41 protein-coding genes are annotated in these 42,296 nt (G+C 54.6%); 14 read left to right on the top strand and 27 right to left on the bottom strand.

Annotated elements, in window-relative coordinates; all coding sequences use genetic code 11:
• Positions 1-286: 286 nt before the first annotated feature.
• The gene (locus V6940_RS22815) at positions 287-733 is read left to right on the top strand and encodes a SymE family type I addiction module toxin (protein ID WP_442910837.1); all 447 of its coding nucleotides are present in this window, start codon (positions 287-289) and stop codon (positions 731-733) included.
• 203 nt (positions 734-936) lie between these two features.
• Here V6940_RS22815 and V6940_RS21870 read toward each other — a convergent pair whose 3' ends face one another.
• The 7 genes from V6940_RS21870 to V6940_RS21840 form a co-directional block, all read right to left on the bottom strand.
• On the bottom strand, positions 937-2,469 hold the full coding sequence (locus tag V6940_RS21870; protein WP_333497315.1) for a DUF2235 domain-containing protein: 1,533 nt from the start codon (positions 2,467-2,469) through the stop codon (positions 937-939).
• A 138-nt stretch (positions 2,470-2,607) separates the two neighbouring features.
• On the bottom strand, positions 2,608-3,111 hold the full coding sequence (locus V6940_RS21865; protein WP_333497314.1) for a DUF1543 domain-containing protein: 504 nt from the start codon (positions 3,109-3,111) through the stop codon (positions 2,608-2,610).
• A gap of 86 nt (positions 3,112-3,197) precedes the next feature.
• Complete coding sequence (locus V6940_RS21860; RefSeq protein WP_333497313.1) at positions 3,198-4,577, bottom strand: TCR/Tet family MFS transporter; 1,380 nt, start codon at positions 4,575-4,577, stop codon at positions 3,198-3,200.
• Positions 4,578-4,698: 121 nt separating this feature from the next.
• Complete coding sequence (locus V6940_RS21855) at positions 4,699-5,409, bottom strand: YnfC family lipoprotein (RefSeq protein WP_333497312.1); 711 nt, start codon at positions 5,407-5,409, stop codon at positions 4,699-4,701.
• Positions 5,410-5,427: 18 nt separating this feature from the next.
• Positions 5,428-5,673: a hypothetical protein gene (locus V6940_RS21850; protein WP_333497311.1), complete on the bottom strand. Its 246-nt coding sequence runs from the start codon at positions 5,671-5,673 to the stop codon at positions 5,428-5,430.
• A 63-nt stretch (positions 5,674-5,736) separates the two neighbouring features.
• Positions 5,737-6,078, bottom strand: a complete 342-nt coding sequence (locus tag V6940_RS21845) for a low molecular weight protein tyrosine phosphatase family protein (RefSeq protein ID WP_333497310.1) — start codon at positions 6,076-6,078, stop codon at positions 5,737-5,739.
• Positions 6,050-6,301 carry a hypothetical protein gene (locus V6940_RS21840; protein ID WP_333497309.1) on the bottom strand — a complete coding sequence of 84 codons (252 nt, stop codon included), beginning with the start codon at positions 6,299-6,301 and terminating at the stop codon, positions 6,050-6,052. Before V6940_RS21840 ends, V6940_RS21845 begins: the two co-directional genes overlap by 29 nt.
• A 251-nt stretch (positions 6,302-6,552) precedes the next feature.
• Between V6940_RS21840 and V6940_RS21835 the strand changes: the two genes are divergently transcribed.
• Positions 6,553-7,461 (top strand): alpha/beta hydrolase, encoded by a 909-nt coding sequence (locus V6940_RS21835; protein WP_333497308.1) that lies wholly within the window; start codon positions 6,553-6,555, stop codon positions 7,459-7,461.
• Positions 7,462-7,604: 143 nt separating this feature from the next.
• On the opposite strand, the gene V6940_RS21830 is transcribed toward V6940_RS21835, so the two are convergent.
• Positions 7,605-7,985 carry a hypothetical protein gene (locus V6940_RS21830; RefSeq protein ID WP_333497307.1) on the bottom strand — a complete coding sequence of 127 codons (381 nt, stop codon included), beginning with the start codon at positions 7,983-7,985 and terminating at the stop codon, positions 7,605-7,607.
• A gap of 335 nt (positions 7,986-8,320) precedes the next feature.
• On the opposite strand from V6940_RS21830, the gene V6940_RS21825 reads away from it, so the two are divergent.
• Complete coding sequence (locus V6940_RS21825) at positions 8,321-8,638, top strand: YebG family protein (RefSeq protein WP_333497306.1); 318 nt, start codon at positions 8,321-8,323, stop codon at positions 8,636-8,638.
• A 325-nt stretch (positions 8,639-8,963) separates the two neighbouring features.
• On the opposite strand, the gene V6940_RS21820 is transcribed toward V6940_RS21825, so the two are convergent.
• Both V6940_RS21820 and V6940_RS21815 read right to left on the bottom strand, forming a co-directional pair.
• Positions 8,964-9,374 carry an ASCH domain-containing protein gene (locus V6940_RS21820; protein WP_333497305.1) on the bottom strand — a complete coding sequence of 137 codons (411 nt, stop codon included), beginning with the start codon at positions 9,372-9,374 and terminating at the stop codon, positions 8,964-8,966.
• A gap of 231 nt (positions 9,375-9,605) precedes the next feature.
• On the bottom strand, positions 9,606-11,105 hold the full coding sequence (locus tag V6940_RS21815) for an aldehyde dehydrogenase family protein (protein ID WP_333497304.1): 1,500 nt from the start codon (positions 11,103-11,105) through the stop codon (positions 9,606-9,608).
• A 233-nt stretch (positions 11,106-11,338) separates the two neighbouring features.
• Between V6940_RS21815 and feaR the strand changes: the two genes are divergently transcribed.
• On the top strand, positions 11,339-12,247 hold the full coding sequence (feaR, locus tag V6940_RS21810; protein WP_333497303.1) for a transcriptional regulator FeaR: 909 nt from the start codon (positions 11,339-11,341) through the stop codon (positions 12,245-12,247).
• Between the two features lie 12 nt (positions 12,248-12,259).
• Here the strand turns inward: feaR and V6940_RS21805 are convergent, their stop codons facing one another.
• Together V6940_RS21805 and yncE are read right to left on the bottom strand one after the other, a co-directional pair.
• On the bottom strand, positions 12,260-12,481 hold the full coding sequence (locus tag V6940_RS21805; protein ID WP_185666233.1) for a YgdI/YgdR family lipoprotein: 222 nt from the start codon (positions 12,479-12,481) through the stop codon (positions 12,260-12,262).
• 142 nt (positions 12,482-12,623) lie between these two features.
• Positions 12,624-13,688 carry a 7-bladed beta-propeller protein YncE gene (gene yncE, locus V6940_RS21800; RefSeq protein WP_185666232.1) on the bottom strand — a complete coding sequence of 355 codons (1,065 nt, stop codon included), beginning with the start codon at positions 13,686-13,688 and terminating at the stop codon, positions 12,624-12,626.
• 257 nt (positions 13,689-13,945) lie between these two features.
• Between yncE and pqqU the strand changes: the two genes are divergently transcribed.
• On the top strand, positions 13,946-16,060 hold the full coding sequence (pqqU, locus tag V6940_RS21795; protein ID WP_333497302.1) for a TonB-dependent receptor PqqU: 2,115 nt from the start codon (positions 13,946-13,948) through the stop codon (positions 16,058-16,060).
• 50 nt (positions 16,061-16,110) lie between these two features.
• On the opposite strand, the gene V6940_RS21790 is transcribed toward pqqU, so the two are convergent.
• Entirely contained in the window at positions 16,111-16,770 is a 660-nt protein-coding gene (locus tag V6940_RS21790) for a GntR family transcriptional regulator (RefSeq protein ID WP_333497301.1), read from the bottom strand.
• Between the two features lie 171 nt (positions 16,771-16,941).
• The gene (locus tag V6940_RS21785) at positions 16,942-17,514 is read right to left on the bottom strand and encodes a helix-turn-helix domain-containing protein (RefSeq protein WP_333497300.1); all 573 of its coding nucleotides are present in this window, start codon (positions 17,512-17,514) and stop codon (positions 16,942-16,944) included.
• Positions 17,515-17,554: 40 nt separating this feature from the next.
• Here V6940_RS21785 and V6940_RS21780 point away from each other — a divergent pair, with 40 nt between their 5' ends.
• Together V6940_RS21780 and V6940_RS21775 are read left to right on the top strand one after the other, a co-directional pair.
• Positions 17,555-18,073 carry a GNAT family N-acetyltransferase gene (locus tag V6940_RS21780; protein WP_333497299.1) on the top strand — a complete coding sequence of 173 codons (519 nt, stop codon included), beginning with the start codon at positions 17,555-17,557 and terminating at the stop codon, positions 18,071-18,073.
• Positions 18,070-18,519, top strand: a complete 450-nt coding sequence (locus tag V6940_RS21775) for a DMT family transporter (RefSeq protein ID WP_333497298.1) — start codon at positions 18,070-18,072, stop codon at positions 18,517-18,519. The genes V6940_RS21780 and V6940_RS21775 overlap by 4 nt, the downstream gene beginning before the upstream one ends.
• Positions 18,520-18,587: 68 nt before the next feature.
• On the opposite strand, the gene V6940_RS21770 is transcribed toward V6940_RS21775, so the two are convergent.
• Together V6940_RS21770 and V6940_RS21765 are read right to left on the bottom strand one after the other, a co-directional pair.
• The gene (locus V6940_RS21770; protein ID WP_185666226.1) at positions 18,588-18,821 is read right to left on the bottom strand and encodes a DUF2526 family protein; all 234 of its coding nucleotides are present in this window, start codon (positions 18,819-18,821) and stop codon (positions 18,588-18,590) included.
• Between the two features lie 9 nt (positions 18,822-18,830).
• On the bottom strand, positions 18,831-20,438 hold the full coding sequence (locus V6940_RS21765) for an ABC transporter substrate-binding protein (RefSeq protein WP_333497297.1): 1,608 nt from the start codon (positions 20,436-20,438) through the stop codon (positions 18,831-18,833).
• Positions 20,439-20,737: 299 nt separating this feature from the next.
• Here V6940_RS21765 and V6940_RS21760 point away from each other — a divergent pair, with 299 nt between their 5' ends.
• From V6940_RS21760 to V6940_RS21740, 5 genes are all read left to right on the top strand, one after another.
• A complete protein-coding gene (locus V6940_RS21760; RefSeq protein WP_333497296.1) occupies positions 20,738-21,112 on the top strand; it encodes a cell envelope integrity TolA C-terminal domain-containing protein in 375 nt (124 codons plus the stop codon).
• A 184-nt stretch (positions 21,113-21,296) separates the two neighbouring features.
• Positions 21,297-22,628, top strand: coding sequence for an SrfA family protein (locus V6940_RS21755; protein WP_333497295.1), 1,332 nt, complete (start codon positions 21,297-21,299; stop codon positions 22,626-22,628).
• Between the two features lie 3 nt (positions 22,629-22,631).
• Positions 22,632-25,613, top strand: coding sequence for a virulence factor SrfB (locus V6940_RS21750; protein WP_333497294.1), 2,982 nt, complete (start codon positions 22,632-22,634; stop codon positions 25,611-25,613).
• Positions 25,610-27,733, top strand: a complete 2,124-nt coding sequence (locus tag V6940_RS21745) for a virulence factor SrfC family protein (protein WP_333497293.1) — start codon at positions 25,610-25,612, stop codon at positions 27,731-27,733. The genes V6940_RS21750 and V6940_RS21745 overlap by 4 nt, the downstream gene beginning before the upstream one ends.
• Positions 27,734-27,864: 131 nt before the next feature.
• The gene (locus V6940_RS21740) at positions 27,865-29,298 is read left to right on the top strand and encodes an aldehyde dehydrogenase (RefSeq protein ID WP_333497292.1); all 1,434 of its coding nucleotides are present in this window, start codon (positions 27,865-27,867) and stop codon (positions 29,296-29,298) included.
• Positions 29,299-29,376: 78 nt separating this feature from the next.
• Here the strand turns inward: V6940_RS21740 and V6940_RS21735 are convergent, their stop codons facing one another.
• The 7 genes from V6940_RS21735 to V6940_RS21705 all read right to left on the bottom strand — a co-directional run bounded on the left by V6940_RS21735 (position 29,377) and on the right by V6940_RS21705 (position 35,767).
• A complete protein-coding gene (locus tag V6940_RS21735; protein ID WP_333497291.1) occupies positions 29,377-30,624 on the bottom strand; it encodes a putative acyl-CoA thioester hydrolase in 1,248 nt (415 codons plus the stop codon).
• 78 nt (positions 30,625-30,702) lie between these two features.
• Complete coding sequence (pcaC, locus tag V6940_RS21730; protein ID WP_333497290.1) at positions 30,703-31,092, bottom strand: 4-carboxymuconolactone decarboxylase; 390 nt, start codon at positions 31,090-31,092, stop codon at positions 30,703-30,705.
• Positions 31,082-31,846 (bottom strand): 3-oxoadipate enol-lactonase, encoded by a 765-nt coding sequence (pcaD, locus tag V6940_RS21725; RefSeq protein ID WP_333497289.1) that lies wholly within the window; start codon positions 31,844-31,846, stop codon positions 31,082-31,084. Before pcaD ends, pcaC begins: the two co-directional genes overlap by 11 nt.
• Entirely contained in the window at positions 31,843-33,189 is a 1,347-nt protein-coding gene (locus tag V6940_RS21720; RefSeq protein WP_333497288.1) for a 3-carboxy-cis,cis-muconate cycloisomerase, read from the bottom strand. The genes pcaD and V6940_RS21720 overlap by 4 nt, the downstream gene beginning before the upstream one ends.
• A 9-nt stretch (positions 33,190-33,198) precedes the next feature.
• Positions 33,199-34,401, bottom strand: coding sequence for a 3-oxoadipyl-CoA thiolase (gene pcaF / locus V6940_RS21715; RefSeq protein ID WP_333497287.1), 1,203 nt, complete (start codon positions 34,399-34,401; stop codon positions 33,199-33,201).
• Positions 34,402-34,410: 9 nt separating this feature from the next.
• The gene (locus tag V6940_RS21710) at positions 34,411-35,067 is read right to left on the bottom strand and encodes a 3-oxoacid CoA-transferase subunit B (protein ID WP_333497286.1); all 657 of its coding nucleotides are present in this window, start codon (positions 35,065-35,067) and stop codon (positions 34,411-34,413) included.
• A 10-nt stretch (positions 35,068-35,077) separates the two neighbouring features.
• Entirely contained in the window at positions 35,078-35,767 is a 690-nt protein-coding gene (locus tag V6940_RS21705; protein ID WP_333497285.1) for a 3-oxoacid CoA-transferase subunit A, read from the bottom strand.
• Positions 35,768-35,935: 168 nt separating this feature from the next.
• Here V6940_RS21705 and V6940_RS21700 point away from each other — a divergent pair, with 168 nt between their 5' ends.
• Entirely contained in the window at positions 35,936-36,742 is an 807-nt protein-coding gene (locus V6940_RS21700) for an IclR family transcriptional regulator domain-containing protein (protein ID WP_333497284.1), read from the top strand.
• 205 nt (positions 36,743-36,947) lie between these two features.
• Here the strand turns inward: V6940_RS21700 and V6940_RS21695 are convergent, their stop codons facing one another.
• The 4 genes from V6940_RS21695 to V6940_RS21680 all read right to left on the bottom strand — a co-directional run bounded on the left by V6940_RS21695 (position 36,948) and on the right by V6940_RS21680 (position 40,953).
• A complete protein-coding gene (locus V6940_RS21695) occupies positions 36,948-37,496 on the bottom strand; it encodes a hypothetical protein (protein ID WP_333497283.1) in 549 nt (182 codons plus the stop codon).
• A 185-nt stretch (positions 37,497-37,681) separates the two neighbouring features.
• Positions 37,682-38,224 (bottom strand): DUF3916 domain-containing protein, encoded by a 543-nt coding sequence (locus V6940_RS21690; protein ID WP_333497282.1) that lies wholly within the window; start codon positions 38,222-38,224, stop codon positions 37,682-37,684.
• A 177-nt stretch (positions 38,225-38,401) separates the two neighbouring features.
• Complete coding sequence (locus V6940_RS21685) at positions 38,402-39,922, bottom strand: DHA2 family efflux MFS transporter permease subunit (protein WP_333497281.1); 1,521 nt, start codon at positions 39,920-39,922, stop codon at positions 38,402-38,404.
• Positions 39,922-40,953 carry an HlyD family secretion protein gene (locus V6940_RS21680; RefSeq protein ID WP_333497316.1) on the bottom strand — a complete coding sequence of 344 codons (1,032 nt, stop codon included), beginning with the start codon at positions 40,951-40,953 and terminating at the stop codon, positions 39,922-39,924. The genes V6940_RS21685 and V6940_RS21680 overlap by 1 nt, the downstream gene beginning before the upstream one ends.
• A gap of 117 nt (positions 40,954-41,070) precedes the next feature.
• On the opposite strand from V6940_RS21680, the gene V6940_RS21675 reads away from it, so the two are divergent.
• Positions 41,071-41,859, top strand: coding sequence for an AraC family transcriptional regulator (locus V6940_RS21675; protein ID WP_333497280.1), 789 nt, complete (start codon positions 41,071-41,073; stop codon positions 41,857-41,859).
• Positions 41,860-42,296: the final 437 nt, after the last annotated feature.

Raw genomic sequence — 42,296 nt, 5'->3', positions numbered from 1 at the left:
TCTTTAAGTCATCTTAAATGACTCTGAGGTGTCTGTTAAACCCGTGGCGATTCACTTTTCGCTCACAGCCGTCCTTCACAGTTAAATCATCGTTCCCCCCAATCCCCCATACGGCACCATTACCTATTTTCATTTCTGCGATCCCCCTTCCAGCCCCCACTATTGCCCAACCCGACTAACCGCATTACCCTATCGTTGTACCTGCAAAATCAGGTACCGGGATTAGCCTCCTGACCTAACTTCATCGGAGAAACGTGTGCATGTCGTTCGCACAGTTACCATCTCAATGGTAGGCCAGCGAGGCGTCGAAAGATGCCCCGGTATCGATGAGTCGGTCGTTCTAACCCCATCTGATTTAGCCGCCAATGAGAGAGAAAAATCACTCATCGGAGGCTGCCCCATGGCAACACCCCTCACCCCAACTCCCGTACCCGATTTTACCCACTGCGAGTTTTACTCCTTCGTGGAAGGCCGCGCCGTTCACCTTGGCGGAGATTGGCTCTCTCAGGCCGGATTTATCGACGGCATGCCCGTTAAAGTCCGCGTAAAGAAAGATTGTATTGTGATTACCCCGCAGAATACCCGCGAGCTATGGGGCTGTATTGAAGGCATGAGCGTCGCGAATATCAACCAGCGCAAAGTGAAAGCTTGGCTGAAAACCTTTCCAGGCGCGTTGAACGATAGCGGGAATATTCCAGCGATTAAGCGGAGTAAAACGGGCGGGAAATTCTAACAGCAACCGTAACCTGGCCGAGCGAACGCGCTCCCCGGATAGCCACATACGTTGACGAGACGCCGAGGCGGAGTGAGGCGAAGGCGCGAGTTGTGTTGTTAAGATGGCCTCGGGGATGAGGCATTTTTTCGTGCATAGTGTTGGGCTCTGAGCAGTTCCCGGCGGCGCTGCGCTTGGCCGGGCTACAGGATCGGTAGCCCGGCTTACACCCGCGACAAGGTCAGCGAGACGCTACCGTGATTGTTGTCGTACATGTGCCAGGCGTCGTTGGCATAGGCATAAAAATAGCCGCTTTTTTGCGGCGTAAACTGGCAGCCACGGCCAATCACAAAGAACTGATGCTGATGCCCAGGCATACCGACTTGCGGGGCAATACCGTTTGCCACTACGCCAATCAATGCAAACCACGGCGCGGCGTCCACGCGTCGGCTTAACCAAAAATCCACGTCCTGATTTTTTGTCGCCCCTTTCCACAGGCTCTCAAGCTTATCTGAGAGCGACGCCAGGATTTGCGCCACTTCGCCGGGGTAAAATTTACCATCGTCGGTCCCGCCGGCATCGCAGGGTATCGACCCATCCAGCCATTTTCCCGAAGCGCTGAAGGTGTACGTTACGCCCGCCTCCAGCCAGACTCCCGTTTCATTCCAGCGTTCCCGGGCAAAAATATCCATCGTGATGGGGCTGCCCGCCAGTAAAGCATGGTGTGGTCGGTACATCCCGTGCAACAGCGAGGGCCGGTTCTGGCGAAGCAGTACGCTTGGATCAATCGCCGGATTGCCACTAATGAGCGCAGGCACGTCGCGGGGAGAAGTATGCAGGAGTTTAAAAATACCGGTGACGGAATCGTGCAACACGCCGTGCGGGTTGGGTTTGAGCTGGCTTGCGATGTCAGGCAACAGCGCTAATCCTAAGGCTTGAGCTTCAGTCATCATCCATTCCAGCGCGATATCGGATAGCCCGCACATGGCATACCCACCGCCCACATCGGAATGCACGCCGACAAACCACCGCTGTTTGACGTTAGGATTGTTTTCCACGTCGCTCCACAGCGTGGGAATAAAGCTTTGCCGTTGTTCATCAAGCGCCAGCGCATGACGCGCGTGCGCCACCGTTGCGCTAAGCGACGTATCATGGAAGGCATATTTTTTGGGGTTATCCAGCAAATGCGCGAGCGTCAGATCGTCCGGGATCCCCATCGCCCCAACCGTTTCCCAAACGCCGATAAAATGGATGGGAATGATCTCCTGCGTTGGGCTCCCGGTTTCCACCCGATAAAACGGCCTGCCGACGCTTGCCACCACCTGCTGCGCCTGCGCTTTCGGCTGACGATATACCTGGAACAGCGCGTCGATATCCTCCCAGACTTTATCATCTTCACTGCCCGCGCCGTGCGCGTTCAGTAGCCCGCAGCGGGCAATCATACCGCTCAGACTTCTGACGGTATAAGCGCCGCGGCTAAAGCCGAACAGCCAGATCTTGTCATCCGGCTGATAGCGCGTTGCCAGCCAGTGGTAGGCGCTCATAATGTTCTTTTCCAGCCCGTCACCGATACCGCCGCCAATATAGCGTTCGACCAACCCACCGCTGGTTCCCACGCCCGAGTGGTAGTAGACGCGCTGATTTTCATTTTCTTGCACCGCATTACGCAGCTTCACCACATTGGTCGGTGCAGGCTTGCCGTCGTCAAACTGCTGCGGGGTATTCCAGGAGCCATCGCAGAACACAAGTAGGTTCATGGGAGCCTCAAGATATTGATGCTGGGGAATATAATAAAAATAGCAGATGTCTGTTGGTCAGTAGCCTGGCCGGGCGGCACAAGTCGCGGGGGCTTTCGCTGGCCGTTGCGGCGGCAACGGCAGCAGAATAGAACAGATTTAAACGCCTATCGGTAAATAACCCTGCCATTCAGGCCGATCGCGGCAGCCGTTCTCACAAGGCGTGAGGTGAATAAACATCTCACCGAGTTTTTCAAGCAGTAGACAGTCATCGACCTCAACCAAATTGTCTTTATGTTGCTGAAAGGCACCGCAAAGCAGCGTACTCAGCGCTTTTTTCTTCGCCTCCAGGGCACTCTCTGCGACAAACAAATCGTATTCGTGCAGCTCGGCGAGCGTGTCGGGGCGGTAGCCTCCCGCATTGACGAAAAACAATCGTAATGCAGACTGAGATGGCTCAGGTGAAAGCGTGACAGCATAGCCATCTGCCCAGGTAATACGGCTGTAACCGTCGATATGAATTTTATCGCTATCGCCAAACCATGATTCACGCAGTGCCGGCCAGGCATCCTGGGGCTCATTGGCGGCAACAAACTGAATATCATGCACTTCAATATTCGATTTTCCCGCATTCCCACCAATATAAAACATAAACAAATTCATGCTAAACCTCATAGATTATTCTAATCGCTATATATTTGACTATATATCGATTTATACCGCAACCGACTTACTTCCTGACGTCGAGGCTATTCGGCGCTGAATTTTGGTGACGCCCTGGTACTGAGATAAATGAGGGGCACAGCCAGAAGATAGAGCGTGAGTACGGTAAGCCATACTGCGCCAGGAAATGAAGGCCTCGTGATTGAATACAGGCCAGAAAAACCCAAAGGCGCAAAAATAGAGGCCAGGCTAGTCGCTGACGTCAACAACCCCTGAAGCTGCCCCTGACAGGCTTCATCAACCTGCCGCGCTGCAACCGCCTGAAATGCCGGGGTACCAAGACCGGCAAGTGCAAACAGCGGCATCACGGCAAAGACCACCCAGCTTTGCTCGGCAAATGCCATCGCCACCAGCGCCACACCGCTTCCGGCAATACCCAGAAATACGGTTCGCCGCTCCCCCAGTTTACGTACCGCCAGGCCCGGCAAAAATATCTGGACCATCATCTGGCAAATACCAAACATACTCAGCGATAAACCAATCCAGGTTCCGTTCCAGTTGAAAGCATCAAAACCCCATAATGCCCAACAGCATCCGTACGCTTCGCCCGTGGCGCTGAGCAGAAAATAGGTACCGACAATAGGCCAAAGCCGTTTCCTTTCGACAACCATACGAAACGGTGCGATCGGGTTGAGCGAGCGAAAATCCACGCCCCCAGAGGTTCTATTTTTAGACTCAGGCAACAGGAACAGCGTGAAAAGGTAATTCCCCAAATTTAAGATGGCCGCAGCAACAAAAGGAAGCCGGATCCCTACCTCCCCTAATACGCCGCCCAGTACGGGGCCGGCAATAAATCCCGCCCCAAAGACGGCGCTAATCAGGCCAAAATTTCGCGCACGGTCAGCAGGCTTACTCACATCGGTAATATAAGCCGCCGCTACCGCCATATTGGCGCTGCTGACACCCGCAATGACACGGCCGATCACGAGTAACCCCAGGGGCGGCGCGAACGCCATAATGGTGTAATTAATCGTTGCGCCCGCTAGCGAAAATAGCAGGATCGGTCTTCTACCCAGTTTATCGCTGAGCGCGCCCAGTACCGGCGAGCAGATAAACTGCATCAGCGCATACAATGCCGCCATCACGCCGATATAAGGTGCAATATCAGCTGTTCCGGTCACGTCCTGCAAGAGTTGGGGGAGGATCGGAAAAACCAGCCCAATACCTAAAGCGTCGAGACCAATGGTACTCAGGATAATCAGACGTGATTGGGTCGACACCGTCATCGACAAGGATTCAGGCGAAACAGAAGATGGATTGGCGGGTAAATCATGTTTAGGGCTTGAATTTGACACTGAAACGCTCCGTTTATCGAATCGCCACTGAAGAGTGGTGATAAGCGCTTGCGCCATGTAATGGCGGCAAAGCTGTTGATTTCGAAGACGCTGGTCAAACTGTGGAAACACAGAGTTGGCGTGTGCGCGATCGGTTAAAAAGAATAAACGATCGTTTTTCGCGACGATGCGGGAGCCTAACTGGGCGGGAACGTGCTGTCAAGCACGCCCACGTTTGTGTTTTTGGGTATTATCAGAAGTATTCCGTTTCGTGGCTGGAAACCCAGAAGAGGATTGCTCCTCGATAATCGTCATTCGCAGAGGATATCAGCGAACATTTATCCGCATTACCATCAGCAGTGTAAGAACAACTCTGCTTCACGCGTACGGTGGATTCCCCTCTTTTCGACACGATCTCTGAATCAGCAAATTGCGCACTTCCGGTTGGGTAAAAAATACGCTTATCACTTTTATCTTTGTAGTTCCGGATGCGAACGGGCAATTGACTATTGCCATATTCATATCGCTCTACCACTTCACCCGTCTCTTTATCCACAATAGTCTCAAGCAACCCGCGCACATTATAGCTGAGGGTATATTTTCCGACTTCATTCTCGAGTTCAGTAATTTCGCAGCGGTCGTTAACTTTTCCGGTAATACGCTGGCCGTTAAAAGAGGTAAGCTCCCCCTCTTTGTTGATCAAATGAAAGACACGGATGTTTGCCTTATCGACCATGTTGATATGAGTAAAGCAACCCTTGCTGTCATAGCTTACGTCTGTCATCGCCCTAAGCTTACCGTTAAGGTCTCGGATCCACTGCAGGCTATGTTTGACGTTCCCGGTTGTTGGATCATGCTCGAACAACAGCGCGGCATTTAACACCGCCGGTTTAAATTGCGTGATTGCGGCTGCATTAAATGATGCAGCGAACAGAAACAGACTAAAAATTGCCCTTGCTTTCATTATTCATTCCTTTGTGGATCACCAGTAACCCAATCCCTTCATTAATAAAAAGGTGGCGAAACTGACTGTAAAAGTACCGCCCACAATGTAAAAAAACACATTAACGTAGAAACCAATATCGCCCCGGTAATAGTAATCCTTCACCGAGGAGCCTTTTCTGCCTTCAACAATCACGCCGGTCTGCGCCCCCCTGATGCCATGTAGCAACATCCAGACCGAAGCGATATAGGTAACGCACGATAGTCCCACCAGCTCGTAATCCATGCTTATAACCTTATGAAAACAGACATCATTGTCGGATCGTTAAAAACATAGCATCGCTTATTACTACTCAGTTTCTTGAGCCGTTAACCCCAGTTTGTTGGGTACAATATCGTTGAGTATTGCGATCAGTTCAGGATCCATAAAGCGGTAATCGTCCGGGATATCGAGAACATGCAGGGGCTTAAACGCAAGAACTCGACCATATTCCGCCGCTAAACGGTTCTTGTGCTTCTGTTCCATCACACAGATAACATCGGCCCATTGAAGCAGTTCAGCAGAGACGCTTTTTTTAGCATTGCGGCTAGTGCCAGCAGAACGAACAGAAAGGGATGGATAACGGCGGAACACCTGTTCCGCCGTGGGGCTTCGCCATTGATTACGACTGCATATAAAAAGTACGTTCATCAGAATGCTGGTACTCTTCCAGGCCTCGCATCGCAAGCTGTTGGTTGGTGATTCGCGGATACTCTATCCCCAGTTGTGCAGCACGCAGCAATTTTTCTGACCGCATGTAGAGCATCTTCCAGTTCTTTTCGCCACGAAACGTTAATAATGCCGTATGGACATCCCGAGATTTATTGCGCTGCTTTTGTGCCTTGCGCCAGCCTCGGGTACGTGATGTTTCCATTGTCTTTCTCTCTCAGATTGATCGGGGTCAGCAGCCGCTGATAATACGGGGAGAACAAACGAGGATATTCTAGCGCCTTCCCGGTAAAAGTGGTAATCCGGTTTCTGGTAGGTTAGCGCGGCAACGGGATTGATTAATATGGCATATAAGGGTCTGATAGCGTTTCTCCAGACCGGTTTACAGGGCTTACCCATGCAAGACTTTTCTGGCCCCCACTTTGTCGTATTTTTCATCCATCTGGACATTTTGACGTGATTGATTTCATCAACTTTAACCACCGTCATCAACAACTCACTGCACTATTACCACCGCCTCAAAATGTGGCTGAATATGTGATAGCGGGATTAACTATTCGCTGCTTTGGACCGGAAAGCATAGTCGAAGATGTGCTGCTTGTTTATCACGGCGGCGGCGTCAATTCAGATGCGGGTTACGATATTCTTGCTCACCAGATAAGTCATCTTGGGTCGGTGTGTACCTGCCTTATCGATATCCGTGGGCACGGACGATCGTTGGGTCATAAAGGGCGCGTTGCGCATCCGCAGCAGGTCTGGCGGGATGTCGACACGGTGCTTGAACAGGTGCACGAAAAGTTCCCCCGGGCCAGGGTTCATCTGCTGGGCCATTCCAGCGGAGGGGGAATGCTGATCAATTATTTTACGCGCCACACCCCATCGCAAAAAAGTGACAGCCTGATTTTACTGGCCCCTGAATTTGGGCCTTTTGCGCCTGCCAATATTCGCAACAGCACATCGGTTCCCTTCGCGTCGGTAAGCCAGTGGCCTTTCATACTCAATGCACTCAGTGGCGGATTACTGTGTGGCGACCGTTTCGCCGTGACGCTTAATTTCCCCAAAGAGGTGATGCTATTAAGGCCTGAATTTGTTCAGCGCTACAGCGTAAATATGGCAAATGCGTTAACACCGCGTCAGCCCGCAAAACAAATTGCCGCATTGCCACTCCCTGTCACGGTTCTGATTGCCGAGAAAGATGAGTTATTTGATGCAGGCCAGATGTCAGAATTTGTCGAAGGATGCGGCAACCCGAATTTACGTACCAGGAAGATTATGCACAGTAAACACCTGGACTCTATTTTTGACGCCAGTGAAGAAATTCATCAGCATTTAAAGCAGTGTAGGGATTTGGCTCCACGCCGGTAGAAATTAACCAGGCGGTCATTAGTGATACCCACAGCATGGCGGTTTTGCTACCCAGGTTGTCAGCATTGCGTCGGTAATCCCTATGCTGATTGAGCAGGACAAAGGGAGACCAATGCAAAGGAGCGAGGCCATGCTGAATTTGATTAACGCAGGCGTTCTATCTCTTTTTCCCAATACCGAATGTCGTTCTGCAATCGCTGGTATTTGGTGCTAAGTTCGTTGGATTCGCCATCTTCTTTGGTTAATTGGTAAAAACGTTGTTTGGCGTCTCCATCAAGCGCATCCCACATAAGAGAAAATGCAAAACCCTGAGCCTCTGCTCTACGTCTCTCAGCGAAGTTTCTTTCTGACCGCCTTGTCGCATCGACATACTCAAATGACAAAATGAATAGAACTAAAAACGTGGTGACGATGACAGTAACAGGAACGTTCAGCTTGAAGTAGTAGATAGCAATAGCATCAAGAACAATTGCTATCGCCGTGTAGAAAAACGATATGAGTAATGCCTTAGGTAGTCTTCCCATGATTTCTGACGTTCAGCCTTTTCCTGCGAATTAAATATGGATGGATCTAGTATACATCTACACCTGTTTTTGCCATCTCTTTCTACCAGGGTGGTTACGGTATTTGACCATTTTTATAGATAGGCAAATGTTTGCTCCACGTTCAAAGCAGGCCTGGAGATGAGTTCAGTAAACGGTTGTCGCACTCTTTGGGGAAGAAAGTAGGCGTTTTCGATTCGATGTGATGCCAGTTTCCGGTTATCAGGTATTTCGCTGCGTTTTTAGATACACATTTTCCCTGCAATACAGCCCCATAACTGATACACTGGATATAATCACAGTGCAAGGGGCAAATAATGGCCGTTGAAATAAAATTTGTTGTCGTAAGAAAAGGTGAAGAGAAAATGACATTTGCCAGTAAGAAAGAGGCTGACGCTTACGACAAACTGCTCGACATGGCAGAAGCGTTCACTGATTTGCTGCTGCAAAGCGGAACGTCAATGGATGAAACACAGGCTGAAGATCTTGGTATGTATCTCGCCGAGCAGAAAGTGGCCGTACAGCATATTCTGCGCACCAGCAAACTGCCTGAACTCGGCACCCTGGTTGAAACCGATGAACCCGAGTCAGATACCGCAGGCAGCAAAAAAATCAAAGCGGTTAAAGCGGCTTAAATATCTACGTGTCGCATGCTCTGATCCTAAAGCCGTAAGCAGACAACTGCTCGCGGCTTTTTGGTATATAACCTCCCGCCGCTATCCTGGCGCGTCATTGCGCTGCTTATAACGCCCTACCTATTCCGGCCGAGCAGAACGACGTAGGGGATGGCACGTTGGGAAAAATAATTGCCTGATGGCGCTTCGCTTATCAGGCCTACAGGTTCTTCGCCTACGCCAGAGCAGCTCGAAATTCCTCTTTGTCAGCAACGCTGGACGTAAAACGAGGCGTTCAGTTTCAAAGTGCAATTGCATCTGGCTAGTCTCGAAAAAAGTTAGCGGTTTACAGAACCTCGACAACCTCAAATTCCTCAGCGATCAGCTCCATATCTTCCGAGAAGAAACCTTCGCGGGTAAAGAATCGCTGATGTTCCCTCTGCCAGTATTCGAGGCTCAGATCGCCTTCACCTTCCTTTCGCGCAAACTCGGCCGTCACATCGCAAAAACGCACGAGCCGCAGGGAAATAAGTCGGGTCACGCATACCGGTACATTCTGACCATCAAGGATAATGTTGTAGCTCCCTATCGCGGGGGCAGAATCCTCCTGCTGGTAGGAAGATAACGATCCGCATGAGGCCGTTTTCATCCCTTGCTTGATAAGTGCGGCAAGCTCGTTGGCCAATTCCGGGCTATCTCCCATTTGCCAGGCGTTGGCACCCGGATATTTCATCATCAATTGATCAATAGCGCCCATTACAAGCCCTTCTCAGTCGTTAATGGTTAAGAAACTGCTTAGCGTCAATTTATTGAACATCCGTGGATAATAGCTACTGATTTAAGAGAGATAACGTCTTGGTTTGTAGTCTGGCCGAGCGTAGCGACGCCGTGAAGGATGGGTTTGGATTGGAGGTGCGGGTCTTTGGCTATGTGCTTGCCCCCTCACCCTAGCCCTCTCCCCACGGGGGAGAGGGAACGGTTGGGCAGATTAATAGCGTACGCAGACTGACTTCGTTTCACACCAGTCGTTCAACCAATCTGGCCCGAAATCACGCCCGGTGCCCGATTGCTTCATGCCGCCAAACGGCAGGTTGGCATCGATCAGCGTATGGCTGTTAACCCATACCGTACCGGCCTGCAGGCGGTCGGTGTAGTTCAGCGCTTGAGTCAGGTCGCGAGTCCAGACGCTGGCGGTCAGGCCGAAGTCGCTGTCGTTGGCGAGGCGCAGTGCTTCTTCGCCGTCGGCGACGCGCACCAGGTTCACCACCGGACCAAACACCTCTTCACGGGTTAAGTGCAGGTTAGCATCAGGGTTGATAACCAGCGTTGGCGGAATGTAGAAGCCCTGCGCATCCGGGCCAACGTTGCCGGTAATCAGCTCCGCGTTCTGCTTGCGAGCATCGTCCAGATAGGCCGCCACTTTGGCGCAGTGCGCCTGAGAAACCACCGGGTTAATCTGCGTGGTCTCCAGCATACCTGGCCCCACCTGCAGCGATTTCACCGCCTGCTCGAAGCCGCTGACCAGCGTGTCGAACAACGGCGCTTCAATGTAGATACGTGAACTGGCCGCGCACACCTGCCCCTGGTTGAGGAAACTGCCGGTCATCAGCCCTTCGATAACCCAGGCCGGGTCAGCGTCTTTCAGTACGATAGCCGGGTTTTTACCGCCCAGTTCCAGCGTGACACGGGTGAGCCTGTCAGCGGCAACGCGGGCGATCTGTTTGCCGGTCGCGGTCGAGCCGGTAAAGCTCACCTTCGCCACATGCGGATGCGAAGTTAACGCCGCGCCGCACTCGGCGCCGCTGCCGGTCACCACGTTAAATACGCCTTCAGGTACACCTGCTTCGATGGCTAATTCAGCCACGCGCAGCAGCGTCAGCGGCGTGGTTTCCGACGGTTTAATGACGATAGAACAGCCCGATGCCAGAGCCGGCATCACCTTCCACATACCAATCATCAACGGGAAGTTCCACGGCACGATGCCCGCAACGACACCGACCGGCTCTTTTTTGGTCCACGCCTGATAGCGCGCACCCTGCGGGAACGGTATGGAGACATCCAGCGTGCGGCCGCTGATCTTGGTGGTCAACCCGGCGGTGTAGCGCATCCAGTTCAGGGTGCAGCCCACTTCGAAGGCGCGGGAAATATTGATCGATTTACCCTGCTCCAGCGTTTCCAGTTGAGCCAGCTCTTCGCCGTTCTGCTCAACGAGGTCGGCAAAGCGCAACAGAATACGTTCGCGCTCGGCAGGGGTACGCCCGGCCCAGCTGCGGGAGACAAATGCGCGCCAGGCTGACATCACCGCGCGGTCGACGTCAGCCGCGTTGGCGTCCGCGGTAGAGGCAATCGCCTTGCCCGTTGCCGGGTCCCAGACGGTGAGACGTTTTTCACTCTGCGCCGCCTGCTGCGCGCCATCAATAAACAGGCCATGCTGACGATCTAAAAACTGCTGCACGCTCGGGAGCAGCGCTACCTGTGATGAGGACATATCGTCTCCTTATTCTTCGCGGTTAGTCATTTCAGTCTACGGCGGGTCTGGTGATCGCGCTTTTGTCTCTGTGACATTCGCTTGTGCGGCTGTGACAGAGACCGCAATTAAACAGATTGCTCTGGCAGAAATGTGCAACAGGTAATAGTTCTTTCATATATTCCCCCGCTAACCCTTGTTAAAGGCAACATAAATGCAACAATGCCAAAACATTTTCATTGCAGAGATGGCGTATGGCAGCGGTAAATGGCGGTGAGACATATCAGGCGTGGCTGGCAAAAATCAATCAGGTGTGCGGCCATTTCGCCGCGCGCCCGTTGGATGGCGACTTTCATGGTGAGATAGACACCAGCTATGCGGGCAGCCTCAAGCTCAGCACCGTCACCACTCGCAACGTCAATCTGTTCCGCACCCGCCAGGAGATCCGCAGCGGTAACGATGCCTGGTTCTACACCGTGTTTCAGCTTGCGGGTCAGGCCAATATTGAGCAGGACGATCGTCAGGTAAGGCTGGAAACCGGCGATATGACGCTGATCGATGCCTCGCGACCCTGCTCGATTCTCTGGCAGCAAACCTCTCGTCAGGTCTCGCTGTTACTGCCCCGCCAGCTGTTGGAAAGCCAGCTGCGCGGCAGCGGAATAAGCGTCGCCACCCGTCTTGATAAATCCTTGCCGATGGTCCAGCTTAGCCAGCGTCTGCTGCATGAGAGCATGAGCAGCCCTCAGCTTTCCGCAAGCGAGAGCGAAGCGGCGCTGGATGCGATGGTGTGCTTGCTGCGCCCGATGTTGCATCAACAGGAAGTCGCCCCGTCCCGGCGCGAGAAGCAGTTTCAGAAGATCATGGCGCTGATTGATGATGCCATTCAGGAAGAACATCTGCGCCCGGAGTGGCTCGCCGATGAAACCGGCATGTCGGTAAGAAGTCTGTACCGGCTGTTTGCCGATAAAGGCCTGGTGGTGGCGCAGTACATCAAAAACCGCCGTCTGGATCTTTGCGCAAAGGCGTTACAGAGCGCGCCAGACGACGAAAAGCTTGCCGGAATCGGCTATCGCTGGGGGTTCAGCGACCACAGCCACTTCTCCACCGCCTTCAAGCAGCGGTTCGGTATTTCGCCGGGCGAATACCGCAAACGTGGTCGCTAAACAAAAATCAGATCAATTATCTTCCACCAGCTGTGACACATCGCTGCTGTTAATTTCACGTGCGTTGCCGTCCTGATCGGTGTAGCTGGTCATGCCGGTTTCTTTATCGAGCTGCGGTTTTCCCTGCGTGACAATCGTCTGGCCGCTTTTAGTGGTCATCACGTAGTTAGTGGTACAGCCAGTCAGCGCCAGCAGCATTGCCCCTGCGCACAAAAAATATAAAGGCTTTTTCATCTTTTCTCCGTTCATTGTCCCCGCCAGCGCAGGGTTAAGTCGGCGTATTGTATGCCTGATAGGGAGAAGCGGGGTATCGACGGGATGTAACAGAAGATAACGTGATGATTTCCGGGAGGTCGACTGACCTCCCGGCGTGCACTTACAGCGCGATACGAATCACATCGTCAGGCGCAGTAGCCTCTTTCTGACGGGTGGATTCCTGTTTCACGCTAACGTACAGCGTTTTACCGTCGGCGGAGAGCATCAGGCTGTTCGGGAAGGTCGGGGTTTTGATGGTTTTAGTGACTTTATAGTCTTTCGCATCAATCACCGTCACGGTGCCCGCTTTACGCTGGGTTACGTACACTTCGTTACGAACCGGGTTAAACAGCACTGCCAGCCCTTCCTGGGTATCGACCTTCGACAGCACTTTGCCATCTTTCAAGTTAACCACCAGCAGTTCCGGCTGTTTGGAGTCGGTGATAAAGGCACGCTGACCGGCTTTATCCAGGCTGATATTGATATAGAAGTGCTCTTTGCCATCGTCCTGCAGCTTCTGACGCGTCAGAATCTTGTTGCTCGCGGTGTCGATGGTGACCAGCTCGCCGTCACCGTTAGTCACGTACAGGCGCTGTTTATCAGCATCGACCGCCAGGCCTGTGCCGAAGGTGCCGGTACCGGTGATGGTGGTTTTCAGCGTCAGCTTATCGCCGTCAACAACCCAGACGGAGCTGCCGTCTTTGCCAATGCCGGTGATATAGACCGTATTGGTTTTCTCATCCACTGCCAGTTCACGCGGCTGCAGCGGTTTAACCGTTTCGCTACGTTCACGGCCATCCAGCACCAGGCGGCCTTTCACATCGCCGGTTTTGGCGTCAATCGCGGTCACGGCACCGTTGATGGTGTTACCAAACCACAGGGTCTGGGTCTGGTTATTCAGCGTCGCACCAAACGGTTTGAGATCGTTATGGATAACCTGTGTCACTTCCAGAGTAACCGGGTCGAGACGATAAACAATACCGCCCTTATCGGTTTTGCGGCTTTGTGAGGTGGCCAGCCACAGCGCGTTTTCCTGCTGGCTGTAGGCCATTTCATATGCCCCTTTCCCGACCGCTTTACGCAGCATTTCATCTGCGGCATGCGCGCTAAAGCTCCCCGCCAGCAGGAAAGCACTCAGTAACAGAGAACGGCGCAGACGCGGCGCGGACAATTGACGTAATGGCATGACGACTCCCTTTGATGAACGTAGTTTTTTCTGCTGCACATCGCTTCTGGCTCCGTAGCGTCGTAGCGCTACGTTTTGTAGATGCGAATAGTAATCATTAATTTATGTAAAGTGGAGCTTTTATTACGCTCAGCAACTAAATAGTTGCTATTTCATCACCGGAAATTAACGATTTATGCTGCTAAAGTTTTCAATATATTTACAAAAGTATTAACCTATTGGGGTCTGTTCCATTTGGTACATTTTGCGAGTTTTTCATGAAAATCATAACTGTACGCTCAGTAACGCTGCCAGCGCTGCTGTTGCCGCTTGTTTTTGCTCCTTTTTCCTGGGCCAATGATGAACAAACGTTAATCGTTACCGCCGCACCCCAGGCGATCTCTGAACTGGATACCCCCGCTGCCGTGAGCGTGGTCGATGGCGAGGATATGCGTCACGCCACGCCGCAGGTTAACCTTTCTGAATCACTGGGCGCTGTGCCGGGTTTGCAGATACAAAACCGTCAGAACTACGCGCAGGATCTCCAGCTCTCTATTCGCGGCTTTGGCTCCCGCTCGACCTTTGGCGTGCGCGGCATTCGTCTGTACGTTGACGGTATTCCGGCCACCATGCCCGACGGCCAGGGGCAAACTTCGAATATCGATATCGGCAGCGTGGATCACGTTGATGTGCTGCGCGGCCCCTTCTCGGCGCTGTACGGCAACGCCTCCGGCGGCGTGGTCAACGTCACCACTCAGACCGGGAAGCAACCCACCACCCTTGAAGCCACCAGCTATTACGGCAGCTACGGCACCTGGCACTACGGTATGAAGGCCAGCGGCGCGGTCGGCGACGGCACCCAGGCGGGCGACGTTGACTATACGGTGTCAACGAATCGATTCACTACCCACGGCTATCGCGACCATAGTGCGGCGCGCAAGAACCTCGCCAACGCCAAGCTCGGCGTGCGGATTAACGACGCCAGCAAGTTGACGCTGTTGTTTAATACTGTCGATATTAACGCTAACGATCCCGGCGGCCTGACCAAAAGCGAAATGCAGGCGGATCGCCAGCAGTCACCGCGCGGCGATCAGTACAACACGCGTAAAACCGTAAAGCAGACTCAGGCAGGCCTGCGTTATGAACGTCAGCTCAGCGAGCAGGATGACCTGAGCGTGATGATGTACGCAGGAGAGCGTCAGACCACGCAATATCAGTCGATTCCCGCAGTGACACAGCAGAAGAATCCGGCTCATTCCGGCGGTGTGATCGACCTCGATCGCCACTATCAGGGCATCGATACCCGCTGGACGCACCGTGGCGAACTGTTTATCCCGGTGACCTTCACCACCGGGTTGAACTACGAGAACATGAACGAGAAGCGCCGGGGCTACGAAAACTACATCATCAACGGCACCACGACGGAGTATGGCGAGAAAGGCAATTTGCGCCGTAACGAGCGCAATCTGATGTGGAACCTCGACCCGTACCTGCAAACCCAGTGGCAGCTGACCGAGAAGCTAACGCTGGACGCTGGGGTGCGCTACAGCTCCGTGTGGTTTGACTCCAACGACCACTACGTCACCTCTCAAAACGGCGACAGCAGCGGCGATACCAGCTACCACGAATGGCTGCCTGCGGGATCGTTAAAGTACGCGATCACCGATGCATGGAACGTGTATGCCAGCGTCGGCCGCGGCTTTGAAACCCCCACCATCAGCGAGCTATCTTACCGTTCCGGCACGGCAAACGGGCTGAATCTGGATCTCAAACCCTCCACCAACGAGACCTATGAGATCGGCAGTAAAACGCGTATTGGCAACGGCCTGCTTAGCGCCGCGCTCTTCCAGACCAATACCACCAATGAGATCGTGACCGACAGCAACATCGACAGCCGTGCTAGCTACAAAAATGCGGGTAAAACCCGCCGTCAAGGGGCAGAACTGGCTATCGACCAGCAGTTCGCCGAAAACTGGCGCGCTAAAGCCGCATGGACCTGGCTTAACGCCACCTACCGCACCGACGTTTGTGGCGACGGCAGCTGTAACGGCAACTGTATTCCGGGCATCGCACGCAATATGGGCTTCGCCTCGCTGGGCTATGAGCCGGAAAGCGGATGGTACGCAGGGGCCGACGTGCACTATATGGGTGATATTATGGCGAATGATGCCAACACCGCCCGCGCGCCGTCATGGACCGTGGTGGGCCTGAATACCGGCTACAAGTTCAACCTCAGCAACTGGACGCTGGACCTCTTTGGACGCGTGGATAACCTGTTCGACCGCGAATACGTTGGCTCAGTTATCGTCAACGAGTCCAATGGGCGCTACTACGAACCCGCTCCGGGCCGTAATTACGGCGTCGGCGTGAATGTCGCATGGCGTTTTGAGTAATAAGCGAAACGTTTCCGGGTTGTCCCGGAAACGTATTTTCCGAAAGGGCGTTAATGGCGATACTGCTGTTTTAAGAAGGAGGTTGATTCATCAATAATTTGTGATATTGCGGAATAACTCGCCGAGGAGTCTCTTTTTTCCAGCGCATTCAGTAATGATGCATACACATTTTGATGCTGAAACGGTTCTACTGAATTTAAATATAAATAATGAAGACTCGGCCCCGCTCGCACCCATAATTGTTCAATCATCGTCACCAATGTTGGCATTTCCGCATAGTCGTAAATCTTAAAGCGAAATTGATAATTGGTTTGCAGCATGAGGGTAACATCCCCTGCTGCTTTAGCCTCATGGAAAGCGTTAGAGAGGCAGTTTAATTCGCTCATTCTTTCTGTGGTTATATTGATTGCCGCAGCGGCAGTCGCCATCCCTTCGAGATTTTTACGAATCTGATTAATTTCAAGATAGCCTGAATTAGTCAGCACCGGTACCATAAATGCCTGTGCAGGCGCTGCCTGCAGCGCGCCTGAGGAGACCAGTCGCAGTAGCGCTTCTCGCACCGGCGTAATACTGATCCCCTGATTCACGGCAATTTCACGCGTGACGAGCCGTGCGCCAGGTTTTAACGCGCCGACAACCAGCGCATTCTTGATATTATTCTCAATTTGCTGCGTCAAACTGATACGTTGTGCTTTAGCAAAATCCAGCATAGTTATTATAACTCCGCGCTTTTATTTACCCAGACTATTTATAATTAATAGCTGGCGTTTTATTTTTTGCGCAGGAAATACGATATATATTTTTTTCGAGGTAGTTTTCAGCATAATTAATAGAAGATGAACCATCGCTAAACACCCCGCTCAGGCCGCTCCCGGCCTGGATTAGAGCGGCACGTTGAGCCTGACGACAAGATAAGTACAGGGTTTGCCGCTGTCGTTAATAAAACGGCAGTCGTTCGGCGGCCCAAGTTCGAGACAGTCTCCGGTTTGCATACGGTGTGCGATGTCGCCTTCCATAAACAGCAGTTCACCGTCCTGTACCCACAGCAGCTGGCGCGCCATCGCATAGGCCGAGGCGGGCATCGGGATGTCGCTGCCTGTTGGTAGCTCAATTTGTACCAGGTCGACGGGAAGTTCACCCCGCGGCGAAACGTGCCGACGCAGGTAGTGAGTCTGTGGGTCGTGCCAGACCGGCTGGTCAGCAAAGCGCAGCAGCTTACCTTCCTGCATCTCCGCGCGAGCGATCAGCGTCGACATGCTGATACCAAAGGCACCAGAAAGCCGCGCCAACAGTGCCGCCGTCGGGCTGCTTTCGCCGCGTTCAATTTTGTGGATCATCGCCCGGGAGACGCCCGCACGCTCGGCCAGATCGCTCAGCGACCAACTGCGCGACTCGCGCTCAATGCGAATTCTTGCACCGATCCGTTGATTTAAGTTGTCTTCAATAGTATTCATATCGTAATAATATAGTGAACAACACTCAGGGTGCAACTCCATGCCTATTCGTTTTGCAACAAAAGAAGACTGCGCCGCCATTGCGGCAATCTACAACCATGCTGTGGTACACACCGCCGCTATCTGGAATGACAAAACAGTCGATACCGACAACCGCATCGCCTGGTTTGAAGCGCGCCAGTTGGGGCACTTTCCGGTGCTGGTGAGCGAAGAGAACGGTACCGTGACCGGCTACGCCTCCTACGGTGACTGGCGCAACTTTGATGGTTTCCGCCACACCGTCGAGCACTCGGTCTACGTCCACCCGGAGCACCAGGGCAAAGGGCTCGGCAATATTCTGCTCGGCGCACTGATTGAAGAGGCCCGTCGTCGTGGTAAGCACGTAATGGTGGCCGGAATTGAGGCACAGAACCACGCGTCGCTGCATCTGCATGAGAAGCACGGTTTTGTCACCACCGGGCAGATGCCGCAGGTTGGCACCAAGTTCGGCCGTTGGCTGGATCTCACCTTTATGCAGCTACAGCTTGATAACCGTAGCGATCCGGACGGACAGGCATGAATCAATCCCTCACGCTGACGTTCCTGATAGCCGCCGGCATCGGCCTGGTTATCCAGAACACGCTGATGGTGCGCATTACCCAGTCGGCCTCCACCATTCTGGTAGCGATGCTGCTGAACTCGCTGGTGGGCATCGTGCTGTTTGTCAGTATTTTGCTGATTAAGCATGGGCTTGCGGGCGTAAGCGAACTGGTGGCAACCATCAAATGGTGGACACTGATCCCTGGCCTGTTGGGGTCGTTCTTCGTATTTGCCAGCATCAGCGGCTATCAGTATGTGGGGGCGGCGACGACCATTGCGGTGCTGGTGGCGAGTCAGCTTATCGGTGGGTTGGTAATGGACGTCGTGAGAAGCCACGGCGTGCCCTGGCGAGCGCTGGTTGGGCCGGTGTGCGGCGCGGTGATGTTGATTGTCGGCGCGTGGCTGGTGGCGAAACGTCAGTTTTGATGCGGAGATTTCCCGGCGTCGCGTTACTCGGCCGGGCTACGTTTTGTAACCCGGCCAAATCGTTAACGTTAGAGAATCGTCCCACCGGAAGTGAGCTGCTCTTTACGCGCCTCTTCCTGCTCACGCAGATGTTGGCCATGATGAGAAATCGCCACGCGCAGGCGCTGCTGCTGGGTGAAACGATCTTCACGGCTCAGCTCGGCGTCATCGCTTAACACCACCAGCAATTCATTCATATGCGTAATCACGTTCTCTTGCACCGCGGCATCCACGCGCGCGATGACCTCATCCAGATGTGACATATTCACTCCTTAATTAATTTTCACTTTCGAGAAATCGCTGCCCATCAGGCTAACGCTATAGCCGGTGATGTTGCTACGCGTAGCGTAGAAGGTTTTCCCGTTCGCCAGCGCAATCCACGGCGCCTGCTGATAGAAAATCGCCTGCGCCTGACCGTAGAGCGCAGCACGCTTCGCCGGGTCGCTCACTACCAGGGCTTTTTTCACCAGGCCATCATACTCTTTATTGCACCAGCGCGCGGCGTTAGAGCCGGTTTTAATACTGTCGCAGCCGAGCAGCGTGTTGGCAAAGTTATCCGGGTCACCGTTGTCCGACATCCAGCCGTACAGCGCACTGTCGTGTTCGCCTTTACGAATACCAGTGAGGTATTCCCCCCATTCATAACTGACGATCTTCGCTTTAATGCCCACTTTGGCCCAGTCATTCTGGATCATTTCAGCAATACGGCGCGAGTTCGGGTTATACGGACGCTGGACCGGCATTGACCACAGGGTCACTTCCGCGCCCTTCTCCAGCCCGGCCTGCTTCAGCAGCGCCTTCGCTTTTTCTGGATCATAGCTGTAGTCTTTAAGATCTTTGTTATAGCCCATCATGTTCGGCGGAATGGGTGATTTCGCCACGGTGCCGGAGCCCATAAACACCGCGTTAACGATAGCTTGTTTGTCGGTAGCGTAGTTCAGCGCCTGACGCACCAGCACGTTATCAAACGGTTTCTTCTCGGTATTAAATGCCAGATAGCCGACGTTCAGCGCCTCAACAGCATGCAGCGTCAGATCTTTGTTGCCTTTAATAACATCAAACTGAACCGGTGACGGTGCCGGGATAATCTGGCATTCGTTGGTTTGCAGCTTCGCCAGACGCGTTTCCACGTTCGGGGTGATAGCGAAGATCAGGTGTTTGGTCGGCACTTCGCCATCCCAGTAGTTCGGGTTCGCCAGATAGCGAATCTGCGAATCAACTTTGTATTGCTGCAGCACGTAAGGACCGGTACCAATTGGCCAGTTGTCGACGTTCTCCGGGGTGCCCTTCTTCATCATCTGATCGGCATATTCCGCCGAGAGAATCGAAGCGAAGTCCATCCCCCAGTCAGCGAGGAACGCGGCGTTCGGCTCGCTCAGCACGAACTGCACGTGGTTATCATCAATCTTCTTCACCTCTTTAATCAGTTTATCGAGGCCCACATCGCTGAAGTACTCATAGTTACCCTGCGACACCTTGTGGTACGGGTGGTTGACGTCTTTCTGACGCATCACCGAGAAGATCACGTCATCCGCGTTGAAATCGCGCGTCGGTTTGAAGAATTTGTTGCTGTTGAACTTCACGCCCTGACGCAACGTAAAGGTATAGGTCAGGCCGTCTGGAGAGATGGTCCAGGCCGTCGCCAGGGAAGGCACCGGGGTGTTTTTCACCGGATCAAAGTTAATAAGGCGGTTATAAAGCACCTGTGAGCTGGCCACAAACGACGGGCCGGAGCTAGCAATCTGCGGGTTAAAGGATTCGGGCGATGCTTCAGAACAGTAAACCAGCGTGTCGGTGTTTGCCGCCATCGCGCCGGCCGGTAGCAGCGCGCTGAAAGCCAGCGCGAGGAGCGTTTTCCCTGTGGTGTTCCCTGTGATCATGGTTATAAGCCTTTCGATTTTATTATATGGACCGCTTAATAACAGCACAGGGGCAGATAACTGGCAAATAACCAAATGGCATATATCATATTAAACGTTTTATTTTCAGTAGGTTAAATCGCATGCAGCGGTGTTTTTGTTACCCTTCCCGGCGGATTGCATTCGTAGCTAATACAAGAAGATGCAAAGGTTTTGGGGAAGGCGTATGTCGTCAGAAACAACGATATGTCACTATCTGGCGAGTTTAATAACAGTGGAGGCAAGCAGTGGGATTGTCTAAAAGAGTAAGGAACATGTTTATGCTGGCGGCAGTGGCGACTCTGGCTGCGGGCTGCGCGCCGTTGCACCCTTCGGATTGCCATAAGACGACAGCATTGGGAAATTGCAGTTCTGGTCGCTGGGACGATCAGGATGAATGGGGGACGCAAGCGCGCGCCATCAGGGATGCAATCAATGCCGAGCTGATTGAGCCTCAAAGCTGGAAAGGCAAAAAATGTAGGGTACATTTAGAATTTGAACAAGATGGTACGGTGACAAAGGTTTCAACAAGCTACGGCAATAAAGCCTATTGCGCAGCGCTAAAATCTGCCGCCCAGCGCGCGAAATTCCCGGCGTTCGCGACGCCAGCACTCTACCGGGATTTTCAAAAATCCCGTTTCGATATAACCGGTTAACCACATAACCGTAGGCAGGATAAGGCGTAACCGCCATCCGGAAACCACGCCCTACAGGCGCGATTTAGCTTAAGTCCAATCATTCAATGCCGCGAGAATTACCCTATTTACCCCTCTCTTTCGCCGTTTGTTGCATTTTGCTTTGCGTAAAGTAATGACGTGAAGAAGTCTATGGGACAGGAACGTGGCAAAAACTCTTTTACGCAGTGGAAGTCTTGATGACTTCCAGGCCGTAGGCGGCGGCGGGCAAACCGTATTTCATTCCGCGCTTCAGGTGCGCGAAACCCTGCGTTTACGCAAACAGCTGGCGCTGGCCGATTGTCTGGCGATACCGCAGTTGAATGATGAAGGCGATCGCGTTGACTGGTACTCCCCGGTCGACGGCGAGATTATCGGCTGGAAAGCGGCCGACGAAACCCAGCGCACCCGCGCGCTGCATTATTTAGAAGGCCTGCAGGAGAGCGCCCGCGCGCTCAGCAAAAAATGCCTGCAGTCAGAGAAAACCGCGCAGCAGCTGTTCGGCGCGCTGCTGGAAAAATCCCTGCAGTTCCCCGGCGAAAACCACCTGTTTCTGGTGGATGGCAAGCCGGTTATCAGCTTCTGGGGCTTTGTGAACCTCAACGAAGGCGCGCGGGAAGATGCCCTCGACTGCCTGCGTTACGTTGAACCGGAGATAATAGAAGAAGAGCCGGTCATTGACGAGGTGCCTGAAGTGGAGGAGCCAGAACCGGCGATCGTCACCTTTAGCGAAGCCGATGCTCCACTTATCTCCGCCAACGAACCGCTGATTAACGCCTATTCATTGCCGGTGGAAGAACCTGAAGAGCCACCGCAGGCGCCTGCGCCTGTTGCGGCTGCCGTCGTGCCAAAAACGCGTCGTCCACGCTGGGTCTGGGGCCTGCCGCTGGCTGCCGCAGTAGCCGCCGTGGCCATTGCCGTACCGTTAATGATCCCGAGCACTCAGGCCGAATCCGAACCCGTTACGCAGGCCGCACCCGCACCTGCACCAGTTGTTCTCAAAGGCCCGGCAATGCCGGTACTGATTAGTGACCTGCCGCTGCACCAGGCGAGCGTGAAGGTTGAACCCGTTGTTGAGCCAGAAGAAAAACCGGTGGTAATCGCCGTGATCCCAAAAGATGCGATGGTGATGGACGCCGACCAGCTCCGTGCCGGAACGACCCGTTTCCTCAACGGTACCTGGCGCGTGCAAATAGACGTCAGCGATGCCCATAGCGGCAAAGCGCCCAGCCTGCGTTATCAGATTCAGAACAACAAAGGCACCGCCCGCGTAGTGCGTGAAGGCAGTATCGTCTGCAAAGCGGCGGTGTTCTCCGGCCTGCACCAGAACGGCGAGCTAATGATCAAAAGTCGCGGCAACGCGCAGTGCAGCGACGGCGCACGCTACCCGCTGCCGGAAATCAGCTGCAAGCCTGGCAACAGCAACGTTGCCGTCTGTACCGCACGGTTTGATGCTAAGACTGTTGTGCCGTTGACCTTTAAAAAGACGGGAGCCTAAGCCATGCTGGTCACCCTTTGTGATTACAAACAAAGCGTTACGCTGATTGCCAACAGCGGCGTGCAGTTCCTCGATTTCGGTCTCAGCCCGCAGGAATCGCTCCAGCACGGACGCTTCGTGCGCAAAACCGCCAACGGCCCGCTGCTGCGCCTCGATTATGATGTCGTAAACCAGCGCTATACGCTGCCTGGCGAACCCGGCCGCGCGCCGGAAGTGGTCAAACCCGAATCAACGCTCTCCCTTCACCACTCGCTGACGCTGCTTGACGGCGTCTGGCTGCCGCTGCCGTTCCTGCGCTTTAACCCACCACGCACCTTCGTGGAAGGGCCGGACAACTGGGCGCGCGTGCAGATAAGAAAGCTGGCGGAGCCAGACAGCGCAGGCAATACCCACCGTGTAACGCTAGCGTTCGACAGCCAGATTAGCCCGGACGATGCCACGTCGCTCTCCCCGGTGGCGGGCGATCTACTGAACGGCACCCGCTTTGCGCTGGCCTGGCGCGATAATGAAATTGCTGATTTCCTCGACCAGACCTGGATTGATGGCTGGCTGCGGGAAGTGTTCCAGCAAACCACCACTGCCCATGAAACCCGTAGCGAGCGCGACATTGCTCAGGCACTGCGCAGCTTTGAATATCAGGGCCACTGGATGAACATTCTGGCGCTGCTCGGCGAACAACTGACGGTGCCGGAAATTAAGATGGTCACCGCCACCCTCAGCACCCCCGCCATTCCGGTCGATTTAATTCTCGACGTCGGCAATACCCATACCTGCGGCGTGATCATTGAAGACCACGGCGATGCTAACGATGGCCTGCGCCAGACCGCCGAGCTGCAGGTGCGGTCGCTCAGCGAACCGCAGTACCTGAACGAACCGCTGTTTACCAGCCGGGTCGAGTTCTCGGAATCTCGCTTCGGTAAGCAACATTTCTCGGTGGAAAGCGGACGCGAAGACGCTTTTATCTGGCCTTCTCTGGTACGCGTGGGCGATGAGGCTCGCAAACTGGCGATGCAACGTGCCGGCACCGAAGGCTACAGCGGGATCTCCAGCCCGCGTCGCTACCTGTGGGATGAAACGCCGACGGTCCAGGACTGGCGCTTTAGCCAGATGAACAGTAAAACCCAGCGCGAACCACTGGCAACCGCCTTCCCGCTGATGAACCTGATGAACGACGAAGGCCAGCCGCTGTTTACCCTGCCGCCGGACGAACGCATGCCGGTCTTCTCACCACAGTACAGCCGCAGCACCCTGATGACTCATATGCTCTGTGAACTGCTGGCACAGGCGCTGGGGCAGATCAACAGCGTGGCCACCCGTCTGCGTCTGGGCTTCCCGGCCTCGCCGCGCCAGCTGCGTACGCTGATCCTCACCCTGCCGTCGGCAATGCCGAAGCAGGAGCGCGAAATCTTCCGCCGCAGGATGTTTGAAGCTATTGCGCTGGTGTGGAAAGCGATGGGCTGGCACCCGCAGGACGACGATTTCGCCAACGTCCGTCTACAGGAAAAAAGCGTCGTACCAATCCCGAAAATTCATATGGAGTGGGATGAAGCCAGCTGCGGCCAACTGGTCTGGCTGTACAACGAAGCGATTTCTCACTTTGCCGGGCAAACCGAAGCGCTCTTTACTGCAATGGCGCGCCCGGATCGTCAGCCGGAAGCGGGCGAAACCGCGGGCCGCACACTGCGCATTGCTTCACTGGATCTCGGCGGCGGCACCACCGACATGGCGATTGCCGAGTATCAACTGGATGATGGTATTGGCGGCAACGTCAAAATCACCCCACAACTGCTGTTCCGCGAAGGCTTTAAAATCGCCGGCGATGACGTGCTGCTGGATATTATTCAGCGCTGCGTCCTCCCTGCGCTGCAAACTCAGCTGCAAAAATCCGGCGTTGCCGATGCGCAGGCGCTGATGGCCACGCTGTTTGGCGATTCCGGGCGCTTGGATACCCAGGCGGTACTGCGTCAGCAGACGACGCTACAGCTGTTTATGCCAATTGGCCACGCCATTCTCGCGGCATGGGAACAAAGCGACGTGCAGGATCCGCTGGCGGGTCTACACGCCACCTTTGGTGAACTGTTATCGCAAACGCCGACCCGCAACGTGATGAACTACGTCGGCCAGGCCATAGAGCATGCGCTGCCCGCCGGAAGTGCACCGTTTGATCTTCTCGCCGTACCGCTGGAAGTGACCTTCAGCACCCTTCAGTCAGCGATGCTGGCGGGCGAATTTACCCTCGCCGGCCCGTTGCACGCCCTGTGTGAAGCCATTTCCCACTACAGCTGCGACGTGCTGCTGGTGACCGGGCGTCCGGGCTGCCTGCCGGGCGTTCAGGCGTTGATTCGTTATCTCCAGCCGGTGCCGGTGAACCGCATGGTATGGCTGGATAAATATCACGTTCACGAATGGTATCCGTTCAGCCAGCAAGGGCGCATCGGCAACCCGAAATCAACCGCCGCCGTTGGCGCGATGCTGTGCAGCCTGGCGTTGGATCTGCGTCTGCCGCACTTCAACTTTAAAGCTGCGGATATCGGTGCCTACTCCACCGTTCGCTATCTCGGCGTGCTGGATAAAACCGTGAATACCCTGCGCGATGAGAACATCTGGTACCACGACCTTGACCTCGACAAGCCGGGCGCAAAGCTCGACGCCCGCCTGCATTTCCCGCTGCGCGGTAACGTCACCCTCGGCTTCCGTCAGCTCGCGAATACCCGCTGGCCGGCTACGCCGCTGTATACCCTGAGCATCAACTCCCCGGATCTGGCTCGCGCCATTGCCGGAGACGGCGTACTGCAGGTTCGCCTCAAGCTTCAGGGCGGCAGCAAAAACGAAGCGCCACAGGCATTTGTGCTGAGCGATGCGTGGTTGCAGGACGGCACGCCGGTTTCGCCGGATGCTCTGACCCTGAAGCTAAATACGTTGGCCGACCGCCGTCATAGCGGCAGCCATTACTGGATTGATAGCGGGAGCGTATTCCTGAAATGACCACTGTAAACGCTGTAATGGACTGGCTTGCCACTGAGCGACACTCGCACCCGGCGCTGGATGATGACGCCGATGCCCTGCTTATCCGTCTGCTCGCCCTCGATGCGCAGCAGCAATCCCACCAGCAGGCGCTCAACTGTCGCGCCAGTATTGCGCTGTTTGGCCATTCACAGCCCTCAAAAGCGCACCTGTTGCGTACGCTGTGCGGCAGCGGCGAAGGCCGTTTAACGGTGCAGAGCGGCAGCAAAACGCTCGACTATTTTAGTCATATCAATCCCGGCCATAGCCTGACCCAAATGGCGCTGCGCTTTAGCCGCGACCAGTCTACGCCGGATGATGCTTTTCCGCTGCGCCTGAAATTGATGCGCGAAGCGGAACTGGTGCAGCTGTTTATTGCCCATGCCTGGCAACGCGGCGATATTCGCCCACCGGACAGCAGCGTCATTGCCGAGCGTCTGCGCGGCTGGCAGAGCCTGCGCCAGCCGCAACCGGTACCTGGCCTGACCGCTACCGATATCGCCGCGATTAGCCGGTTCTGGCGCGATACCTTGCCGGGGAACTATCAACAGATTGACGATGCGCTGTGGTATCAGTTCGCCCATCTGCTGCCGTCGCTGGATCTCAGCGCCCGCGCCCGCGCCTGGTCACTGCTCTGGGGTGAACAGCAAGAGCTGACTCAACAGTGGCTGACGCTGGCGCACACGCTGCATCAGCTCGGCAATCGCCGGGAAGTGATGGCACCGCTGAGCCTACTGGTCGATGCCTTTACCCTGCCGATGGACGCCTTCTTAACGCCGGGTGGTAACAGTGACGACGCGGTGCTGGTGCACCCGCTGACCCGCGATGGCTACCAGAATGCGGTAAGCGTTCCGGTGACCACGCTGGCGCAGTTGACCCTGGAACTGGTGCTCAATACCGAACATGGCGTACTGGATAACGTGGATATCATCGATATTCCCGTACCACCACTCACCAATGAGACGCCGCTGTGGGCCAGCAAATGCCGCTGGCTGCTCGACCACTATCGCCAGCTGCAGCAGCCGGATATCCTGCTCACCTGCAACGCCACGGCGCAGCGCAGCGCGATCCCGTCTTCAGCCAAAACCCTGCTGCGCTGGGTGAATGAAACCCAGCCGGTGCAGGAAAACAAGCTGCCGGGGCTGGTGTGGGCGATTACGCCAGAGGACGATCGTTTCATCCACAAACGTCATTTTGATGAAGCTATTCAGCAGTTAGTCGGCAAACCGGGTCAGCACTGGGGTACCCTGCAAGCGCTGGATCACAGTAGCCTGCAGCGCCTGATCGAGTGGCTGTCGCAGGCTTCGCAGCCAGAATTACGCCAGCGTCGCTTTGCAGCGATTGGTAGCGCCCGTCAGCAACAATTGCGGACGCTTTGCCAGCCGCTCCTTGCACCTGCACAACCGGATAAAGCGCACGTCGAGACCATGATCCGCGAACTGCAAACCCACGCGGCCCGCCACGGCGAGCTGCTGGAGAGTCTGTTACCTGAACTGGCGGCGTTCGATGCGCTTTGCCAGGTACAGCAGCAGCGCGAAGAAAAAGTGAGCGGCCTGTTTAACGACGCGGTAGACCTGTTTGCCGCGCCGGAGACCATCGCGTCAAACCCGCTGACGCATCAGGATAATGGTTCGCAGGCCTATGCGCTGTGGTGCAAACACCTGCGCCAGTGGAGCCGCCAGCCGCATGCGCTGCTTAGCAGCGACACTCAGCAGCAGTTGGCGCTGTCTCTGTTGAGTGCCAGCCAGAATCTGTCTTTGGCGCAGCAGTTAAGACACGCCAGCGCCGAGCAACAGGCCGGTGCGGCGCAGCTTCGCGCGATTATCGGCAACTTTATCAACTGGCTGGGCTATGCTGAACAGCCGGTGGCACAGCGCCCTGCCAGCCGTATTGCAAAAGGCAGCGCTATTTTCGTTCAACCGACAGCAGCGTCCCGCACGCGTTTGACCCAGCTTGGTGAACAGCCGGTGCACGCCGCCACTCGCTACGTCTATGACTGGCTGGTCGCGCTTTACGCCCGCAGCACCGAACCGGGTGACACAGTCAATCTACTTGCACTACGCGACGACGCGCAGCAACGGCTGCACGCGCTTCTCAGGTAACCCTCGGCGGCACAAGGATGTGAACCGCTCTCAAAAGCTGAAAAAAAGCGTGCGAAATCCGTCCGATGGATATTCAACTCGCCCATGCCTCTTTACACTCGTTGGATAACCCGAGTCGATAAGAGGCTGCCATGACCATCACCTGTACCCTGTTTATTCACGGCGAAGCGTGCGCTGCGCAAAACGCTGCCACCTTTACCCGCCTGAATCCGGTGACTCAAACCATTGCCAGCGTCGCGCCCGCCGCCACGTTGACCGATGCCACCCGCACCGCCGATGCCGCAGCTGCAGCGTTCCCACAGTGGCGTGATACGCCCCCCGGTGAACGTCGTCGATTGCTGCTGGCCGCTGCCGATGAGCTGGAAAAGCGCAGCGAGCAGTTTATCGCTACCATGAGTGCCGAAACGGGCGCCACGCCGCAATGGGCCGGGTTTAATGTGCATCTCGGGGCCGATATTCTGCGTGAAGCGGCCGCGTTAACCACGCAGATTGACGGTCAGGTTATCCCCTCAAACATTCCCGGCAATCTGGCAATGGCCACCCGTCAGGGCGCTGGCGTAGTGCTGGGCATGGCGCCGTGGAACGCGCCGATTATTCTGGCGGTGCGCGCTATTGCCACGCCGCTTGCTTGCGGCAATACGGTGATCCTCAAAGGGTCTGAACTCTCACCCGCCACACAAGGGCTGATTATCGAGGCATTGGCGGCGGCGGGATTCCCGGCAGGCGTGGTGAACTACCTGACCTGTGCCCCGCAGGACGCGCCTGCGCTGGTTGAAAACATCATTGCTCACCCCGGCGTACGGCGGATTAACTTCACCGGTTCGACGCCGGTTGGCCGCATCATTGCGCAGACCTGCGCGAAATATCTCAAACCGGTTGTCCTGGAACTGGGTGGCAAAGCGCCGCTGCTGGTGCTGGATGACGCCGATATCGACCAGGCCGCCGCCGGAGCGACCTTCGGCGCGTTCGCTAACGCCGGACAGATTTGCATGTCGACCGAACGTATTATCGTTGAACAGGCGATTGCCAAATCATTTATTGAAGCGCTGGTTAAGCGAGTGAAAGGTCTGCCAGACGGACTGCTTGGCTCGGTGGTCGACAAAAAAACCGTGGATCGTTGTAATGCGCTGATTGATGACGCACTGGCGCACGGCGCAACGCTGCTTACCGGAGGGAAAGCGGACTCCACCTTGATGCCGGCGACGCTGTTGGACGGGGTTACGCCTGCAATGCGCATTTGGCATGAAGAGTCGTTCGGCCCGGTCAAAGCGGTGATCCGCGCAACCGATGAACAGGACGCGGTGCGGATTGCCAACGACAGCGCGTACGGCTTGTCGTCTGCGGTCTACAGTCGTGATACCGCGCGAGCATGGAACGTGGCGCAGAACCTGCAAACCGGGATCTGCCACATTAACGGCCCGACGGTACACGATGAAGCACAGATGCCCTTCGGCGGCACCAAAGATTCCGGATACGGCCGCTTTGGCGGACGGGCTGGGATCCATGAGTTCACTGAGCTGAGGTGGGTCACGATGCAGACGCAGCCGCGACGGTTACCTTTCTAAGTATATCGCCGCCCCTCACCCTAACCCTCTCCCCAAAAGGGAGAGGAAACCGTGAGCAATTACGGAGAGGCACCGGTTCTACTGCTCCCAGTGCGTATTCCACTCCCACAGTCGGTTGAAATGCACATCGTTAAGCTGCCGTGAAGTCTCCGCATTCGCCTTATACGGCCTTGCCGTAGTGGCTGCGGCGCCCCACGGCGACAGCGCGTCGTAGCCGCTATCGACGATGCTATCGACAATCAACGCCTGACCGTTTGCCGTTTTACCCGGCAAGTAGCCCGTTTTCCCTGCCCCCTGATCCCACGCGCGACCAAGTTTGGCCTTAAATGTGCCTTTATACCCTTCGTCGGTGGTAAAACGGCTGTTCTTCACCAGGAATCCGTACGGGTTATCCGGCAGTGTATTGGGGGCAAGTACGTAGGCTTCCGGCGAGCGGCGGCTGGAGACGGTGTGAAAATGTACCCGGTCGAACACCACGTTGGCGCGGCCAAATACGTAATCCACATCCCCTTCCACGTAGCTGTCCTGTACCAGGACGCGATAAAGACGATCGGTCAGCGCATCATTTTTACGGTCGCTGATATTGAGATACAGCGTATCCTGACGCCCCAGCAGACGGACGCGCTGTAGCTGGATGCGATCCCCATCGGTGCGCAGCGCCACACCCTGATGGGTGCCGCCGTCAACCGTGTCCAGCAGGCTGTTGGCGATAGTCAGGTTATAGAGCTGCAAATCATGGCTTTGCGCCCAGAACACGGCGGCGCAGTTGGTGCCTATCAGCGCGCTGGTTCTGCCAGCGCACAGGGCATACTGATAATAGGCCGGGGAGCCCGGCGGATAGCGGTTGGCGTTGACGGTTTCGCGGTATTTTGCCGGGCTAAACTGCGAGTCCAGCGCGAACTCAATGCGCACCGCTTCTGCCTGTTTACCGGTACCAAAAAGGGTGATGGGTGGCGCATCGTCAGGAATATAAACCGTGCCGGTATAAACGCCGGGATCGATTCTGATATAGAGACGGTCGTGGCCTTTGTGTTGGGTAATGGCGGCGTTAATCGCCTGCTGAATATCGCTAAAAGGCGCACCGGACTTCGCTACCCGCCACGGGGTATCGTTATCGGGAACGATAGGCTTGGGCTGCCAGGCTCCCTGAAGATGGTTGAGCATTCCGCCACGAGCAAAGTAGTTTTCGGCGGTATAGCCGGAAGTTTCTTGTGCCGTCAACTGCGGCCGACTGGCGGTGCCGGTTGACGAGGAAGCGACGCAGCCCTGCAGCACCAGCGGCATACAGAGCAGCGTCGACATTCCTGGGTAACGTAGTCTTGTCATCGGTTCTCCATTAACAACGTTAAATAGAAAAAGATTACCGATAATAATGGAACCACGTTTTATTTTTTCACTGCGCGATCACGCTTTCTCCGCGTCGACCTCATCAAACACCTGCTGAGCCAGGTGCATGGTGGCATTTGCTGCTGGCAGACCGCAGTAAAGCGCCGAGTGCATAATCAACTCTTTCAGCTCATCGCGGGTGACGCCATTATTAAACGACGCGCGCAGATGCATTTTCAGTTCAGCTTCGCGGTTCAGCGCAATCAGCATCGCGATGGTTATCATGCTGCGCGTGTGGTGATCCAGCCCCGGACGGGTCCAGGTTTCACCCCAGGCGTAGCGCGTGATAAAGTCCTGAAACTCTTCGTTCAGCGGTGAGAGTTTCGCCACGGTGCGGTCAACATGGGCATCGCCCAGCACTTTACGTCGTACCGCCATCCCCTGCTGATAACGTTCGTTATCCGCCATGATTCCTCCGTAAAAACGCCACCAGCGCGGCGTTAAATTCGTCGCTGGCTTCAATATTTGAGAGATGCGAAGCCGGGAGTTCGACCTGGAACGCGCCGTCTATTTGCTGATGCAGATAGTCGGCATCATCCACGGTGGTGACCGGGTCATGCTCACCGGCGATGATCAGCATTGGCAGCGTAATCGCCGCCACTTCTGCCCGCAGATCCGCCGCCGCGAGCGCATCGCAACACTCGGCATAACCTTCGGCTTCGGACGCAGCCAGTTGATGGCAAAGCTGTTCAACTACCGCTGGCTGATGTTGACGAAACGCCGGGGTAAACCAGCGATCGGCGGAACCGGCAGCCACCACGCCCATTCCTTCACTGCGCACGGTGCGCGCACGGGAGAGCCAGCCTGCTTGTTCACCAATCTTCGCGGCGGTGTTCGCCACCGCAATGGCGTCAAAACGCTCCGGCGCGAAGCGCGCCAGCCACAACCCGGTCAAGCCGCCCATCGAAATGCCGCAGAAGCTGGCGCGGTCGATATTCAAGTGATCGAGCAGCGAAATAACGTCTTCCCCAAGTTGTGACAGCGTCACTTTCCCGCGTTTGGTTGTTTGCCCGTGACCGTGCGTATCGTAGCGCAGTACGCGAAAATGCTCGGTTAGCGCAGGCATTTGCGCGTCCCACATGGAGAGCGTGGTGCCCAGTGAGTTTGATAACACCAGTACCGGTGCCTTTTCCGGTCCGTCGAGGCGATAATGGATATTCATGTCCCTAACTCCTGAAAGCGCGCCAATACCTGGCGCACAAAGTGGTCCGCGCTACCGACAGCGTTTGCCGGGTCCAGTAGCTGCGTCAGTTGCTCTGGAGAAAGATGCTGGCTCACCAGCGGATCGTTTTCCAGCAGCGGTCGTAGCGGGCAATCAAGCGCAATCGCCCGGTGGCAAATCGTTTCAATCAGATGGTGAGCATCGGCTTTACCGAGATGCGCCGCCAGCGCCTGGGTGACCGATTCCGCCATCACCAGACCGTGGGTAATATCCAGGTTATCACGCATTTTTTGCGTATTAACCTGCATCCCTTTAACCAGATATTCGCTGTTTTCCAGCACCCCGCCCGCCAGCATCAACAGCTGCGGCAGCGCTTCCCACTCCGCCTGCCAGCCGCCCAGCGCGCGTTCGTGCTGTTGAATCTGGCAGGCATACAGCGTTGCCATCAGTCCCGGCACTCTGGTCACCGCCGCCAGAATCGCGGCGCAGCTCACCGGGTTACGTTTATGCGGCATCGCGGAGGATCCGCCGCGCCCTTCGGCTATCGGTTCGCTCACTTCCGCCACTTCCGTTTGCATCATTAAAGCAAAGTCGTTAGCAAATTTGCCCAGCGTCCCGCACAGCCCGGCGTACCAGCTTGCCAGTTCAATCAGCCGGTCGCGTTGGCTATGCCAAGGCGTATCGGGAAGCGTCAGGTTCAGCTCAGCGGCCAGCGCCTGTGCGACCTCCGGTCCCTTCTCTCTTAGCGATGCCAGCGTGCCCGCCGCGCCGCCAAACTGCAGCGCCAGCACGCGCGGCCGCATTTGTGCCAGCCGTTCCTGCCAGCGCAGCAACGCATCGAGCGTACCCGCCAGTTTCAATCCGTAGGTAATGGGCAGCGCATGTTGCATCCAGGTACGGCCCGGCAGCAGCGTATGCTGATGACGCATTACCTGTTCCGCCAACACGCTAATAAGCCGCGCAAGCCGTGTTTCCGTTTCGCCAAGCGCCTGCTGAAGCTGGAGCATCAACCCCGTGTCAATGGCATCCTGGCTGGTCGCGCCCCAATGGACGTAGCGCGCTGCCTCTGGATCGGTATTTTTCACCCGCTGGGTGAGTTGTTTCACCAGCGGGATTGCCAGATTGCCCGCGCTCGCCGCCGCTGTTGCCAGCGTGGTTAGGTCAATGAGCGATGCCCGGCAGGCGGCGGAAATTGGCTCCACCGCCGCGCTAGGGATCACGCCGCAGCGCGCCTGTGCCGTTGCCAGCGCGGCTTCAAAATCCAGCATCCCCTGAACGAGGCGTTCATCGCTGAAAATGTCCGTTAATGCTTCAGTGCGCAATAGCGGGGTCAACACACTCATTCCAGCTCCTTATACGCGTTCAATAATCAGCGCGATCCCCTGGCCTACGCCGATACACATGGTGCAGAGTGCATAGCGCCCACCGGTACGACGCAGCTGGTAGGCGGCCGTCATCGCCAGCCGCCCGCCCGACGCCCCCAGCGGATGGCCCAGCGCAATCGCCCCGCCGTGCGGGTTAACATACGCGGCATCGTCCGGCAGCCCTAAATCACGCAGTACCGCCAGCGCCTGCGCGGCGAAGGCTTCATTCAACTCGATTACATCCATTTGCGCCAGCGTTAACCCGGTTTGCGCCAGGACTTTACGCACCGCCGGTGCCGGGCCAAAGCCCATGATACGCGGCGCCACCCCGGCGGTGGCGATACCCACCACTCGCGCCAGCGGCTGTAAATCGTTCTGCGTCATCGCCAGTTCACTCGCCAGCAACAGCGCGCAGGCTCCGTCGTTAACGCCGGAGGCATTGCCTGCCGTAACGGTGGCATCCGGGCGCACCACGCCTCTTAATTTTGCCAGCGCCTCAAGCGAAGTGCTGCGCGGGTGCTCATCCTGGGTGAAAATCAGCGGCTCGCCTTTGCGCTGCGGGATGTGCACCGGAATTAATTCATCGTTAAACACGCCGTTGGCCTGTGCCAGTGCGGTACGCTGCTGGCTGCGCAGGGCAAACGCGTCCTGATCCGCGCGCGCAATGGCAAAATCGGTCGCCACGTTCTCCGCCGTTTCCGGCATTGAGTCCACGCCGTAGCGCGCTTTCATCTGGCTATTAATAAAGCGCCAGCCGATGGTGGTGTCTTCCATTTTCATGCTGCGGCTGTAGGCGCTTTCCGCTTTGCCCATCACAAACGGCGCGCGCGACATGCTCTCTACGCCACCAGCGATCATCAATTGCGTTTCGCCGCTTTTAATCGCCCGCGCCGCCACGCCGATGGCATCCAGGCTGGAGCCACAAAGACGGTTAATGGTGGTGCCCGGCACCGTTTCCGGCAGTCCGGCCAGCAGTAGCGCCATACGCGCGACGTTGCGGTTGTCTTCACCCGCCTGGTTGGCGCAGCCGTAAATCACATCGTCAATACGTGCCGGATCAAGCCCAGGGTTTCGTTCGATAAGGGCTTTCAGCGGCAGCGCCGCCAGGTCGTCCGCGCGGACGCTTGCCAGAGTACCACCAAAACGACCGAACGGAGTGCGGACCGCGTCGCAGATAAATGCTTGATTCATCATTGTTCCTTAAGCGATTTCCGCTACGGCGTTATAGGAAAGCGTTACCGGGGTAATTCGCTGCAGTTCTTCAAATGAGAGACCGTTAAAGATTTCGCGCACCACTGGACCGCTGGCGGTAATGTCGATCACTGCCAGGTCGGTATAGATACGGCTAACGCAGCCTACGCCGGTCAGAGGATAGGTGCAGTGCTCAACCAGCTTGCACTCGCCGTCGCGCGTAAGGTGGTCCATCATGACGAAGACCTGACGCGCACCAACGGCTAAGTCCATCGCGCCGCCCACTGCAGGAATTGAGTCCGGCGCGCCGGTGCTCCAGTTGGCGAGATCGCCCGAAGCGGAAACCTGATACGCACCCAGCACGCAGATATCAAGATGGCCGCCGCGCATCATGGCGAACGAGTCGCCGTGGTGGAAGTAGCAACCGCCCTGCAGCAAGGTGACGAACTCTTTACCGGCGTTAATCAATTCCGGGTCTTCTTCCCCCGGAGCGGGCTTCGGCCCCATGCCCAGCAGACCATTTTCGCTGTGCAGGAAGACTTCTTTATCCGTCGGCAGGTAGTTGGCGATGCGCGTCGGCAGGCCGATGCCTAAATTGACGTAGGCTCCTTCCGGGATATCCTGCGCCACACGTTTAGCCATATCGTCACGAGAGAGTTTTTGCATCATGGGTTCCTTAGGCGCGCTGTGCCTGGACATTGAGATTTTCCAGCGAGAAAACGCGCTGCACAAAAATACCGGGCGTGACGACGTTCTCCGGGTCCAGTTCTCCCAGCGCCACTAAATTAGTCACTTCAGCAATCGTCGTTTTCGCGGCGGTAGCCATGATTGGCCCGAAGTTACGCGCCGCTTTGCGGTATACCAGGTTGCCCCAGCGATCGCCCTGATGGGCTTTGATCAGCGCAAAGTCCGCTTTAATCGGGTATTCCAGCACATAGTGGCGACCGTCGATTTCCCGCGTCTCTTTACCTTCTGCCAGCGGTGTGCCGTAGCCCGTCGGGGTGAAAATTGCCCCAAGCCCGGCACCAGCGGCCTGAATGCGCGCCGCCAGGTTGCCCTGCGGAACCAGCTCAAGCTCCACTTTGCCGCGGCGGTAGAGATCATCAAAAATCTGCGAATCAACCTGGCGTGGGAATGAACAGATCATCTTGCGAACGCGCCCGGCTTTCAGCAGCGCCGCGAGGCCAATCTCACCGTTACCGGCGTTATTATTGATGATGGTCAGGTCGCGTGCGCCCTGCTCAATCAACGCATCAATCAGCTGCGTCGGCTGCCCGGCAGGCCCAAAGCCGCCAATCATTATTGTCGCCCCGTCATGGATACCCGCAACGGCATCGGTCAGCGTCGACACACTTTTATCGATCATCAGGTTGCTCCTTGATGTGCGGTTATCGCACTTATATTCGTTGTTCGCACAAAATGTGACCCGCTTAACGATGTCGGTCAAGGGCGATAATCGAAATATGGTGCGATAATCGAACATCGTGTATGTTTAGACGAATAATGTGATCGACGGCATAAACGGAGAGTAAAAGTGGAGAAACATCCAGACGATATTTTGACGGGCGACAGCGACCCGTTTAAAGGCGACCCGAACTTTATGGCCTCTCTGGCGCGCGGGCTGGAGGTGATTCAGGCCTTCACGCCACAGCGTCGGGTGCTGTCGATTTCACAAATTAGCCAGAAGACCGGCATTCCACGTGCCGCGGTGCGCCGCTGCTTGTATACGCTGGGCAAGCTCGGGTTTGTCTATGCGGAAGACGGCAAAAACTTTCAGCTGCGCCCGCGGATTTTATCCCTTGGACACGCGTGGTTAGCCTCAACGCCGCTGGCGCGTTCGGCGCAGCCGGTGCTGCGGCATTTGAGCGAAATGCTCAATGAGTCCTGTTCGATAGCGACCCTCGACGGCGATGATATTCTGTATATCGCCCGTGCCTCCAGCTCGCGCATTATGACTATCGATCTCGATATCGGTAGTCGCCTGCCCGCCTGGTCAACGTCGATGGGGCGCGTGCTGCTGAGCTATCAGCCGGAAGAGAAACTTAACGATATGCTGGCGCGCATCACCATGATTCGCTATACACCACAGACCATCTCCTCCGTGGCCAAACTGCGCAGCGAGCTGAAAGCCATTCGTCAGCAGGGATATGCGTTAAACGACCAGGAGTTAGAAATGGGTCTGCGTTCGCTGGCAGTGCCGCTGTTTAATCCGCAAGGTCACGTGGAAGCGGCGCTGAACGTCGGCGTGCATGCCGGGCAGGTTTCCGCCGCTGAGCTGTTAGAGCGCGTGTTGCCGGAGTTGCAAAAAGCGGCTTCTGAGCTGAGTTTGCTGCTGCGTTAGCGTCTGCAATCTAGAGAGTCAATTCACACAGAGAGCGTTCAGTCTTATTATTCAACGCTCAGGGAAAACTGGCCTGTCACTGGTTAGGATCATAACCGGTGGTTTTGCGGCACCGGCGATTGACCATGCTGACTCGGGTATACGGCAGGATTCAATATGGTGCCCAGATAGATGACATCGAAACCGCATTTAATAGCCAGATTGATCAACCCTGTCTTTTCCAGACCGTAAGATCGCTGCTTGTTGCCGATATAATGAACTCGCCATGCCATGAGAAACCCACACAGCGAAAGTAATCCGTTGCCAGTCTGAGACACCCTTCTTGATGGGAGGCAATTAATGCACTCTTACCCGGCGGGCACCAGATTAACATTTCCAGGGGCCACTCTGGCGACACGCGCTCCAGAGTCTCTCCGTACCGGTTAGACATGGGTAAACCACCACCACAAAGACCTGCAATGGAAAGCGTCTCACCGCTCAGCGGTCCAATACCTTCACATGCCAGACCAACGGAGTCGTACCCGTTACCATACTCTTCATGATCTCTGGCAATAATTTCTCCACTCAGACAATCAAGCACACCTCGTCCGGAAGAGGAAATGATCAAAAGCAAGTGGTTATAATTACGTGAAAAAGCGACTTCGGTTAAACCACCTACGGCCATCTCAATACAAGGCACCCAATTGCAATCGGGAATCCCCCTCAGTAGCAACTTAAGGCTATTTTCATGGTTCTTTGGCTGCCAGATAGACATCTGAACTCCTTGTCAGCGTTGGGCGGCACTTAGCATCTCATAACGAGGAGAAATGTTATTTCGACAACAGTTGGGATGAAGTGTCATAAACCGTTTTCTTTACGCCCCCCCTTCTTCAGGTTCAGGAAGATACGCATTGTACGGCTTCCATAGATAAGTACGCCGCTACAGTCGTAAAGTAGCGATTACCGCAGTTGGCCATAATACCAGCGTTCGCCTGAAAACCACTCATCCGGGTCGTCACCACCAGAGTCATTAAGTGTTATACCTAATTCTTGCACTCCATCCGGGAGAGTGAGCCCCCATTCCCTGGCAAGGCTACGTTCTTTGAGTAGTACTGATGAGCCATTCTCAGAGCGACCTTCAGTGATGAACCCCTGGAAGTATTCCTCAGAACGAAACAAACATACTTCGCTGGTAAACATATCCGGAAGGCAAATAACGGCTGTAATTCGAGGTGTATCGCCGCAATTGGCTGTGGCGTGCATCAAATTAGAACAAGCATTAATTAAGGCCTGTGCACACTCTGCTTTTGTTGTTTGTTTGCTGTATTTCCCTTGAATAAGATTAATTTCAACGGGGATTTTAAAATTCCAGTATTGCTCGCTTTTGGGAAAGATTGCACGGTCTGGGTTAAGGAAAGTTTCAGCCCAACGGTTAAGTGATTTTATACGTCGAGGAATGTTACGTACTTTTGTACGGTTATCCCTGCATAGACGTCTGCTCATGTTTTTAACTTCCTGATTGTTTAATTAGATATAGTTTGGACGACTAATTAGTATTTATACAATATATATCCTAACCAATGGCTTAGCTATAATCGAACGATTTGCGCCACACAAGAACGTCCACGTCTCGCTCGTAGCGCCTGTTTAGTATGCCCCGTGAGTTGAGGACGAGCGCCATCATAACTGTTTTCTACCCATTGCAGGAACCAGCGCGAAAGCGATAAACAAGAGGAGACTAATCAGCAAAAAAGCATCAGAAAATGCCATTGTTTGCGCTTCCAGCATCATCATCTGACCCAGTAATTTTGTTGCTGCTAGTGGCCCGGCGGTAGTGTCACTCCCTCCCTGGGTGAAAATAGAGGTGTAACGGGTCATGAACTCATTGACAGTCTGTGGCACGGACACCATTTTTTCCCCAATCCTTTGGTAATGAAAATTAATCCGGCTATTGAGAATAGTACCGCACAGCGCAATTCCAATAGCGCCTCCCAGATTACGTGTCAGGTTGAATACTCCCGATGCCAGCTTTAGTCGTTCTTTGGATATACCTCCCAGGGTCAATGTTACGATCGGTGCCATCGCAAATTGTTGTGAAACGCCCCTGACAGCCTGCGGCAGCAGTAATTCTTGCCATCCCCACTGATTTGTTATGGGTGTGAAAAGAAACATAGAAAACGCAAATCCGCCCAGCCCAACCATCAGTAGCCATCGCAGATTTATTCTTTTACTCAAATACAAATAAAGCGGTACTGACAAGATTTGGAATATCCCGGTCGTGCATACCGCCAGGCCAATATCCAGCGCACTAAACCCTCTGACCTGCCCCAGAAATACCGGCGTTAAGTAAACGGTTGAGAATATCCCCACACCTCCGGCAAAAGAGAAAAAACAGCCCAGCGAGAAGTTTTTGTCCTTGAACGCATACAGATCCATAATCGGGTTCGATATTGATAGCGTTCGTATCGCAAATAAAAGTGCAGATACCAGCGTCAGACCCGAGGTTAGTATTATCGTGCTGTCGTCAAACCATCCCCATCGGGCCCCTTCTTCCAGGGAGTATTCCAGGCATCCCAATGTAAGCGCAAGTAGCACAATGCCCAGATAATCAGCGTTTTTAAGGAGCGCCAGGTTTGGTTTATCAATATCCACCAGCAGAGGGATGCTTAGTACCAGATAAAGACCCGGTAACATATTGATATAAAAAAGCCACCGCCATTCTAGGTTATCGGTAATCCATCCCCCAAGCGTGGGGCCAAGCGTTGGGGATAACGATGCCAACGCGCTGACGACTGCGGCCGCTAACCCTAACTCCTTCCCCTGGTAATAAATAAAAGCAGTGGTAAAGACCAACGGGATCATCGATGCCCCTGCGACGCCCTGTAACGCACGGAACACAATCATGCTCTGAATATTCCACGCCAGCCCACAGGCAACGCTCATTGCGGTAAAAGCACCGGCAGAAAGCGTAAACAGCCAGCGGGTGGAGAATACCCGTGATAGCCATCCCGAAAGAGGGATAATAATGATTTCCGCGATCAGATAGCTGGTTTGAATCCATGCTATCTCATCCTTACCCGCCGAGAGACCACCACCGATTTCATTAAGGGAGGCGGAGACAATCTGTATATCAAGCTGAGCAATAAACAGCCCAATACACATACTGGCAAAAGCTATATGTTTTCGCATGGCGGCCCCCATCAGTGTCGCTCGTTGACACTAACGGTCACTGAAAGTCCCGGTCGAAGGATCCCTGCCAGTTCATCTGTTTTATCAATGGCAATTCTTACCGGAACGCGTTGCACTATTTTGGTAAAATTGCCGGTGGCATTTTCTACGGGGATCAGGCTAAAGGTGGCTCCAGTTGCTGGCGCCAGACTCTCGACATAGCCGTGAATAACATAGCCGTGTAGGGCATCTGCCCGTATTTCTGCTTTCATCCCGGGTTTCATACCGGCAATCTGGCTCTCCTTAAAATTCGCATCGATCCACAGGCCGCTGACAGGTACAACGGAGGCTAACTGTGTTCCTCCCGCAACCCAACTACCAATACGGGCGCGACGGTTAGCCACAATACCCGTTATAGGGGCCCGCACCACCGTGTATTCCAGGTTGAGCAACGCCCGGTCGAGTGCCGACTTCGCCTCTCTAAGGCTTGCTCTTGCGGCTTCCAGTTGGAAAGATAGCATCTTTAGACGCTGTTTCTCCGTCTGGTAATCATTCGCTGCTTTGCGTTCATTGGCTATCATCCGCTGATAATCAAGCCGGGCGTTATCTTTGATTTGTTGAGAAATGGCCGCCGACTTTGCCAACCGTTCGTAACGCTGACTGTCTTGCTGACGCTTTTGCGCTTCGAGTTTTGCCGCCTGCCAGTTTTCACCGGCACTCGCTATAACCGATTGTTGCATCGTGATGCTGGCACGAATACTTTCGAGACTGGCTTCACTTCTGGATACTTTTGCCTGAGATTGAGCAACAGCGGCTCGATAATCACGGTCATCAAGACGCAGGATAATATCCCCTACTTTAACGAGTTGATTATCACGAATCTCAATCCTTGAGATATAGCCAGAGACTTTACTGGCCACGACGGTGATATTCCCCCCAACATAGGCATCATCCGTTGAACGTATATAACGGCCATCCATTAGCCACCATCCGTAAAAAATACTCCCCACTAATAGACAAATTATTCCCGCTGCGCCGATAAGGTGCTTTTTAAAAAAAACGATCATTTATTGCTGCCACTCAGATTGTCTTCACACCGTGCATCCTGATGAGGTTGCACAACCGATGCAGAAAAATTAACATGTCTATTTTGATAATTATTGCCAATAAACATATCCAAAATGACAATCACGCTACAGCCAGAAGCGCTGCCGGGGCATCACATCATCGGGCTGGATTCTGAACATCTGAACGGTGGGGTCATACCGTGGCATAAGCACATCTATGCTCAACTGCTCTATCCAGCGGAAGGCGTCGTGCGGGTATGGGCGGAAGGCAGTGTATGGATGGTCCACGCCAGTTGTGCGTTATGGCTACCGCCACAGATGCCACATAAATTTGTAGCGACAGGAAACGTTCTGCTCAAAACCATACTGATCAACGAGGCACAGAGCAAAATAGTCGGAAATACGTGTTTTATGACCGGGATATCACCGTTGCTAAGGGAGTTGCTGATAGCGATAAATCAACCTACACATCAGCAAAACATCTCTGCTGACAGTGAATACCAGATGCGTTTCACTGCCCTTGAGACCTTAATTTTGCAGGAGATAAAATCGGGGGGAAAAGTATCGCTGGAACTTCCCTGGCCACGAGATACGCGACTTCAGTCGCTGTGCGAAGCGTTAATGAGTCAGCCAGGATATCTTCCCACGCTGGATAATCTGGCCGATAAAATCAGCGTCAGTAATCGCACGCTTATGCGTCTCTTCGTGAAAGAAACGGGTCTGACATTTCGACACTGGATCCAACAAATGCATGTCATAAGCGCAGTGTCATTACTGGAGGAAGGAAGCTCTGTAGCGAGAATAGCTCACCATTTGGGCTATGCCTCGGCCGAATCTTTCGGGAATATGTTTAAACGCCGGACTGGTTATTCGCCAGGCAAATATAGTGCCTCAATAAAGTAAGAGATGTTATGGCGTTTTTTTAGAAAGTTTACGCCCGCTTTCGGCTCGAGGCGGACCTTCAATTCAGTCAGCAATGCAGTTAAATGGGAAAAATCTCAGATGTCGATTGTACAATCATACTCCTAATAAGTTTATGTTGATGTTACCTGCTCGCGTTAATCAATTACATCTTCATATCTACAGTATATAAAGGAAATATCGGCTAACAGCGTCTGCACCTCACTTACAGCGGACCTTCGCCCCAGCTATCTCGTCCGCTAGTGCCAGAAACTGACGTTGTTATCCATGTAATGTGTTAATCTGTCATGAGAATACCCTGGAGGTTCGAATGCTTTATAGCTGCATGAATAATACAAATTGGAATCAGATCCGCGTGGCAATGGTTTGAATCGCCACGGGTTTAACAGACACCTCAGAGTCATTTAAGATGACTTAAA

The organism is Kluyvera sp. CHPC 1.251 (genome assembly GCF_036759945.1).
GTDB classification, from domain to species: domain Bacteria; phylum Pseudomonadota; class Gammaproteobacteria; order Enterobacterales; family Enterobacteriaceae; genus Kluyvera; species Kluyvera sichuanensis.
Note: the sequence above shows the minus strand (reverse complement) of the source record. Positions and strands in the feature narration are given on the sequence as shown.

What these genes read in the sequence shown, in the direction of transcription:
- V6940_RS21775 (WP_333497298.1), top strand. Translation starts at nt 18,070, where the DNA reads ATGAATCAATCCCTCACGCTGACGTTCCTGATAGCCGCCGGCATCGGC.
- V6940_RS21675 (WP_333497280.1), top strand. Translation starts at nt 41,071, where the DNA reads ATGACAATCACGCTACAGCCAGAAGCGCTGCCGGGGCATCACATCATC.
- V6940_RS21850 (WP_333497311.1), bottom strand. Translation starts at nt 5,673, where the DNA reads ATGGATTACGAGCTGGTGGGACTATCGTGCGTTACCTATATCGCTTCG.
- V6940_RS21740 (WP_333497292.1), top strand. Translation starts at nt 27,865, where the DNA reads ATGACCATCACCTGTACCCTGTTTATTCACGGCGAAGCGTGCGCTGCG.
- V6940_RS21855 (WP_333497312.1), bottom strand. Translation starts at nt 5,409, where the DNA reads ATGAAAGCAAGGGCAATTTTTAGTCTGTTTCTGTTCGCTGCATCATTT.
- pqqU (WP_333497302.1), top strand. Translation starts at nt 13,946, where the DNA reads ATGAAAATCATAACTGTACGCTCAGTAACGCTGCCAGCGCTGCTGTTG.
- V6940_RS21805 (WP_185666233.1), bottom strand. Translation starts at nt 12,481, where the DNA reads ATGAAAAAGCCTTTATATTTTTTGTGCGCAGGGGCAATGCTGCTGGCG.
- pcaD (WP_333497289.1), bottom strand. Translation starts at nt 31,846, where the DNA reads ATGAATATCCATTATCGCCTCGACGGACCGGAAAAGGCACCGGTACTG.
- V6940_RS21780 (WP_333497299.1), top strand. Translation starts at nt 17,555, where the DNA reads ATGCCTATTCGTTTTGCAACAAAAGAAGACTGCGCCGCCATTGCGGCA.
- V6940_RS21865 (WP_333497314.1), bottom strand. Translation starts at nt 3,111, where the DNA reads ATGAATTTGTTTATGTTTTATATTGGTGGGAATGCGGGAAAATCGAAT.
- yncE (WP_185666232.1), bottom strand. Translation starts at nt 13,688, where the DNA reads ATGCCATTACGTCAATTGTCCGCGCCGCGTCTGCGCCGTTCTCTGTTA.
- V6940_RS21765 (WP_333497297.1), bottom strand. Translation starts at nt 20,438, where the DNA reads ATGATCACAGGGAACACCACAGGGAAAACGCTCCTCGCGCTGGCTTTC.
- V6940_RS21845 (WP_333497310.1), bottom strand. Translation starts at nt 6,078, where the DNA reads ATGAACGTACTTTTTATATGCAGTCGTAATCAATGGCGAAGCCCCACG.
- pcaC (WP_333497290.1), bottom strand. Translation starts at nt 31,092, where the DNA reads ATGGCGGATAACGAACGTTATCAGCAGGGGATGGCGGTACGACGTAAA.
- V6940_RS21695 (WP_333497283.1), bottom strand. Translation starts at nt 37,496, where the DNA reads ATGTCTATCTGGCAGCCAAAGAACCATGAAAATAGCCTTAAGTTGCTA.
- V6940_RS21870 (WP_333497315.1), bottom strand. Translation starts at nt 2,469, where the DNA reads ATGAACCTACTTGTGTTCTGCGATGGCTCCTGGAATACCCCGCAGCAG.
- feaR (WP_333497303.1), top strand. Translation starts at nt 11,339, where the DNA reads ATGGCAGCGGTAAATGGCGGTGAGACATATCAGGCGTGGCTGGCAAAA.
- V6940_RS21815 (WP_333497304.1), bottom strand. Translation starts at nt 11,105, where the DNA reads ATGTCCTCATCACAGGTAGCGCTGCTCCCGAGCGTGCAGCAGTTTTTA.
- V6940_RS21705 (WP_333497285.1), bottom strand. Translation starts at nt 35,767, where the DNA reads ATGATCGATAAAAGTGTGTCGACGCTGACCGATGCCGTTGCGGGTATC.
- V6940_RS21750 (WP_333497294.1), top strand. Translation starts at nt 22,632, where the DNA reads ATGCTGGTCACCCTTTGTGATTACAAACAAAGCGTTACGCTGATTGCC.
- V6940_RS21825 (WP_333497306.1), top strand. Translation starts at nt 8,321, where the DNA reads ATGGCCGTTGAAATAAAATTTGTTGTCGTAAGAAAAGGTGAAGAGAAA.
- V6940_RS21685 (WP_333497281.1), bottom strand. Translation starts at nt 39,922, where the DNA reads ATGGGGGCCGCCATGCGAAAACATATAGCTTTTGCCAGTATGTGTATT.
- pcaF (WP_333497287.1), bottom strand. Translation starts at nt 34,401, where the DNA reads ATGAATCAAGCATTTATCTGCGACGCGGTCCGCACTCCGTTCGGTCGT.
- V6940_RS21720 (WP_333497288.1), bottom strand. Translation starts at nt 33,189, where the DNA reads ATGAGTGTGTTGACCCCGCTATTGCGCACTGAAGCATTAACGGACATT.
- V6940_RS21785 (WP_333497300.1), bottom strand. Translation starts at nt 17,514, where the DNA reads ATGAATACTATTGAAGACAACTTAAATCAACGGATCGGTGCAAGAATT.
- V6940_RS21820 (WP_333497305.1), bottom strand. Translation starts at nt 9,374, where the DNA reads ATGGGCGCTATTGATCAATTGATGATGAAATATCCGGGTGCCAACGCC.
- V6940_RS22815 (WP_442910837.1), top strand. Translation starts at nt 287, where the DNA reads ATGGTAGGCCAGCGAGGCGTCGAAAGATGCCCCGGTATCGATGAGTCG.
- V6940_RS21770 (WP_185666226.1), bottom strand. Translation starts at nt 18,821, where the DNA reads ATGTCACATCTGGATGAGGTCATCGCGCGCGTGGATGCCGCGGTGCAA.
- V6940_RS21760 (WP_333497296.1), top strand. Translation starts at nt 20,738, where the DNA reads ATGCTGGCGGCAGTGGCGACTCTGGCTGCGGGCTGCGCGCCGTTGCAC.
- V6940_RS21745 (WP_333497293.1), top strand. Translation starts at nt 25,610, where the DNA reads ATGACCACTGTAAACGCTGTAATGGACTGGCTTGCCACTGAGCGACAC.
- V6940_RS21830 (WP_333497307.1), bottom strand. Translation starts at nt 7,985, where the DNA reads ATGGGAAGACTACCTAAGGCATTACTCATATCGTTTTTCTACACGGCG.
- V6940_RS21790 (WP_333497301.1), bottom strand. Translation starts at nt 16,770, where the DNA reads ATGCTGGATTTTGCTAAAGCACAACGTATCAGTTTGACGCAGCAAATT.
- V6940_RS21710 (WP_333497286.1), bottom strand. Translation starts at nt 35,067, where the DNA reads ATGCAAAAACTCTCTCGTGACGATATGGCTAAACGTGTGGCGCAGGAT.
- V6940_RS21735 (WP_333497291.1), bottom strand. Translation starts at nt 30,624, where the DNA reads ATGACAAGACTACGTTACCCAGGAATGTCGACGCTGCTCTGTATGCCG.
- V6940_RS21840 (WP_333497309.1), bottom strand. Translation starts at nt 6,301, where the DNA reads ATGGAAACATCACGTACCCGAGGCTGGCGCAAGGCACAAAAGCAGCGC.
- V6940_RS21690 (WP_333497282.1), bottom strand. Translation starts at nt 38,224, where the DNA reads ATGAGCAGACGTCTATGCAGGGATAACCGTACAAAAGTACGTAACATT.